This window comes from uncultured Marinobacter sp. (assembly GCF_947259545.1).
Taxonomy (GTDB): Bacteria; Pseudomonadota; Gammaproteobacteria; order Pseudomonadales; family Oleiphilaceae; genus Marinobacter.
In genome coordinates this window covers 629874-687544 of the sequence record NZ_CAMYMK010000008.1, presented here as the reverse complement: position 1 = coordinate 687544, position 57671 = coordinate 629874, and the positions used below count along the sequence as shown (strand labels likewise).

The window sequence follows — 57671 nt, the reverse complement described above, 5'->3', positions numbered from 1 at the left end:
CCGCCACAGGAGTTCTTTCACCCATTGCCATGGCTTCACCAGCACGGACATCGAAGGAGCTGGCCGTCACGGCGACATCACTGACCGGGACCTGCCAGGGGCCTACCATCTGATCGCGGGCCACCAGACCTGTGATGGTGCGATCGCCGATGGTGATCAGGAAGCTCTTTGAGCCCACGGACGGCAACCTCAGTACCCGCTTGATGGCATCGTTCAAGTCGATCCTGGTGGAATCAAAGATCGGCTTGGTAAATGAGGATCGGGAAACACTGCGATGCATACGGGGCGGCTTGCCGAACAACACTTCCATGGGAAGGTCCACCGGCTTGTCGTCGAAATAGGAGTCGCCCAATTCCAGATGGTGAGCTTCCGTGGCCTCGCCGATGACCGCGTAGGGGCAACGCTCGCGACGGCACAACGCATCAAACTGCTCCAGGTTCTCAGCAGCAACCGCCATGACGTAGCGTTCCTGGGATTCGTTACACCAGATCTCAAGCGGGGACATGCCCGGCTCATCACTGGGAATATCCCGCAACTCGAACTTGCCACCACGGCCGCCATCCTTGACCAGTTCCGGCATGGCGTTGGACAGGCCACCGGCACCGACATCGTGAATGAAGGCAATGGGGTTGTCCTCCCCCATCTGCCAGCAACGGTCGATCACCTCCTGGCAACGGCGCTCCATTTCCGGGTTATCACGCTGAACCGAGGCAAAATCCAGGTTCTCGTTGCTGACACCAGAATCCATGGAGGATGCGGCCCCTCCACCGAGGCCAATCAACATGGACGGGCCACCAAGAACAATCAGCTTGGCTCCGACCGGGATATGACCTTTTTCTACATGCTCGCCACGAATGTTGCCAAGGCCGCCCGCAATCATGATCGGCTTGTGGTAACCACGGACTTCCTCACCAGCTGCGCCCGGCACCTGCTCTTCAAAGGTACGGAAATAGCCCGCCAGGTTAGGACGACCAAACTCGTTGTTGAACGCGGCGCCGCCAATAGGCCCCTCAATCATGATATCCAGCGGCGAGGCAATGCGGTCCGGCTTGCCGTAACCGATCTCCCAGGGTTGCGGATCACCAGGGATATTCAGGTTTGAAACAGTGAAGCCCGTCAGACCGGCTTTCGGTTTCGACCCGCGGCCGGTTGCACCTTCGTCCCTTATCTCGCCACCGGAGCCTGTCGCAGCGCCGGCGGCAGGAGCAATCGCCGTGGGGTGGTTATGGGTTTCCACCTTCATCAGAATGTGGATATCTTCCTCGTTGTAGCCATAAACACCGGTTTCAGGATTCGGGAAGAAACGCCCACCACGACTGCCTCGAATAACAGACGCATTGTCCTTATAGGCAGACAGAACGCCGTCACTGTTCATTTCATAGGTGTTGCGAATCATCGCGAACAGGGATTTTTCCTGCCCCTCGCCGTCGATATCCCAGGAGGCGTTGAAAATCTTGTGGCGACAATGCTCAGAGTTCGCCTGGGCGAACATCATCAGCTCGACGTCGGTGGGATCCCGCTCCAGTTCAGTGAACGATTTCACCAGGTAATCAATCTCGTCGTCCGCCAGCGCCAGCCCCAGGGACTGGTTCGCTTCCACCAGGGCATCGCGACCACCGGCCAGCACCGGGACCCGATTAAGCAGACGAGGCTCCTCGTGACTGAACAACAGCTCTGCACCACCCATCTCATGGAAGACCTTCTGGGTCATCCGGTCATGCAAGAGGGCGGCAATTTTCTCTCGCTGCTCCAGATTCAGTTTTCGATTGGCGCGGATATAATAGGCAATACCCCGCTCAATGCGCCGAATCTGACGCAGGCCACAGTTGCGCGCAATATCGGTTGCCTTGCTCGACCAGGGTGACAGAGTGCCGGGACGTGGGACCACGAGAAACAGGACCCCTTCCGGCTCTTCCACCGGGACACTGGGGCCGTATGTCAGCAATCGGTCCAGAATCGCCTGCTCGGACTCGGAAAGGTCGAACTCCAGATCGGTGAAGTGCATGAACTCGGCATAGACGTGCTCAACCTCTGGCACAATGTCCTGAAGGCGAGCGTGCAATTTGCTGGAGCGGAAAGGCGAAAGCGCTGGAGCGCCGCGAAGTTCAAGCATGATCGAAACCTGTATCGCGCGAAACTGGGAAGTCAGGGTGCCTGCCAGAACTGGCAGTAGGCACCCGGCCATCTGAAAGGCCGCCATGATACTTGAAAGCGTGGCAGGGATACAGCGCCACACGTGTAATTACGGCCATGTACAATTCACATTGTTTTGCATATAAATTAACCACATTTATTGACCGGCACGACCGGACCGGGGATCATGGCACTGTGGCAATGGACGCCACGATCAGGTATGTACCCGGATCAATCCGTCCCGATCAATGATCGGGTAAGCGCGGGTTCGTCGTACAATCAGGGTCCTGCAGCAGTTCCAGGGGAGACCAGGGATTTGTCAAAGCTTAGACTGTATTTTGCCAGCCACGCTTTACGCTGGTTGTTGCCTTCTCTACTCGTGATCATTTCAAGCGGATGCTCCAGGCCGACCACGCTTCAGGAGATCCGCTCGGAAGGTGTGCTTCATATCATCACCCGCACTGCGCCTTCTATCTATTTCGAGGGACGGGACGGCGTCACCGGCTATGACTATGAGCTCGCCAAGCGGTTCGCCGAAAAACTTGGCGTCGAGCTCAGGGTCCGCGTGGTCGAAAACAATACAGAAATTCTCTCCGTACTCGATCGTAACTTCGCCCACATCGGGCTCGCCGGCCTGTCGAATCGCCCCGAACTGGCCGACAAATACCATGCGCTTCCCACAGGCATTCAGGCGGAATCAGTGGTTATCTACAATCGTGACACTGAACGCCCAGAATCCGTGGAGGATCTTGCCGGTGTCACACTGCATCTGGTCGCCGATAGCAATCACGAGCACCGTTTAAAGAAGCTCCGGGACCAATATCCCGACTTACAGTGGCAGGTTCACACCGCGCTGGACGCAGCCGGCATCCTGGCACGGGTTCAATCCGGTGAATTCTCCACAGCGGTTGTGTCTTCAAACGAACTGGACCTCAACCACGTTTACTTCCCGCAAGTGAAAGAATCATTTTCGCTGGGTGAACCCGAGGAGTTGGCCTGGCTATTCCCCGCAGAGCAGGACGATTCCCTGACCTCGGCCGCGCGGGAATTCCTTGAGCAACTTCGGGACAATGGCACACTGGACCAGCTCGCCGAACGGTTTTATGGTCACCTCGACCGCCTCAACTACGTAGGTGCCCGCACCTTTGTCCATCACGTCAAGAATCGCCTGCCCAACTATGAAGAGCTGTTCCGCAGTTACGCCGCGGACTTCGGTATCGATTGGCGGTTACTGGCGGCTATTGGCTATCAGGAATCCCACTGGCGCCCGAACGCGGTATCGCCCACCGGGGTACGAGGGCTGATGATGCTGACCCGGAGCACCGCCGGGCAGCTGGGCGTCACCAACCGACGGGATCCAGAGGAAAGCATTCACGGCGGCGCCAAGTACTTCACCCTGGTCCATCGCAAGATCCCCGAACGCATTCCGGAGCCAGACCGGACATGGTTCGCGCTGGCATCCTATAACGTGGGGTTTGGTCACCTGGAGGATGCCAGAAGGCTGACAGAGCAGGCCGGCAGGAATCCGGACCGCTGGATGGACGTCAAAGAGTTCCTGCCACTGCTGGCCCAGAAAGAATGGTACACCAAGACCCGATATGGATACGCTCGTGGGCACGAGCCGGTCATCTACGTCCAGAATATCCGTCGATACTACGATGTCCTGGCCTGGATGACTGAGCCCGCAGAAGAGCGCCCCACCCCGGAAGAACCATGGTTTGTTGAGCTGGAGGGCGCGGAAAACAGCAGCAGCCCCACAGATTCGAAATCCGAGGGTGACATGCGGGCAATGCTACCGCGGGAACTGGGAATGATTCCGCCCACGCTTTAACAGCCGGGCCATCAGTACGACTCCCCTTCCGGAGCGACATAATCAAGCGCCGCCTCGACATGACTGGCGGCGAACCCTCGGCGAGTCAGGAATCTGGCCTGCCGTGCTTTCTCCTCCCAGTCTTCACTGATATCGAGACCTCCAAACCGCTTCAACCGCATCCGAATAGCGATCTCCGACCAGTCGCTATCATCCTTTTCATCAACGCAGGCCGGAGTGCGATGGACACCCCGTTGCTGAAGCTCCGCAAGAATACGCAACGGACCGTAGCCCAGGTCCATACGTTGACGGGCATAGACATCGGCAAAACGGTCGTCATCCAGCCAACCCTCCGCCTCATAGTCATCCAGCACTTGCTCTATGAGCCCGTTTTCGATCTTCCGCTGCCGCAGCTTCAGGCTGAGCTCCTGCCTGCTGTGCTCTCGCCGGGCCAAGAGGCGCAACGCAGCCGAGCGGGCTTTGTATTCCTGATCGTCCGGATTTTCCTGTTTTGCCATTCTGACCCTTCCCGCAAACACGAACAAAACGCTAGACTAGCCCCACTTTACCAAAGCGACTGCGATATCCCGTAGTCCGCTGACTTCTCCGGCTCCCCTGTTGGGATGCCGATGGTCGGTGCCGGCACACTGTGCCCCACACCGGGAACTGGTTTCAATATTCAAGGATACCCTGATGGCTGCATTCATCCAGAAACTGTTCAAGAACCGCAAATCCACCGGCAAATCGGGAGCGACACCGGGCACGGCAAAAGCCGTCCCCTCACCCAAGGCAGACACCCCGGAAGTGGACCTGAGAAAAGAACAGCGCGCGGAGCAACTGCAGCAGTTGGCCAACACCCCCACTGGTGAGCAGCTGGAAAAGCTGGCCATCAGCGGATTAACGGCTGACATCCGAAGCGAAGCAGCCGGACAGCTCACGGACAAATCCCGCCTACAGCGGGTACAAAAGGAAGCCAAAGGCCGTGACAAAACAGTGTATCAACTGGTCCGCCAGACCTTGCAGGACATCCGTAGCAGGGAAGAGCAACAACAGAAAACCCGGGAACGGATACAGGCTCTGGTCCTCCAGGCTGGAGAGCAGGCCCGCAGCGAGGACACCAAGCTCTATGAGGCGCGCCTGGACACCCTGCTGAAACAGTGGTCGGAGGTGGAGAAGGATGCTTCAGCGGAGCAAACCACGGAATTCCTTGAATCGGTTCGCCGCTGCCGGGAGCGAGTGGAACAGCTGAAATCCGAAGCTGAACAGGCGATCCGGCAGCAGGAACAGCAAAAGCAACGTTCGGAAACGCTCGAGTTGCTGCAAACGACACTGGATGAGCTCCGACAACAGTCGCCAGAGCAGATCCCCTCCCTGGCATCACTGGATGCGCTGCAGAAGACCCAGGAAAACCGCTGGCTGGAAGCCACCAGGGAAACGCCGGTAGAAAAACACGAACAGAAAACCTACGAAAACCGGATGCAGCCGCTGCGTAATTACATTGCAGCACTGAAGCGACTTGCTCAGCACAAGGATGAACTGACTTCCATCGCAGAAGCCCAGCCTGGGGATGAGACCCGGCAAAATTCTGCACGGGAACTGATCAAGACCATCGACTGGCCGGAAGAGTTCAGCCGGCCATCGCAGCTGGTAGCAGCGCACAAGGTAGCCGGCACCGCGAGACCAAACACGCAGCCACAACGTGACAGCAAGGAACAGAAGCAACACGCCGAGGCCCTGAGAGCCACCCTGGAAAAACTGGACGCCGCGCTAGAAGCCAAGCAGCTCAAAGAATCCAGGCAGCTGTTCAAACATGCCCAACATCAACTCAAGGATCTGGATCACCGGCACGGCAAACCGTTCCAGTCGCGCATGCAGTTATTGGGCGGGCAACTCAGGGAGCTGACAGACTGGCAGGGCTTTGCGACCGAACCGAAACAGATAGCCCTGTGCGAACAGATGGAATACCTGGCGACCCAGCCGATGGAGCCCGAGGCCAAGGCCGAGCGCATCCACGAACTGCAAAATGAATGGCGGGAACTGGGCGGCTCGTCTGACCGTGCACTCTGGAGCCGCTTCAAGGCTGCTTCGGACAAGGCTTATGAACCCTGCAAAGCCTATTTCTCCGCAAAATCCGGCCTCAAACAGGCCAATCTGGAGAAACGAAAGGCGATCTGTGAGGAACTGGAAACCTTCCTCAACAACGCTGACTGGTCCACCATCGACTGGAAGTCGGCCGAACGCATTCACCAAACCGCACGTCAGGAGTGGAAAGCAGCGTGGCCCATTGAGTTTCGTGATAATCGACCGGTTCAGAAACGCTTTGATGGCCTGCTGAAGCAGCTGGAATCTCCCCTGGACGCTGAACGTCAGAAAAACGAGGCACTGAAGCAGGACATCGTCGACCGCGCCAATGCCCTGGTGGACCACGAACCCCTCACCGAAGCGATGAATCTGGCCAAGGCACTGCAAACCGAGTGGAAGCAAATCGGCATCACCAGACACCGGGAAGACCGTAAACTGTGGCAGGCTTTCCGCAAAGCCTGTGACGAAATCTTCGCACGTCGTGATGCCCGGAAGTCTGAACAGCAGGAAGCCACCCGGGAAGCGGACGAACGAGCGGAAGCTGTGCTTGCCGAAAGCCAGGCCCTGGACAGCGATGAGTCCGATAGCAGCGTCATTGAAAACGCCCTGGGCAACCTCAAAACCCTCGCACAGAATGCCGTTTCACCGCAGGTCCGGGAACGTGTAGCGCAGGAAAAACGCCGATTGACCCAGATGCTGGACACCCTGAAAGTAAGGGGCGAAGTGCAATCCTGGCAGGCCCATGTGCAGGCCCGGCTTAACGGAAATCTGGACACCGCTGAACTTCCGGATTCATGGCCCTCGCTCGCCAGCGATTCCGACGCCATGGATGCGAGGGAACTGGTGATTCGTGCCGAGATTCTTACTGGCTCTCCCTCTCCGGACTCGGATCAGGGGCGACGAATGGAAATTCAGGTCCAGCGTCTGGCTGATGGCATGGGGAATTCCGGTGATACGGATATCGACAAGAATCGGCAACTGGAGTCGCTGGTGGCGAACTGGTGCACACAGCAACCCCAGGACGCGCTTGACAGTCAATTGGCGGCCCGCCTGAACCAGGCGATTGGAGCGCTGGCCGGCTGATGGGCTATTGATCCCGCTGATGGCTATTGATCTCGCTGATGGCTCTCCACGAAATCCCTGGCCTCCTTAACGGCGGCCAGGGATTTTTGCTTCATACCCTTTAGCTCGTCATCTCCCAGATAAAACATCATATCGATGGAATGACGGTAGTAGCGTGTTGGCAAACGGTTCAGGGCAACGCACATCACATCGGTCAGGAAGTCGGTGGTATCGGAGTCCTGTCGGGTGGCGTCGATCGCATCTTCCACCAGCCGTTCATAGAAATTATTGATTCCGTCTCTAAGGGACATCCTCACCCTCCTGTTTACCCATGCCAGTGTTTAAACCATAGATCCCCCCGGCCCCCTTGTCATGGAAGCTGTGAGCACTTTCGCCAATGCGATTGGCAGCCGGCGTCATTACCCGGGATGCCTGCAACCCGCTATGGTTACTACATCGGACAATTGTCCTGGAACAATAACCACCAGAGGAATAGAAATGACCACCGAAGCGTATATCTTCGATGCAGTACGCACCCCTCGGGGGCGCGGCAAGAAAGACGGTTCCCTACACAGCGTCAAACCCATCACGCTGCTGACCACCGTTCTCAACGCACTGCAGGAAAGAAACAGCCTGGATACCGCCCAGGTAGACGATATCGTGATGGGGTGTGTCACTGCCGTTGGCGATCAGGGGGCGGACATCGCCAAAACAGCGGCTCTGGCAGCCGACTGGGATGAAAAAGTGGCTGGCGTTACCCTCAACCGTTTTTGCGCTTCCGGCCTGGAAGCCGTCAACCTGGCAGCCATGAAAGTGCGCTCTGGTTGGGAAGATATGGTCGTGGCCGGCGGCGTGGAGGCCATGTCCCGCGTGCCCATGGGTTCTGACGGCGGCGCCTGGGCAACGGACCCCGCCACCAACCTGCACACCGGCTTCATGCCCCAGGGTATTGGCGCCGATCTTATCGCAACGATCGAAGGTTTCAGTCGTGAGGACGTGGATCGTTTTGCGGTGAAATCCCAACAAAAAGCGGCCAATGCCTGGGAAAAGGGCCATTTCGTCAAATCCATCGTTCCCGTTACAGACCAGAACGGTGTCATCATCCTGGACCGCGATGAACAGGTCCGCGCCAACACCACAGTGGAATCACTGGCAGGACTGAAACCTTCTTTCCAGATGATGGGCGAGATGGGCTTCGATGGCGTCGCACGGGAAAAGTACCATTACGTGGAAAAGATTAACCACGTACATCACGCCGGCAACTCCTCCGGCATTGTGGACGGCGCCACCGCCATGCTGATTGGCAGCGAAGCCAAGGGCAAGGCCCTGGGACTCAAACCCCGGGCACGCATCGTGGCAACCGCGGTGACCAGCACCGACCCCACCATCATGCTTACCGGTCCTGCTCCTGCTACTCGCAAGGCCCTGGAAAAGGCTGGTATGACGGTCGATCAGATTGACCTGTTTGAAGTGAACGAAGCGTTTGCCTCCGTGGTTATGCGTTTCCAGAAAGAACTGTCTGTTCCGGATGAAAAAGTGAACGTCAACGGCGGAGCCATCGCCATGGGCCACCCGCTGGGTGCCACCGGCGCCATGATTCTGGGCACGCTGCTCGATGAGCTGGAACGCCGTGAACTGCGCTTCGGTCTCGCCACCCTGTGCGTGGGCGGCGGCATGGGTATTGCCACCATCATCGAACGCATCTGAGCCCGACACTTTTTCTGACAGGAGAACCGAATTATGAGCGCCATCCGATACGAACTGGGTTCAGACCAGATTCTGACCCTGACCATTGATATGCCGGGCCAGTCCGCCAACACCATGAATGCGGACTTCCGCCAGGGGCTGACCGAGACCGTTGCAAAGATCAAAGAAGACCTCGACAACATCCGCGGCATTATCGTTACATCCGCCAAGAAAACCTTCTTCGCCGGTGGTGACCTGAAAGAACTGCACAAAGTCACCCGCGACGATGCGCAGGCTTTCGAAGATATGGTTAACGGCCTGAAAGCCGAAATGCGGGCGCTGGAAACCTGTGGCAAACCGGTTGTTGCTGCCATTAACGGCTCTGCGCTTGGTGGCGGTCTGGAGATTGCCCTCGCCTGCCATCACCGCATTGTGCTGGACAACGACAGCATCCAGCTGGGCCTGCCCGAAGTCACTCTGGGCCTGCTGCCCGGCGGTGGCGGCACCCAGCGTCTGCCCCGGATGATCGGCCTGGAGGCCGCGTTCCCGTTCCTGATGGAAGGCAAAAAGGTCAAACCCAAGGCCGCCCTGAAAGCCGGCATCGTCAATGAGCTGGCGTCATCACCAGAAGACATGATGACCAAGGCCCGCGCCTTCATCGAAGCCAACCCCAAATGTCAGCAACCGTGGGATCAGAAAGGCTTCAAACTGCCCGGCGGTGCGCCCCATCACCCGGCCATGGCACAGAAGCTGGCGATTGCACCGGCCATGCTCAAGCAGAAGACCAAGGGCTGCTACCCGGCACCGGAGCGCATTCTCTCCGCCGCCGTGGAAGGCGCTCAGGTAGATTTCGACAACGGCAGCCTGATTGAAACCCGTTATTTCGCCGAGCTGGTTATTGGCCAGGTGGCCAAGAACATGACCGGCACCTTCTGGTTCCAGCTCAACGCCATCAACGCTGGTGGCAGCCGACCTGAGGGCGTCGAAAAGGAAACCTTCAAGAAGGTGGGCGTTCTGGGTGCCGGCATGATGGGCGCTGGCATCGCCTACTCCACCGCAACCCGCGGGGTTGAGGTTGTCCTCAAGGATGTATCGGTGGAAAACGCCGAGAAAGGCAAAAGCTACTCCGAAAAACTGCTGGCCAAGAAAGTCAGCCGGGGCCGCATGACCGAAGAGCAGAAAGCCGAAGTACTGGGCCGTATCAAGGCCACGGATTCTGCCGACGACCTGGAAGGTTGCGATCTGGTGATCGAAGCCGTCTTTGAAGACAGCTCCCTGAAAGCCAAGGTCACCCAGGAGGCGGAACCCAAACTGGTGGACAACGGTATCTTTGCCTCCAACACCTCGACTATCCCGATTACGCAGTTGGCCGAGGCTTCCGCCAAGCCGGATAACTTCATCGGTCTGCACTTCTTCTCTCCCGTGGACAAGATGCAGCTGGTTGAAATCATTGTTGGCGAGAAAACCTCGGATGATACCCTGGCGAGAGCATTCGATTACGTCCAGCAGATTGGCAAAATCCCCATCGTGGTCAATGACAGCCGGGGCTTCTTCACCTCTCGGGTATTCGGCACCTTCGTAAACGAGGGAATTTCCATGCTGGGCGAAGGGATACACCCTTCCAGCATCGAGAATGCGGGCGTTCTGTCCGGTATGCCAGTCGGGCCCCTGGCCATCTCCGATGAAGTCAGCCTGACCCTGATGCAACATATCCGCGCCCAGAGCAAGAAGGACACCGAGGCAGCCGGTGGTACCTGGCAGCCCCACCCGGCAGAGGCGGTGATTGATCAAATGGTGGAAACCCACAATCGCAAGGGCAAGGCCGCCGGGGCCGGGTTCTACGAGTACCCCGCCAACGGTAAGAAATATCTTTGGCCGGAACTGGAAAACCTGTTTGTGGATTCCGAAAAGGCCAGTGCCGTGAAGCTCCAGGACCTGAAGGATCGCATTCTGTTCATTCAGGCCATCGAAACGGTCCGCTGTCTGGAAGAAGGTGTACTCAAAACCGTGGAAGACGCCAACATCGGCAGTATCTTCGGTATCGGATACGCGCCCTGGACTGGTGGCGCCATCCAGTTCATCAACCAGTATGGTGTGAGAGCCTTTGCTGAACGGGCCAGAGAACTGGCGGACCAGTACGGTGACCGCTTTGCTCCTCCGGCACTGCTGCTGGAGAAAGCCGAAACCAACGCCCAGTTCTCGTAACCGGTGCAAGGCGGGGGCTATACGGCCCCCGCCCCTCCCTGCGTTCTCCTGATCCGACTACAAACCTGCCCACATTATGGACAGATTGTCACGAACCGATACGTCGGGGCTATGGCAACCACTATGACGCTTGCCTACAATAAATCTATAAGCCAAATCCGGCGATACCGGTCAGGCGTATCTGTTTCATGGGGACCTACCCACGCAGCTTACCCGCCAGGCATATCTGTATTGCCATGCACCGTCAGGTAAAACGTTTATGAGCATTGCGCAACGATTGATCACCAGAAACATGCAAGCCCGGCCGCTGGCCAAAGGCATCACTCTCGCTCTGATGCTGGCCATGCCGTTTTCAGTCTCTGGCGCTATCGATCGGGACGCACAGTACCAACCTGTCACTCCCACGGTAGAGCAGGCGCGCGCCAATATACTGATTGCCCGCCAGCTTCAGTTCACCCATTTCCGGAATCTCGGCATCAATGACTCGCTCTCCGGTGACGTCTTCGATGCCTACCTGGACTACCTGGATGGCCAGCGGATCTATCTCACCCAGGCAGACATCCAGAAATTCTCGGCGATTCGCACGGGGCTCGGCTCTGCCCTTAAAACCGGGCAACTGCAACCCGGCTTTGACATCTACAACCTCGTCCAGCAACGGATGATCGAACGCCTCAACTTTGCCCTCTCACTCATTGACCAGGGCATAGAAAACCTGAATTTCGATACCGAGGAAACCATTCTCCTGGACCGTTCAGAGACAGGGTGGGAACCCAACGAAGAAGCCCTCGATGAACTCTGGGTGAAACGGGTCAAGAACGCGGTCCTGGCGCAGCGGCTGAACGGCTCCGATGACGAAGCCATTGAAGAAAGCCTGCGCCAACGCTACGAAGGCCAGCTCAAGCGCGCCTACCAGGCCCGCAGTGAGGACGCATTCCAGGCCTATATGAATGCCTTTACCGGCATGTGGGACCCCCATACCTCATACTTTTCGCCTCGTACCTCAGAAAACTTCAATATCAACATGAGCCTGTCCCTCGAGGGGATTGGCGCGGTCCTCCAGGCCGACAATGAATACACCAAGGTGGTGCGACTGGTTCCGGGCGGCCCCGCAGCCAAGCAGGGCCAGCTCCAGCCGGCGGATCGCATTGTCTCAGTGACCCAGGAAGATGAAGAAAAGCCGGTTAACGTCATCGGCTGGCGCCTGGACGAAGTGGTGGACCTGATTCGCGGTCCCCGGGAATCCACGGTGACTCTGGAAGTCATTCCCGCCAGTGCTACCGACGAAACCGTCACCAAGACCATTGCCATCCAGCGCGACAAGGTCAAACTGGAGGAGCAGAGCGCCAGCAAGGACGTCATCGAACTTCAGCGGGGCGACCAGAGCTACCAGATTGGCGTCATCAACATTCCCACCTTCTATGCCGACTTCCAGGCCATGCAGGCGGGTGACCCCAACTACAAGAGCACCACCCGCGATGTCCGCAACCTGATTGAAGAACTGAAGGCAGACGGAGTGGACGGCGTGGTGATGGACCTGCGCAACAACGGCGGCGGTGCGTTGCATGAAGCCAACGACCTGGTGGGCCTGTTCATAGACCAGGGCCCAACGGTGCAGATACGTAATTCCAATAACGATGTGCAGGTACTCACCGATGGCGACCCTTCGGTAACCTACGACGGCCCGCTGGTAGTGCTGGTAAACCGCATGAGCGCGTCCGCCTCTGAAATTTTCGCCGGTGCCATCCAGGATTACGGTCGCGGCCTGGTCGTGGGTTCCCAGACCTTCGGCAAAGGCACCGTACAGGCGGTACGTCCGCTCAACCACGGCCAGCTGAAAATCACCCAGTCCAAGTTCTACCGGGTATCCGGCGGTTCCACCCAACATAAGGGCGTTATTCCGGATATCGAAATTCCTTCCCGGGTCGACAAGACCCGCATTGGCGAAGATGCCCTGGATCACGCCCTGCCCTGGGATCAGATTGAAGCGGTGCCCCATGCCCGTTATTTCGACTTCAGCGGCGTGATCGACGAACTGCGCCAACGCCATGAAGAACGGTTTGAGGCCAACCCGGAATTCCGGCTGCTGCAGCAGGAAATTAATTTCCTGAAGGAGCAGCGGGAGTTGGAGTCGGTAAGCCTGAACCACGATCAGCGCAAAGCGCACCAATCGCAAATTGAGCGCACACGTTTGACGATTGCCAATGCGCGCCGCGAACTTCGTGGTGAAGAGCCGTTCGACACGCTGGAAGAGCTTGATGACTGGCAGGATGTCCAGGCAGCCGATCTCAATAGCACGGATGAAGAGCTCGATTTTATTATCCGCGAGGGTGGTCACATCATGGCCGATATGCTTGAGCTGGATCAGCGCATGGCATCCATCCTGAACCCCAGGCAAATCACCGCACAGGCTCGCTGAAACAACGCCTGACGCCGGACCAACAAGGCTACCAATGACCGCCAAAGAAGACGATCGCAAGAAAGCACAGATGCTCCAGGGCATGCTTATGGACGCCATGCATGCCATGAAGTCCCTGGAAGAGGTGGAAGGGCTTGAGCAGGGAGCCGAATCCCGCGATCAGAAATCCCTGGTCAACCGTATCACTGGCATGACCGGCTCCGCTCTGCGCTTCGCGGCCCGCTCAACCGACACCTCCCTGCGGGTCGGCAAGGCGTTGATTAATTCCCAGGATCAGTTGCGGATGATGCTGACGGCGGGACAATCACTCAGGGACATACGCGAAGTCGCCGGGCTAACCTTATCCGAAATGAGCGAGGCGCTGAATCTCAAGGACAAGTCGGTTCTGGAAGCCGTGGAAAATGGCACCGCGACACTGTCATTCGAGCTGATTCTCCGGCTTGCCGCGTTGATCGCCCGCAACGACCCGATTCCCTTCATTCTGCGCACTACCCGCAACTACAACCCGGAAGTCTGGCAGATTCTTAATGACTGGGGCATCGGCCGTCTGCCTTTACAGTTTGAGCGGGAGCGGGAATTCATCAACATCTTCCGCCGCCACGACGATGCTCGGACGCTCTCGGACGAGGGGTTCCAGAAAGTTCTTGAGTTCACCCGCCAAAGCTTTGAGATGTCCCTGCATTTTGTCGAAGAGCAGGAGCAGAAGGTCGCTGAACTCCAGGAAAAATACGAGGGTTCAGCCGAATAACGCCCTCATGCCCGTAATATTGGGGTTATGGACAACCCCTTTCTCGGTAACAATGACATCGATCAGGCTGGCGGGTGTCACATCAAAGACCGGGTTGAACACACTCACGCCGTCCGGCGCAATAGAAACACCCTTGATCTGTCTCACCTCACTGCCCTCGCGCTCCTCGATGGGAATATCCTGTCCCGACTCGAGAGCCATATCCACGGTGCTTGAAGGCGCCACCACCATGAATCCGACCTTGTGATGGCGTGCCAGCACCGCCAGGCTATAGGTACCGATCTTGTTGGCGACATCACCATTGGCAGTGATCCGGTCAGCACCCACCACAACCCATTTGACATCACCGCGGGCGAGAATCGCAGCGGCTGCGCCATCGGCATTCAGGGTCACGGGAACACCCTCCCGCGCCAGCTCCCACGCGGTCAGCCGACTCCCCTGGAGCCAGGGGCGGGTTTCATCGGCAAACACCCGCTTCAATAGTTTTTTCTCGTGCAGACGACGAATAACACCCAGGGCTGTGCCGTAGCCTCCGGTCGCCAGTGCCCCGGTGTTGCAATGGGTCAGTACCGAAAACGGTGCTTTCGGGGCCATGAATTCCAGGGCGTGGTCGGCCATGGCAAGGTTAGCCGCCAGATCATCTTCATGGATGCGCACTGCCATCGCCGAAAGGCGCTTAACGGCCTCATCCAGCGAATGACAGCCGTGGAACTCCTGCTCCATGATCTGCAGAGCCCAGAACAGATTGACTGCGGTCGGGCGGGATGCCGCCAGCTCACGGATGGCCTGTTTTATTTCCGCTTGCCAGTCGCCACCGCCCGCATGGCGGGCCGCCAGCGCCACCCCGTAAGCGGCACTGATACCGATGGCAGGCGCGCCACGCACCACCATATCGCGAATACACTGGGCCACACCGGCGGCGCCTTCCAGCGTAATCCAGTGCTCCTCCGCGGGAAGTAGCCGTTGGTCCAGCAGCTCCAGACTGCTCTCATGCCAACGCATGGCAACAGTCCCAATTGCACGGCTTGCGGACGGGTTGGATGACTTCGGCATCAGCGAACTCCGATAGATGAAACAGATGACAAGAGCAGGCCAGTATACCTGCCTTAAAGCAATATTCTCAGCCCTGAATCCAGGGTAGTTCTCCGGGCGGTGGCTGGTTATACTTTCCGGCTACATTCTCCGGGATCTGTCCATGGTGACAGAGGCCCGAAACGGACCCAAAAGGCAGGGTACATGACGGCAGATACCATCACTGCAGCCGATATTCGAATCAACGCCCGCTGGCTCGTTCCGGTGGAACCCGCTAATACCGTACTGCACAATCAGGCAGTGATCATCCAGGGCGACCGGATTGCAGCGGTGGTACCCCGGGAAGAGGCCGACACCCGCTTCCATGTCCGTGAAACCATAGACCTGGACAACCACGTGGTATTGCCGGGTCTGATCAACATGCATGGGCATGCTGCCATGTCACTGTTCCGGGGTATGGCAGACGACCTGCCGCTGATGACCTGGCTGAACGATCATATCTGGCCCGCCGAAGGTGCGTTTATCAGCGAGGAGTTCATTGCCGATGGCACCCAGCTGGCCATGGCCGAAATGCTGCGCACCGGCACCACCACGTTTTCGGACATGTACTTCTTTCCGGAGGTGGTCGCCCAGATGGCCCACGATGCCGGGATGCGCGCGCAGGTCTGCTTTCCGCTGCTGGACTTTCCGACGCCCTGGGGCTCCGGTCCGGATGAGTATCTCAGCAAAGGGGCGGACTTTATCCGGCAATGGCAAGGGGATGATTACATCATGCCGGCCATCGGTCCCCACGCACCGTACACGGTATCCGATGACCCGATGACGCGGGCGGTGGCACTGTCAGCCGACACCGGTGCGCCAATCCACATTCACCTGCATGAAACAGAGTTTGAGGTAGCGGAAGCACTGGAGAAGTCCGGCAAACGCCCCACTGCCAGGCTCGCAGATCTGGGCGTTCTCAACAACCGCACCCAGTGTGTGCACATGACCCAGATTGACGACTCCGATATCGCCTTACTGCAACAGTCCGGCGCCCATGTGATTCACTGCCCGGAGTCCAACCTCAAGCTCGCCAGCGGGCTGTGCCCGGTGCAGAAGCTGTCAGAGGCTGGCATTAACATCGCCATTGGTACCGACGGCGCTGCCAGCAACAATGACCTGGACCTGTTTGGGGAACTCCGCACCGCGGCCATGGTCGCCAAGGTGGTGGCCGGGGATGCAGCCGCACTGCCCGCCCATCAGGCCATTGCCATGGCCACCATACAGGGTGCCAGGGCTCTGGGTCGCGAACGCGACCTTGGCTCACTGGAAAGTGGTAAACTGGCAGATATCATAGCTGTCGATTTGAGCGACCCCTTCCTGCAGCCGGTTTATGACCCGGCGTCGCATCTGGTGTACAGCAACCACGGCCGTCAGGTCAGCCACAGCTGGATCAACGGCATTCCCCAGGTGCAGGATGGCCGGCTGACCCGGATCGACGTGCCGGACCTGATGCTCAGGGTGCAATCCTGGTCTGACCGGATTCGTAATCAATGAGACGGACACGTCCCCTGACCGTTACCCTATTTTCAATCAGGCAGAACTGACTATGAGCAATCAGAATGTAGACCACAACGAAATCGCCAAGTTCGAGGCTCTTGCCAGCCGTTGGTGGGATCCGACCAGCGAATTCCGACCGCTGCATGACATCAATCCCCTGCGCCTGAACTACATCGACGAACGCGCGCCGCTTGCCGGTAAAAAGGTTCTGGATGTGGGCTGTGGCGGTGGTCTGTTGTCAGAAGGTATGGCGCGCCGTGGTGCCCACGTCACCGGGATCGACATGGGTGAAGCCCCCTTGTCGGTGGCCAGGCTGCATGGCCTGGAGAGCGGTATCAAGGTGGACTACCGGCAAATCACCGTGGAAGCCCTGGCGGCGGATCCGGAACACGCCGGGCAGTACGATGTGGTGACCTGCCTGGAAATGCTGGAGCACGTGCCCGATCCATCATCGGTCATCAAGGCCTGTGCTGCCATGCTCAAGCCTGGCGGCCACCTGTTTGTCTCCACCATCAACCGCAACCCCAAGTCCTTCCTGTTTGCCATTGTTGGCGCGGAATACGTGTTGGGATTACTGCCCAAGGGCACACATGAATGGCGCAAGTTCATCCGTCCGTCAGAAATGTCGGATCATCTCCGTCATGCGGGGCTGGATGTACAGGAGCTGACCGGCATGACGTACAACCCGGTCACCAAGGTGTACCGCCTTGGACGGGACGTGGACGTGAACTACATGATGCACGCTCTGGACACCCGGGAGGGTGACTCGCAACCGTGAACCTGCACCCTTCGACCGTGCTGTTCGATCTGGACGGCACACTGATAGATACCGCGCCGGATTTTATTCGCTGCCTGAACCTGTTGCGGGGCCATCACGGCCTGGAACCGCTGCCACCGGAAACCATCCGCCGCTCCGTTTCCAACGGCGCACGGGCAATGATCCGCGTTGGTTTCGGGCTGGAACCGGAGCACCCGGACTATCTGGAGAAGCACACGGCCTTTCTGGACCTGTACGAGGAAGGTGTCGCCATTGAAACCCGGTTATTCGAGGGCATGGACGCCATTCTCCGTGATCTGGAGTCCCGGAACATTCCCTGGGGCATTGTCACCAACAAGCCGGTACGCTTCGCCGCCCCACTGGTCGCAGCCCTTGGTCTGGCGCAACGCTGTGCCGTGGTGGTCTGCCCGGATCACGTCACCCACCGCAAACCCCACCCCGAGGCCCTTCACCTCGCCTGTGAACATATAGGCGCCGATCCGGCCAAGGGCATCTACGTAGGCGATCATGAGCGGGATATCGAAGCTGGCCGCAATGCCGGCATGAAGACCATTGCCGTGCGTTATGGCTACATCGAGGAACCCGAGACCGTTGACCTGTGGCAAGCAGACCTGGTGGCCGACACCGTCCAGGACCTGGCAAAACTGTTACAATAGCCCCACTCAAACGTTAGACCCATCGGTTTCCCAAATCGGAGACAGGTTATGCAAGATTATCAGGCACCGGCAGATCTGCTGAAAGACCGCATCATCATGGTGACGGGAGCCGGCAGCGGCATCGGCCGTGTAGCTGCAAAGGCTTACGCCGCCCATGGCGCCACCGTGGTCCTTCTCGGCCGGACCGTATCAAAACTGGAATCCGTCTACGATGAAATTGAGGCTGCCGGCCACCCCAAACCAGCCATTGCGCCCCTGAATCTGGAAGGCGCGGCGGTCAAGGAGTACGAAGAGCTGGCCATGACCATTGAAGACAACTTCGGTCGGCTTGACGGTCTGTTGCACAATGCCGGCATCCTCGGTACTCGCAGCCCGGTGGAGTTGTACGATCCGGAAACCTGGAACCAGGTTATGCAAGTCAACGCCACTGCCCCATTCCTGCTGACACGCGCTGTCATTCCATTGCTGCGCCAGTCTACCGATGCCTCGGTCATCTTTACGTCGTCGGGCGTCGGACGCAAGGCCAAAGCCTACTGGGGCGCCTACGCCGTATCGAAATTCGCAGTGGAAGGGTTGAGCCAGCTACTGTCAGAGGAACTGGACGACGAGCGCCACAATGTGCGCGTCAACAGCCTGAACCCCGGAGCCACCCGCACCAACATGCGCGCCCACGCTTACCCGGCGGAAGATCCCCGGCAGAACCCGGCTCCGGAAGAGCTGATGCCGAGCTACCTGTACCTGATGGGTAAGGACAGCGCAGGCGTCAATGGCCAACAACTGGACGCTCAGCCGAAATAATGGAATTGCTGTTTTATACCACGTCCCAGTGCCACCTGTGTGAACTGGCCGAAGCCCTGCTCGTAAACACTCCCATGCCGGCTCCCATCCCTGTGGATGTGGTGGACATTGCCCAGTCCGAGGCCCTGGTGGAGCGGTACGGCACCCGTATCCCGGTGTTGCGACGCAACGACACCGGCGCCGAGCTGGACTGGCCCTTCAACCGGGACCAGTTACTGACTTTTCTGCAATGAGGACAGCCTGACATGTTGATGGTTATTTCCCCGGCCAAAACCCTGGATTACGAGAGCCCGCTGGCGACCGAGACATTCAGCCAGCCGGACTTCCTGGATGACGCCTGCGAACTGGTCGACCAGCTCAAGACTCTGGAACCTCATCAGGTCAGCAACCTGATGAACATCAGCGACAAGCTGGGACAACTGAATGCCGACCGGTTCCAGCAATGGCATACGCCATTTACACCGGAGAATGCCCGCCAGGCTATCCTCGCGTTCAAGGGCGATGTTTACACCGGCCTGGATGCTGAAAGCTTCAGTGACAAAGAGTTCGAGTTTGCCCAGAAACACCTGCGCATGCTCTCCGGCCTTTACGGCGTGCTCAAGCCCCTGGATCTGATGCAACCCTACCGGCTGGAGATGGGCACGAAGTTCGAGAACACCCGCGGCAAAGATCTTTACGCGTTCTGGGGCGGCCGGATCACGGGTGAACTGAACCGATTGCTGGCAGAGGATGACGGTGTTCTGGTCAACCTCGCTTCCAACGAATATTTCAAAAGCGTTCGCAAGAAGGACCTGAAAGGCCGCCTGATCACGCCACAGTTCAAGGACTGGAAGAACGGCCAGTACAAGATGATCAGCTTCTACGCCAAGAAGGCCCGTGGATTGATGTGCCGCTATGCCATTCAAAACGGCATTACCCAGGCGGACGATCTGAAAGGCTTTAACCTTGAGGGTTACTACTTCTGCGAAGAACAGTCAGATGAGAAGAACTGGCTGTTCCTGCGGGATGAACAGTAACCCTGTCATTATTTCCGGAGTATTGAATGAACGAAGCAGTCTTTTCCCAGATTGCCATGCTGGTACTTCTCACCGGCCTGATCATCTGGATGGGTTTTATTGTCTGGGATCTCGCCAAGAAGTCTCAGGCCGGCCGTTTTGGCACCATTGCCCTGTTTACCGTGTTGGGCGCAGGCGTCGTCGGCTTCATTGTAAAAACCGTCATGGTAGAAATCATGCAGCTGTGATGTGCCGCCAGCGTTAGCACTTTACGGCCACTGACCGGTGGCCGTATCATCCCTTCCCCATTTTGAAACTCTGACAAGGATCGACCCTGATGTGGTTTCGTAATGCCCGTGTTTTTCGTTTTACCAAGCCTTTCGATATTACCGCTGAAGCTTTGGAAGAAAAGCTGCAGAGCGATGTATTCAAGCCTTGCGGTCCACAGGAAACCACACGCCAGGGGTGGGTCCCGCCGCTGGGTAAACACAGCGACATGCTGGTGCACAGCACCAACGGCTATCATCTCGTCGCACTGCGTAAGGAAGAGAAAATCCTGCCTGGCCCCGTCGTAAAGGAGTTGGTCGAAGAGCGTGCCGAAGCCATTGAAGCCGAACAGGGTCGCAAGGTACGCCGCAAGGAAAAAGAGGAGATCAAGGAACAGGTGATGCTGGAAATGCTACCCCAGGCCTTCTCCAAAAACCGCCGCTGCTTCGCCTATCTGGCACCCAAAGACGGCGTGCTTGTCGTCGACGCCGGTTCCTCCAAGCAGGCTGAAGATCTGGCGTCATTCCTGCGCAAGAGCCTCGGTTCCCTGCCGGTCAGACCACCGGCTGTGGAGCAGGCCCCGGCCTTCACCTTCACTGGCTGGCTGAATGAGAGCATTGACCTGCCGTCCACAATCGAACTGGGAAGCGAATGCGAGCTCAAGGATCCATCCGAAGACGGTGGGGTTGTGCGCTGTAAGGGGCTTGACCTCCAGGCCGACGAGATCCGCAACCACCTCGACACGGGTATGCAGGTGACCAAGCTGGCCGTCACCTGGGACGACAGCCTGTCGTTCGTACTGGACGAGGAGTTGGGCATCCGCCGACTCAAATTCGGCGATACCCTGCAGGAGAAACTCGACGACGTGGATGCGGATGACGCTGCCGCCCGCTTTGATGCTGCGTTTGCGCTGATGACCCTGGAACTGGCCAGGCTCATTCCGGGCCTGCTGGAAGCCCTGGGTGGCGAAGACCGTTCAGCGATTGTCGAAGAGGCCTGAAGCTAGTGTCACGCAGCAGGTTAACGAATTAGCCAGACGGGACACTTGACTGTCAGTGGGAGCTCTTGAGCAGACGCTCCCGCTGCCAGTCCTTATCCGGTTCATTCAGCACCAACCGCAAATCCATCACTTCCTCTTCCATGTTGTACTGAATCTCGAACCCGAGGTGCTCCGCCAACTGCAGCATGGGCCGGTTATCCGGCAATACGTTACCGACCATTTCCACGGTTCCCCGTGACCGGCAGTAATCAATCATCTTCTGCATCAAGGCAACACCGAGGCCTTCCCCCTTCATATTGTCGTGCACCATGACGGCGAACTCGCAGCGAAGATTATCGGCATCGGTCCAGACGCGGACGGTTCCCAGGGTTTCCTCCCCTTCCCCATCTTCCCTGGGGGCATTGGCGATGAAAACCATTTCCCGGTCGTAGTCGATCTGCACCATCTGGGCGACGTCCTCACGGGAGAAATGCTTGCGATACTGAAAGAACCGGTAGCGAATGGACTCCGGTGACTGCAGCTCATGAAAGGCCCGGTGGGCCGGTTCATCTTCCGCCAACACCGGTCGGATGATCACCCTGCGACCAGACTTGGGCAGCATGATCCACTCTTCCAGCTCCCGGGGATAGGGTTGAATGATTGGCCGCCCGGGTTTGTCGTCCAGGTCGATGGCAATGTTCACCGCGACAGCGCCCTGCTCGTTGAACAGTAGTGGCGAAATTTCCAGGCCGCGGATCTCAGGAATATCGATCACAATCTGGGACAGGGTTACCAGGGTTTCCGACACCGCCCGGATGTCCTCCTCGGGCTTCAGGCTGTGTTCCTTCAACAGCTTATACATATAGGTACGACGCAATAGCTCCCGGGCCAGCACCATGTTCAGGGGCGGTAGCGCAATCTGGCGGTCGGTCATGACGTTGATCTGGGCACCGGCGGCACCACACACCACCAGGGGCCCGAAGATCGAGTCCCTGGTAATACCGACGCTGAATTCGATCCCTCCCACATGCTGGTAGGATCGCTGCACCGCAAAGCCGAGGAACCCACTGTCCGGGAAATGCTGTTGGTACTCGTCCATCAGCACCCGACAGGATTCAATGATCGCGGCTTCACTGTTGAGCTTCTGAATGGTCCCCTTGAACCGACGCTGCCCGGTACTCAGCTTCAGAAACGGGTAACAGGTCTGCTGATGAATCACCGTGATATCCACCGGGCGACGCTCTACCGCGAATGCTTCCAGCACCTCTTCCACATCATCGCAGTAAATGGTTTCAATCGTATTGATACCGTAATCCCGAACCACTTCCCGCGCTTCGCGGTTCGACAGGTGCATCCGTCCGGAACGCATAGCCCCCATCACTACACGACGGGTCTGGGTCCGGTCATCGAAATGATCCGTGAACGACTCCGGCGTCTCCGTGAGCAGGCGCTGAACCCGCTGGTGACGCACATGCTGCATAAAGGCCATTACCGCCTTTTCCGGGTTGAAAAACGACGGGAGCCCAGCGCGGTAGAATTCCTCGCGGGCATCCATCACGGTGCTCTGCCCCAACCAGCAGGTAAACACATTCAACCGGCTACCCTTGGCGGCATGAACCACTGCATCGGCGATCTGCAGACTGTCTTCCGTAAGACTGGGAGCGTACATAACCAATACGTTCGCCACCTCCGGATCCTTGGCGAGGATCTTGATGGCTTTGGCATACAGGTCCGGGGACGCATCGTAGTTGAGGTCAATGGGGTTCTTCCGGGTCCAGTACGGGGGCAGATTCTCCGCCAACGCCTCGATGGTATGCTCCGACAGGCTGGCCAACTCACCACCCAGATCAATCAGCCGGTCAACCGCCAGCACCCCCGGCCCCACACCATTGGCCATAATTGCCAGGGTCTCCCGGCGTAACGGGCGCATTCGGGTCAGGGTCTCAAGGGCATCGAACATCTGGCCGAGACCATCCACCCGGAGCACACCGGCTCGCTGCAGCATGGCATCGTATATCGGGTCGCTACGTGTGACGCCGGCAGGCAACTGATGGGCAAACCATTCCGATTCCGGGGTGCGTCCGCTCTTGACCGCAATGACCGGCTTGGTACGGGAAGCAACCCGAACGGCCGACATAAAGCGCCGGGGGTTGGGGATATTCTCGATGTGGAGCAGGATGGCGCGGGTCTGGCTGTCCTGGGCGAGGTAATCGATCAGGTCATCGTGGTCGATGTCCATGCCGTCGCCAAGGGTCAGGAAGTAGGAAAAACCCACACCCCTGGCAAACGCCCAGTCGATAATGGAGCTGGCCACAGTACCGGACTGGCCGACAAACGCGACCTTGCCCGGAATGGCGCCCATATGGGCATAGGTTGCGTTCAGGCTCCTCGCCGGCACCATCAGCCCGATGGTATTGGGACCCAGCACCCGGATTCCGGTCTCCCGGGCGGCGTCCCGAACCGAATACATCAACGGCTGACCGGTTTTACTGTGGGTACGGGACATCCCACCCGTCATTACGATAGCGGTACGTACCCCCGCCTCGCCGAGTTTGCGCACCATTTTGGGCACCGTATCCGGCGGTGTACAGATAATCGCCAGATCCGGGCAGAACTCCATTTTCGACACCTTCCGGACACAAGGCACGCCGTGGACGTTGTCGTAGTCGTTCTGGTTGATCACCAGGAGTTGGCCCGGATAGCCGCCACCCAGAAGATTACGCAACACCATGCCGCCAAGGTTGTCCGCCCGCTCGGAAGCACCGATCACCACTATGGACGAAGGGTTAAAGAGACTTTCCAGATAGCGGGTGCTCAAACGCAAACTCCTTGCCGTTTTCAATCGTTGATGAGGCTATCCTTATCTTAGGCGGTTGTTTCCTGATGTAAAATGTCGATTACCCCTATAAGACCAAAGAAACGCGGCAACCACCTACCATCCCTGATAATATTGATGGAAATACAAGCAGAAACCTCCCATGCAGGATAAACGCATGCGGGATAAGAGTAGTCAGGATCCATATGACCACAGCGTTCTTCTCTCACGATGACTGCCTGAAGCACAACATGGGCCCGGAACACCCGGAGTCGCCGGAGCGGCTTTCCGCCATCATCAGTTACCTGTCTGATTCCGGAATGAGTGATGTACTGGACTGGGTGCGACCGGATGAAATCACCCGGGACCAACTACTGACCGTCCACCCGGAGAAATACCTCCACCAGCTGGACCTGATGCAACCGACCCGGGGGCGGGTCTTCACCGATCCTGATACCGCCATGATGCCAGACACCCTGCGCGCCGCACGACTGGCAGCCGGAGCCAATATCCAGGCCGTCGACATGGTGATGAGCTCTCAGGTCACCAATGCCTTTGTCTGCGCGCGGCCTCCCGGGCACCATGCCGAGCGCAGCAAATCCATGGGATTCTGCTTTTACAACAACATTGCCCTGGCCGCGATGCGGGCACTGAACTTCCATCATCTGGAACGGGTCGCCATTATCGATTTTGATGTGCATCAGGGTAACGGCACGGCTGACATTATTGGTGGTGACGAACGTATACTGATGTGCTCCAGCTTTCAGCACCCGTTCTACCCCCACTCACACGTGCACCGTCAGCCGGAAAATATCGTCAACATCCCCATTGAATCGAACTGCTCGGCACTGGACTACCGCAAAGCCGTGGAAGCCGGCTGGCTGAAAAAGCTGCAGGATTTCAGGCCCCAGGTGATCCTGGTGTCGGCAGGGTTCGACGGCCATCGGCTTGACCCGATGGCGGAGCTGAATCTGGAAGTGGATGACTACCGCTGGTTGACGGAAATGCTCACCAGCGTGGCCAGTGACCACGCCAATGACCGGATCATTTCAACTCTGGAGGGGGGGTACCACCTGAGGGCGCTGGCAGAAAGCGTCAACGCCCACCTGGAAGTATTGAGTTCTGTCCGTTAACCGGAATATCCGGCCTCATAGCCGTTGGCCTGCTGAAGCTCCGGCCGCTCACCTTCCCGCTGCAGCCGGATAGTGGTACGCCGGTTGTCGGCGGGGCGCCGGGAAACCGGGTACTGGTCAGCGTGGGCGCGAACAGTGATCAGATCCTGAGGCACGCCCTTCTCGATCAGATAGTCGGCGACCGCGTTGGCTCTCTCTTCCGACAGCGCACGGTTATCAATGCGACTGCCGCTGCTATCGGTATGGCCATCGACAAAGATGCGCTCCACCGTGGAGTCCGCCTGCACATAGGTCACGATGTTATCCAGCAGTTCCCTGTCACCCTCGGAAAGGCCGGTGCTGCCCGCTCGAAACGGAATCCGTGATCGTTTGATCTGATCGTAGTTTACCGGCAACAGATTGGTGGTACAGGCTCGATAGCTTTCATACTGGCCGGCAAAATTGATGTTGGAAACCCGCACCCGGACCGGACTGCGGTCGTACCAGGATTCCCTCGTGACGGTGGGGGTCATGCCATCCAGCAGGCCCCGGGCAATCACCATGGCCTGACGGGAACTGAGAGCCACCGGCCGGCGTCCCTCACCCACATTGACAGCCCCTACCTTTCGTGGAGCGGCACCCGGACGCCAGGCCGGCGCTTCGACCACCAGACTACCCTTGCCCGGCCGCATCAATGCGGTATCGGACTCCAGGTAAAACGACAGTTGTTCTCCGGCCTTGTGGCGGAAAACGGCCCGGCCATAACCCGGGACTTCATGCACAATGGAACATTCGAACACCGACTCCGAAACATACCACTGGCTGTTTTCGATACCGGCACCAAAACTGGACGCCAGGGCCGTACCACTGGCCCCCATCAACACCATGGAAGCGAGCGTGGCTGTGCGCGGAAACAAGGTTGAGAGTCTGACCATGGCATCTTTCCGTCAGTATCTGGGTTACTCCCTGTTTAACGGCCGCACGAATCCTTTCTTTAGCCTCGGCCTGGAAACAATTGCAAACGGCATCTGGTATAATCCCGCCAAAATTTACGCCGGCATCCGCCCGGCCCTACAAATAGCTGGAAACGCCGCATGACCGAACAACTGACCATCACCCGCCCCGATGACTGGCACCTGCACGTAAGAGACGGCGCCGTTCTGAACGATGTGGTGCCGGCCACCGCCCGGTGTTTTGGCCGCGCGATCATCATGCCCAATCTGGTGCCACCGGTAACCACCGACAGCGATGCCATGGCTTACCGACAGCGCATCCTCGATGCGGCCGGTGACATCCCGTTCGAACCGTTGATGACTCTCTACCTGACGGAATCCACCACCCCGGAGGACATCCGCGAAGCAAAATCCGCCGGTGTGGTCGCCGCCAAACTGTATCCGGCCGGGGCCACCACCAATTCTGCGTCCGGCGTGACTGACATCCGCAAGATCTACCCGGTGCTGGAGGCCATGGCCGACTGTGGCATGCTGTTACTGGTCCACGGCGAAGTGACCGATGCGGATATTGATATTTTTGATCGGGAGAAGGTGTTCCTGGAACGCGTACTGGCGCCGACCCTCGAGGCGTTTCCGAACCTCAAGGTCGTGCTGGAGCACATTACCACGGCCGACTCGGCCGAGTTCGTCCGCCAGCACAAGGGCGACAACCTGGCCGCGACCCTGACGCCGCAGCATTTGATGTACAACCGCAACCACATGCTGGTGGGTGGTATTCGCCCCCACCTCTATTGCCTGCCGATCCTGAAGCGAAACCGGCACCAACAGGCCCTGCGGGACGCGGTCGCCAGTGGCGACAAGCGCTTCTTCCTCGGTACGGATTCCGCGCCCCATGGCAAAGACAAGAAGGAAACCGCCTGTGGCTGTGCCGGCTGCTACTCCGCCTACGGCGCGATTGCCCTGTACGCCGAGATTTTCGAGGAGCTGGGCATTCTCGACAAGCTGGAAGCCTTTGCCAGTTTCAATGGCGCGGATTTCTATGGCCTGCCACGAAATACCGACACCATTACACTGGTCAGACAAAGCTGGACGATGCCTGCGGAACTGCCACTGGCAGACGGCACCATTGTTCCGCTTCGCGCTGGCGAGACACTGACCTGGCAGTTGACAGGTGCCTGAACAGGACAGCCCTTTACCTTTAACGCAGTACCCCGGCCAATCCCTAGGAGTTTGAGTGACTGACGAAAACAAAGAACCGCATCCGATGGCCCGACGTTTCCGGGGATTTCTCCCGGTTGTTGTTGATGTCGAGACCGGCGGCTTCAATCCCGAAAAAGACGCCCTTCTGGAAGTGGCTGCGGTCCTGTTGACCATGGACGAAGACGGCTGGCTGAAGCGTACGGAAACCCACGTTCAGCAGATCGACCCCTTTGAAGGTGCCAACCTGGAACAATCCGCGCTCGATTTTACCGGAATTGATCCCTGGAACCCGGAGCGTGAAGCCGTGCCCGAACGGGAAGGCTTGAGTGAAATCTTCAGCCCCATTCGCAAGGCCGTCAAAGCCCATGACTGCAAACGGGCAGTGTTGGTAGGCCACAACGCGACGTTCGATCACAACTTCGTGTTCGCGGCTGCCCTGCGTTCGGACATCAAGCGTAATCCTTTCCATCCGTTCTCGACCTTCGATACCGCCACGCTTGCCGGGTTGGCCTATGGCCATACCGTACTGGCACAGGCGTGCAAACTGGCCGGCATTCCTTTCAGTAACAAGGAAGCGCACTCGGCGGCCTATGATGCGGAAAAAACCGCCGACCTGTTCTGCGGTATCGTCAATCGCTGGAAAGAACTGGGGGGGTTCCCTCCGCCCCTGCTAAGCGAGACAGAAGAATAGAATAACTGACGACCACAAAAAAACGCCTCCCGAGGGAGGCGTTTTTTATGCTGGCTAACCGGAAGATTACCAGTAAATACCCCGCATAATCGCCGCAAAGGCCACCTGTTCCGAGGATACCTTGGGCTTCTCGCCTGACTTGCTGCCAGCCGCTGCGGGGGAATCCGGGAACATCCTGTAACCGGTATTCATCACGATCTCGCCCATCTTCGGCGCAATCGCGTGCAGCACCTGTGCAAAGATACCAAGGCGCGTGGCAATCCGCTTGGGACGATAGACGATGGCATCGGCCACCATTTCCGCCGCCTCATCCGGTGTCAGGGTCGGCACCGAATCGTAGATCTTGGTAGGCGCAATCATCGGGGTCTTCACCAGCGGCATGTTGATGGTGGTGAAGGTGACGTTGCGGTCAGACCATTCCGCGGCCGCACAGCGACTGAACGCATCCAGCGCGGACTTGGAGGCGACATAGGCTGAGAACCGAGGTGCGTTGGTCAGCACACCGATGGAGGAAATGTTGACCACATGGCCACGACGGCGCTCCAGCATGGCCGGGGCAAAGCCCATGATCAGGCGCACGGAACCGAAGTAGTTCAGCTGCATAGTGCGCTCAAAGTCGTGGAAGCGGTCAAACGACAGCGCCAGTGACCGGCGGATGGATCGACCAGCGTTGTTAATCAGCACATCGACGTGCCCGTGGTTTTCCAGAACGGTTTGTACGAAGCGGTCACAGTCTTCCATTTCGGCAAAGTCACACTGGTAGGCGTGAACATTCCCACCACGGGCCTCAAGATCCGCCGTAATCTCGGCCAGACGCTCTTTCTTGCGAGCACCGATCACCAGGATGGCACCGGCATCGGCCAGTTTCTGGGCCGTAGCCAGACCAATGCCCGACGTACCGCCAGTGACCACACAGACCTTTCCTTCCACCGTGCCACGCAGGGTACGGTCCTTGAACAGATCCGGGTCCAGATGACGCTCCCAGTAATCCCAGATCACCGGCGCGTAATCCTGCAGTCGCGGAACCGCGATATCGGTCCCCTTCAGAACCCGCTCGGTCTCCCGGGCATCAAACCGGGTCGGGTAGTTGATGAACGAAAGTACGGACGGGGGAATCCCCATATCATCCAGTACAGCACTGGTCAGGCGCTTCACCGGCGGCAGGTTTTTCAAACTCTGACGGATGAATGGCGGCACGAAACCGAACATCCGTGAGTCGATACGCATCCCCATACGCGGGGCGTGACCGGCTTCACAGAAAATATTGAGAATCTCTCCTACCTTGTAAGGGTCGGAATCCACCAGGTGGAAACAGTTGCCGTCCTCACCCTCCAGGTGCGCAATGTGGTCCAGCGCATTGACCACGAAATCCACCGGCACCACGTTCAGGCGGCCACCTTCGATGCCAACGGTCGGCACCCACTGTGGCAGCGCATGGCGAATCTTCTGGATCATCTTGAAGAAGTAGTAAGGACCGTCCACCTTGTCCATCTCGCCCGTTTCGGAATGGCCAATCACCATGCCCGGACGGTAGATGCGGAACGGTACCCTGCAGCTTTCACGAACCACTTTCTCGGATTCATGCTTGGTCAGCAAATAGGGATGATCCAGCTTTTCCGCCTCTTCAAACATATCCTCGCGGAAAGTGCCCTTGAACAATCCGGCGGCAGCAATGGAAGACACATGATGGAAACAACCGGCGCCCATCGCCTGGGCCGCATTGACTGCGCTGCGGGTGCCCTCAATGTTGGTTGCCTGCTGGGCTTCTTCGTCGGCTCCCATGTCGTACACGGCGGCCAGATGGAAGAAATGGTCAATATGACCTTTCAGCGAATCCATGGTTTTGTCGTCAATCCCCAGGTTGGGGCTGGTCAGATCGCCAATAACTGCCTTTACCTGGTTCTCGTCGGCTCCCCAGCGTTCCCTCAGAGTGTCCAGCTTACCCAGGGATTGCTCTCGCACCAGCACATGAACCGTGCCACCACGCGCCAGGAGTTTTTCCACGAGAAAACGGCCGATGAATCCGGTTCCACCCGTCAGAAAGTAATTCATTGATAGTCCACCTTGCTTGTTGCTCAGTTGTTATCTGTCCCTACGCCCCAAATGTCTACGACTAAAGTCTTAGACCATTGGAGAACGCCGGCATTGTACTTAATTGCAACCCTCATGTATCGAACTTTTTTAGAGCTTTTACTCTTGTAAGTCCTTGTTTTAATTAGAGCAAATACTCTAGATGTCCCGCCTGGACCGGCGGAAAAGCAGAAAGCACCGCTAAAATCGACACACTGAATTTGAGCCTAGCACAAGGTTCTGGAGCTGCCCGAAAAACTGCCCGATTACCAGAAAGAAATGAAACCACCGTATAGCAATGACATAATCTACTCACACATCCGCAATGCGCGAACCATTCACTTCATGCCGGACCCCATATATGAAGAAAGACGACGCCAACGCCGAACGCTACATCGCCATCGCCCGGGCTTGCCTGAAAGCCATTAACGACACAGCGGCAGATGCCGGCTCCCGCGAAGAGAAAATCCAGGCGGTCTACCAGGCCATTGATGATGCCTTCCAGGCGGAATTTGCCGATTACCGACAGTCCGTCGCTGTGATGGGGACGGTGCTAGAACGCATAGCCTCCGGTCAGCTTGATGCTGATACAGCTGCCTCTCTCGCTCGTAAAACCCTGGACCAGCAACCAGAACATACCCGAAACGCAATGATCCACTGATCTCCGGAGCAAGCAACACCATGCCATCAGGTATCAACCGTATAGCCTACCGTGCGCGCTTTCTGTCTTCGCTAGTGACCCTGGTCCTCTTCCTGGCCGCCAGCGCCCTCACCCAGGCCGCCATCGAACCGGTGAAGAGCCCCAATGACCGGAACAGCTATCGATACCTTGAACTGGAAAACGGCATGCAGGTATTGCTGGTTTCGTCTCCGGAGTCCGATAAGGCGGCTGCCTCCATGAACGTGGCGGTAGGCAGCGGTGATGATCCGGAGAACCGGGAAGGCCTGGCCCATTTCCTGGAACATATGTTGTTCCTGGGCACCGAGAAATACCCCGATCCCGGCGAGTACCAACAGTTCATCAAAAGCCATGGCGGCAGTCATAACGCCTTCACTTCATTCCAGGACACCAACTATTTTTTTGATGTCCAGGCGGGGCATCTGAATGAGGCACTGGACCGCTTCGCCCAGCAATTCTCAGCGCCACTGTTTACACCCGAGCTGGTCGACCGGGAGCGACGGGCCGTGCACTCGGAGTTCAGCTCGAAGCAGAAAGACGATGGCCGCCGGATCTATTCCGTCAAGAAAGCCGTCAGCAATCCGGAACACGCTTTCAGTCAGTTTGCAGTGGGCAACCTGAGCACACTTGAGAACACGGATGAACGCCCGCTACGGCCGGACCTGATCGACTTCTGGAAAAACCACTACTCGTCCAATCTGATGAGTCTGTCGGTGTACGGCCCCCAATCACTCGATGAACTGGAGCGAATGGTCAGGGGCCATTTCGAGGCTATCGAAAACAGGAACCTGGAACCGAAGGTTCATGACGCACCTCAGTTGGAGCCAGACCAACTGCCGGCACAGGTAACCGTGGATGCCCTGAAAGATCTGCGCAGCCTGTCACTGGCGTTCCCCATTCCTTCCCAGCTGGAGAACTACCGCAGCAAGCCTGCCAGCTACATCGCCAACCTGCTGGGTCATGAAGGCCCCGGAAGCCTGTTTGATGTCCTCAAGACCGCCGGTCTGGTGGAGAGCCTGTCAGCGGGTAGCGGTATGGACACCGGTACGGAGTCTAGCCTGTTGCTATCCATGTCATTGACCCCCGAGGGTCTTGAGAACACCGATCGAATCATCCGGCTTGTGTTCGCCTACATCGACAGGATTCGTGACCAGGGTATTTCCAGGACGCGGTTTGAGGAGATGAAAAACCTGGCGGAAATCGATTTCCGGTTTCGTGAACGCAGCCAGCCAGTCAGCGAAGTGATGCGCCTTTCCAGCCAACTGCGGCACTATCCCCCAGTGGATGTCCTCCAGGCTCCCTGGATGATGGAAGCCTACGAGCCGGAAAAGTACCGCAACATCCTGGAGCACCTGACGCCGGACAACGTACTGATCACGGTGGTGGAGCCGGAACCTGACATCGAGACACCCAACCTGACCCAGTGGTACGAGGCTGCCTGGGAGCTCAAGCCCGTCGATCCGTCGGCGATTGCGGCCACGCCTGACAAGGCAATGGCCAGCCAGCTCCGCCTGCCTGAACCCAATCCATTTATCCCCGAGAACCTGGACATGGTGTCTGGCCCGGATATGGACAAGCCGGTGAAACTGGCCAACCAGCGCGGCCTCTCTGTCTGGTATGCCCGGGATACCCAATTCGGCACGCCCAAAGCCAATGTCTATGTCAGCATCCGCACCCCTCTGGCGCAGGCCTCCGCCCGTGGCAAGGTGCTGACAGAACTGTTGGTGGATGCCGTCAATACCAACCTCAACGCCTGGGCCTACCCGGCGCAGTTGGCGGGACTGGATTACAGCGTTTACTCGCACCTGCGCGGCGTAACGATACGGGTGGGCGGCTACAGCGACAAACTGCACACCCTGATGACACGGATCCTGACCCAGGTGGCGGACCCGCTCCTGACCCAGCAACGCTTTGATATTGCCCGCCAGAACGTCATCGATAACCTGCAGAACAAAGCCAGGGAGCGCCCTGTTCAGCAGACGTCCGAAAAGGTTCAAACGCTGCTGATCGAAGGCGCGTGGGGTACCGACGAACGCCTCAAAGCGGCTCGGGAAGTGACGCTGGATGAGCTCCGGAACTTTGCCGGTGAACTGTTCGCGCAAACCGATCCGGTGATGCTGGCCCATGGCAACCTGAGTCAGGCTGCTGCCCTGAACCTTGCCCAGCAGGTCCGGGCCGTTGTACTGGATGGTGCCGAAATCACCGAGGTGCCCCGCAGCATCGTACGGCGGCTCCCCGAGGGCGAGTCCATCGTGCCGCTCTCCGTCGACCACCCGGATACCGGCTATACGCTCTACATGCAGGGAAACAATACCGGCTTCAGCGAACGCGCCGCCTTCCGGCTCCTGGGCCAGATCATCAGCAGCCCCTTCTATGAAGAAATTCGTACCACCCGGCAACTGGGGTACATCGTTTACGCCACGCCCTTCGAAATGCTTGAGACGCCTGCACTAGGCTTCGTGGTGCAGTCCCCGCAAGCTTCGGGCAAGGAGATCGATCAGGCCATTCGCGAGTTTTCCTCCGCCTTCGAGGAACGCCTGACGACCATCAGCGACAGTGACCTGGCCCGCGAAAAACAGGCGGTGATCAGCCAACTGATGGAACAGGATCGCACGCTAGGTGCCGTGTCGGAGCGTTTCTGGCGGGAGATTGACCGGGAAGTGACAAGCTTCGATTCACGGGAACAACTGGTCAAAGCAGTCAAAGCGGTTGACCGGGACGAACTGTTGGAGACCTATCGCGAGGCTGTGCTCGACCGGCAGCATGCCCTCAGAGTTGTTACCGGCGCCCACAAAACAAGCGCCAACACCCTGGTTCAACACATCCTGGAACAGGGACCGGTTCCGGGCACCTGATCCCGTGTCCGCTCAGCCTGGAGACTGGTCGAGGAATCGCTGCCAGTCTTCGGGCTCATCCACGTCCCAGCGGGGCGGCAGCAGCCTCACGGACAGGCCCAGTCCGGCCATTGTGGTACAGGTCTGATCAAGCACACTCCCGGTGCCCCAGTTCACGCCATCGAGCATCCCGGCGACAACCCGGCGCGCCCCGATCATCACATAACCACCGTCATTTGACGGTCCGAGAACCACATCGCTGGTATCCAGCTCAGCCACCGCCTGCCGCACGTAATCCGGATCCACCGACGGGCAATCACTGCCGACCACCAAAGCCTTGCCATGATCCTCAAGTACCCCAGCCAACGCGGCTTCCATCCGTTGTCCCAGATTTTCGCCCTGTTGAATGCCCGTGGTGATCTGTGCCACATCCAGCCTCGACAGCACGGGGGCTGCCGCATCGGGTGCCTGATCCAGTGCACGATCCCACCAGAACTGAACCGGGAATCCACTGGCGATGAGGTTATCCAACACCGCCAGGCTCAACCTGACGTGCGCCGCCAACGCGCCACTGGCACCCAATGCCGGCATCAGTCGGGTTTTTACCCTGCCCTCTTCCGGCCATTTGGAGAACTGCATAACCAATACTGACGACTCAGGATTTTTGGGCATTACGTACATCCGAACGATAGGCATTTGCCAGGGTTTCCGGCGATTCACCGCGCCAATAGCGCCAACGCAACCGCCACATGAGGAAGATAGTACGCCAGGCTCCGCCCTGTTCCCAGCGCCGGCTATCGGTGACCACCGGATCAGACACACAAAACGGGCGGGATACCAGCCTCAACCGGGAACACAGCTCCACGTCTTCCATCAGTGGCATCTCTCTATAGCCCCTGAGCACTTCGAACACCGGCTGCCGCACAAAGAGTGCCTGGTCACCGGTCGCGATACCCGTCAACCAGGACCGCTGATTCATAAACCATTCAACGACACGGAACAGGAGGCGTTTGCCACTCAAGCGCACATTGAAACGCCCCCACGCGTTGCGACTGACCTGAAACCGTTCCAGCGCCGCCAGCGCTGACTCCGGCAGACGGGTGTCTGCATGCAGAAACAGCAGGACATTGCCAGCGGCCACCGCCGCTCCGGCGTTCATCTGGATCGCACGACCACGCCCGGACGACAGCACCCGGTCACACAGGGGCTCGGCAAGTTTTTGAGTACCATCGTCGCTGCCGCCATCCACCACAATCACCTGATGATCAGCCTCACGAAGCGGCGCCAGGTGCTGCAGGGTAGTCGTAATGGTTGCCGCTTCCTGCCAGACCGGAACAATCACGCTCAGCCTCAGCGGCTCCCCCGATTCGTCATCCCCTTGCGACGACTGCTCGCTCATCCGCAACCCTCTCCTTACCTTGAAAATTCGAGCCGAGGCTCGATTACCTTTACCATACCCATTCTAAACCAGTACAGCAGTCAGACGAGTAACACTATGCCACTGAAATACAGAATCATTCCCGTGACCCCGTTCCAACAGAACTGTTCCCTGATCTGGTGCGAGGATTCCGGATTAGCAGCCGTTGTCGATCCGGGCGGTGATCTGGACAGGATCCGCGCCGCCATCGACGAAGAAGGTGTGACGGTGGAGAAGATACTGCTGACCCACGCCCATATCGATCATGCCGGTGGCACCGCGGAACTGGCGAGGGCTCTGAGCCTTCCCATTGAGGGGCCCCACCGGGAAGACGATTTCTGGATTCAGGGCCTGCCCATGCAGGCGCAGATGTTCGGTTTCCCGGCGCCGGAAATATTCACTCCGGACCGCTGGCTGGAGGATGGTGAACAGGTCACCGTCGGCAACCAGACACTGGACGTTCTGCACTGCCCCGGTCACACACCGGGTCATGTCGTGTTTTATCACCGCGAATCAAAGCTGGCCCTGGTGGGGGATGTAGTGTTCCAGGGCTCGATTGGCCGTACCGATTTCCCGAAAGGCGACTACAACACCCTGGTGCGCTCCATCCGCGAAAAGCTGTTCCCCCTGGGGGACGACATCGCCTTCGTACCGGGCCACGGACCCATGTCCACGTTCGGCCATGAAAAAGTCAGCAACCCTTTCGTGTCCGATCATCGGGGATAAATGCCCGCGGGCCCTTGAGACACATCAACGGGCCCGCTATCATACCCGCCTTCTGACGATAAGCCCCCGTAGCTCATCTGGATAGAGCGATCCCCTCCTAAGGGATAGGTAGCAGGTTCGAGTCCTGCCGGGGGTACCAGTTACCCTTCCGCACCGATCTACCGTTACCCACACCCGACTGTTTTAAAAGCTTTTTGTCGAAATCCGGTGTCCTTATCGATCCACAATATTCCGCCTCAATCTACATATTCTGGGGGTACATCTGGGGTGCAAACTGAAGCGCACCCCGCTATAGTAGATTTTGTACCCCCAAAAAGAGCTCAAGCCCCGCCATGTCCAGGCCCATAAACCTCCTGACCGACAAAAAAGCCCAATCCGCCAAGTTCGAGAGATTCGGCAAGCGCACCAAGCTTACCGATGGGGCCGGACTTTATCTGGATATCCAGCCGTCTGGGAAGTATTGGAGGATGAAGTACCGCTTTGACGGCAAGGAGAAAACACTTGCACTAGGCGTTTACCCCGATGTTTCACTGAAACTGGCGCGGGAGCGTCGAACGGAGGCCCGGGAGCAGATTGCCGACGGCATTGACCCAAATGAGGTCAAAAAGGATCAGAAAGCCGCCAAAAAAGAGCAAACGGATACATTCAAAGCCGTTGCGGAGGACTGGCTCAAGCTCAAGAAAGGCGAGCTCGCAGACAGCACGCTGGAAGTCGCGAAGAGAAGGCTTGAGACCTGGGCATTCCCCAAACTGGGCAGCATACCGATCAAAGAAATCAAACCGGCAACTGTCATGGAAGCCCTAAGGCCAATAGAGGAACAGGGCAAACACGAGACAGCTCATCGAATCCGGCAACGTATCGGGGAGATCTTTCGTTTTGCAGTAGCAGCAGATCGCGCCGAGATAGACCCCACAGCCACGCTGAAAGGCCAACTCAAAACCACCCCAACGCGACATAGATCCGCGATTACCAACCCGGATGAGCTAGGCAAGCTCCTGAAGGCAATCGATGCCTACGGAGGCCATGTGTCTACCATAGCCGCCTTAAAACTGGCACCGATGCTGTTCCTTCGGCCAGGCGAACTGCGAAACGCGGAATGGAATGAGATTGATCTGGACAAAGCTACTTGGGTCGTTCCAGGAAAGCGCATGAAAGGTACTCAGAAAGCCAAGAGAGCGGGACAGGTGCCAGATCACATCGTGCCCCTCTCGAACCAGGCCGTCGAAATACTGAAAGAGCTTAAGACCATCACCGGACATCAGAGCCTCGTATTCGAATCCGCCAAACGGAAACGGCCACTGTCAGAGAATACGATTAATGTCGCGCTCAAATCGATGGGCTACGATGGGTCCACAATGGTCGGGCATGGTTTTCGAGCGACTGCTTCGACCCTACTTCATGAACTTGGCTGGCAACCGGAGATAATTGAGCTCCAGCTTGCACACAAACAACGTAACCAGGTGGCCGCCGCTTACAATCGCTCCGCACGCATTGAAGATCGAAAGGTAATGATGCAGGAATGGGCAAATTACTTAGACCGGATTAGTAAATCTGAGTGACTCCTGTTGACTGGCCCAGTTAGCTAAGATCAGAGCCGCCTCCAAGTTGGCTGAGAACCTCAGCCCACGCATCGGCCACAGGCTTAACGCTTTCCGATGAGCCCTCGGCGGCTGGAAAACTGAGCAAATTCTCAACACCTCCTTCAGGATCAATATTGATTATGACCTTAAGGTCTTCTGCCTTGCACTCCATGATTGCATTCAGCAATGTATCAAAGGCAGCCAATCGACCTAGGCGCTGGGAGAAGCTTTCTTCCCGTCGAGATAACTCTACCTCTTTACCTTCCAGCGCGACCTCCCTTGCTTTTAACTCAGCCTCTTCCTCCTTCATCCTTTTGGAGTCTTCTTTTATCTTCTGGCGCTGCGACTTCAAGGTAGCGCTCTCACTCTTTCTGATCGCAGCTTCATCGCTTATCAAATTCTCAACAAGTGTCGATTGACGCAGCCTGGTGGCCCTGGATAGCGACTCCAATTTGGCACACACAGAATCGCTGAGATCCAGGCGTTTGATCGAGCGCCTCTCCTTCTCACGGACCAAAGCGGCTCTTTTTTGCCTTACAGCATCCTGCAGTAACCGAAACCGGAATTCTCCATCCTTCAGGCGCATGACGTCTGCAACCATTTCGGCCAACTTTGCTCGTGGCGTCATATCGGCCACAGACCTCCGCCGGGCATTGACCGGGAGCTCGACTTTGTGTTCCTGAAGGTACCCGATCGCGAATTCTACAAGTCCGTCTCTCTGAACTCGATCAGTCCACTTTTCAATTCTTGAGTTCACCTGGCATAACCTTAGGTTGCTATTTATTTACATTAATACCAAAGATGTTAGCCCAAAAACAATATCATGGACAAAACGTTGTGCATACGTTATGTTTCATGGGTTTGCTATATGGTACCTACATAATAGATATAAATAACATGCTGACCCGGTTTTCACACGTTGATTGCTCGCCGTTTTCGAAATTCTTTCTGCTCAAATTCACCGCACGATACGGAGATCAGTCGCCATGGCTAAACCAGGTGACGGAAATTATTCGTGCAATCGAGCTACCAAAGTCGAAGTTCTACAAAGTCGCCAAAGAGCTTCGTTTATCGGGTTGTTTGGAGGTAAGGGAAACCCGGCCTACGGAGATTCCGCAAATTCAATACGAGGTAAAAATTGAAGAGCCGGTGAGTTGGCTGTTTATCAGGGACGCTCCTGTAGGCGTGCACAAAGATAAGATACAACAGTTATTGACATGGAATTCGCTACCAGTCGCCGAGCGCCCACATCAACTCACGATACCTCAAAGGGTTTTAATGATCGCTCTGCTTGAGGAGGCCGACGCTGGTGGCATCATCAGAAACATTGGCTTTTCTGATCTTGCCCAAAGAACTGGAATGACAGTACGACAAGTCAAGAATCAAATGGCGAAGCTCAGGGAGTTTCACTATGTCAGAGCTTCGTTGCCTGGCGGCAATCATCTAGGACTGACCGGGAAATTTAACAGCATCCACGCACTCAACCTTAGGCACCCCGGCTTCGAGCAACAAAGGACGGCTGGGAGACTTGTGGTTTTTCGAGAAGCAGCGCATTTTGTTACACATGACGAGTTCAATTATTTCTACTTCAAGCGAAAGGAGTTGCGCAAACTCAACAGCTCGAGAAACCAGACTCCTCATAGCCAACCGGACCTAAGTGAGGGGCTACGTAGGCTTGTCGGCAGAACCGAAAACCTGCGCCCCTCCTCCGCGTGGGGATTCCTTAATTGGCTGTGCCATGATCTCGCTTCGCGGGCATTAACTGAACTCTGGAACGAACTAACAGAGGGCGCGGCTGCGAAGCTTATTAGACTCATTAACGAAAAAATCCGGGGAGAGTGGCGGTCCGCCTATCATCCAATTATAGAGGTAGATGACGGTGAAAATCCTGAACGAAAAAGCGCGGTGCAAAGCATACAGCCGAGACTGCCTTTACTTCCATTGGTGGACGTGAGCATGAGCCAAGCAGTTTTCGGCATCGCCCTCCGTGCAAAAAGAGCTCTCGAGTACTGGGAAGCCATACCTGAGTACGCTGAAGCATGTCACTTCCAGATCCTGCCACTTCCAGATAGAGGCGAGCATATGCATTTTGCATTAGAGATCACGATAGCAGGCGAAAACCAGTTAGTCAGAACAGATACATTTGCTCTGCGTTTCAACCGCAAGCTTGGCAAAGGACGGTTTGAACGTATTACGGACGTCTACGATCTAGGACACAGTGTTCTGGAAACAACAGGCCTAGCTACTCCGCCTTTGACATGCCCATTGCTCTCGACAATAACAAGAATGTAGAACTGAGCCACACTGACAAATACTTATGCCGTTGTTGAACGAGCATTGAACGGGGCATCTTCACGACGCAGAGGCCCAAGCATAGCGTGCATCGGTACAGGCAGCCGGGTTATTTTCTACAGCCCCCTCCGATCTTCTGAACCAACAGGTCAGGAGATCAATCATGCAAGTCCTCAGGCTCAGAGACGTCATTCATAAGACAGGCCTTGGCCGCTCATCAATTTATAAGTTTTCAGGCCAAGGCCTATTCCCCCGCCCCATAACGCTTGGTGGTATGTCAGTTGGCTGGACAACAAAACGAATAGACCAATGGATCGTTGAACGAGTGCGCGAACGTGAGTCCGTCCCTGACAACACAGAGTACACTACCCCATGGGCCGTCACCATTGGAAAGGGCAACATCCGTCAAACGGACCTACAGATCCTCAGAATCAAGCAAGTTATTGAGTTAACGGGCCTGGCTCGGGCGACGGTGTACAAATACATTCACGAAAGGGAGTTTCCGCTTCCGGTATCACTGGTAGGAGCCTCGGTCGGCTGGCTGCGGGCCGAAATCGAGTATTGGCTGGCTTGCTGTGCTGAAGAGAGTAGCGATGAGTCCCTCGATGAACCTGAAGCGCAGTCCGAAGCTGCCTGACCCATCCGCAATATACCGGTATCAGTAGCGCTTCTGGCCAGTCCCGCGCCCAACGCTAATTCTTTTTGCAACCAATCTATCTATCCTCCAGCTTTGCCCGACATTTCGCATCCAGCGCTCCCGACTTTCCTTACGAAGTAAAACATCCGCTTTTGGGTTTGTATGTTATTGGCTAACAGCAGTACGTCTTATCAGTAGGCACAGTAGCAAAGAGGAGATGGGCTCACACAGTGAAAGCCCATTGCGATACTGGGAGTGATTCCAGAGATATTGAGAGAATCAATACCTTAAAGCAATACATTGCATACAGGTCGCAATGAACCGCATTCAGCAATTCAAGCAAGCATCAAAAGGGGTTTAACCAAATTGCGTTCAGGAGGACAGATCACTTTTTACAGGCCGGGGTAATGGTACGAGCACAACGCTCAGGCCATCTAACCTGGAGACTTACAATGGACCAATACACTTACAACGATACCCCAACCGACGAAGAGATGCTGGATTGGTTGGGCGGATTACACGGCGGTGAAATCGTTACCAATCCGCTAGGTCAGCCAATCACAATGCCCTCAGATTACCACTGGCGACGCGATCTGGTGTGGGTCGACCAACAGCTAAAAGCCATGGCCAATGAGCGGCATATCCTTGATCACCAGCAACTAATTCAGCCAGAGGCCTTTGGGGCGGAGACCGTGGTGTTAGCCCCAGATCCGCTCTTAGAGACGCTGACTGCAGTTTTCACCGTATTAGTGACCATGTTTGAGAAGACGGACATTGGTCAGCATTATCGACCCAGCCCCTACGCTACCCGTTTTCTATGGGCCTTCGGTGAGTGTGGATATTTGCACGAGGCAGGATTTCGTCAGCCGGCAGCAATGAGTCGTCAGGCCGCAGAACAGGTGGTCACAGATCTCAATGGACGCTTGGAAGCCTGGTATGAGTGCATGGAGCAGCAGAGGTTTGTTGACGAATGTAGTCGGAACCGACGTAATAGCCGCGACAATTACAAGCGCCTCTGTGAGCTCATGGAAGCCCTCTTCGAGTGCAACAGTCGCCTGATGGTTGTACGGGTAGACCTAGGCTACAGCAAGTTCGACAGCCCTTATATCGACTACGAGACGGCGCGCTATCACAGGGAGCAAATCTGCCATGCATTTAACATCCATCCCCTGTTCAACCATCTGCGGGGGTACGCCTGGAAACTGGAGTGGCAGCCCGATAAGGGCTTCCATTACCACTTCATCTTCTTCTTTGACGGTCATCAATGCCAGGAGGACATCACCCATGGTCGTCTCATTGGCGAGATGTGGACCAAGGCCATTACCGGTTGCCAGGGCCATCCCTGGAATTGCAATCTCAATGCAGAAACTACCTATCACTACAACGCTATGGGATGCATCGATTATCACGACATAGAAAAGCAAAGGGGGCTTTTCGAGCTGGTCAAATACCTTACCAAGGTCGACGAATACGCCGCAATGTTGGTCAACGGCAGGACGTTTCAGACGAGCCGCAAACCAAGCAGTCAGGAAGGACCGCGTCGTGGGCGGCCTCGTTTATATAAGAGCACGCCTTTGGATTTTGGGCTCTGAGTCGAGGTCGATATCGCCTTGCTTGATGTGGACACTGAGCCGCCCGGCATGACCGCTTGAACTCTCCGACAAATACTCTGAGCAATTGAAGGAGGAGGATGTATGAGAGTGCTCAGACTGGCAGAAGTGCAAGATAAAACCGGACTGGCCAGGTCCACACTGTACAAATATGTTGATGCGGGCACGTTTCCACGGCCCATCTACCTTGGCGGCAGAGCCGTCGGCTGGGTTGATTCCGAGGTACATGAATGGCTTCTTGAGAAACAGGTCGAACGTGATATGACCCATGGAGCATCCAGGGGCTGGGGCCTCTAGGTATTTCGGTGGGCCCAATGGACGTCAGTGGCGGTCAGTGGATGCCGGACAAGGCCCACCCTGCGAAACACAAGGCAATCTTGTGGCATCATGCTAGTTCAACTCAACGAATAGAAAGGGTCGAACTCGTGAACCACCAAAGCCAATCGGAATCCGCAGCTGCTTCTCTCAAAATGATCGTCGACAGCGTGGAAGCCATTGCCAGAGATAAGGTCAGTGAAACGGAACCTGCGGGAGGCTCGAAAGCTTCCCTAAGGCATTTACTGAATCAGCTCAGCATCTCTGAAGTCAAAGCCGTTCACTTTATTGTTCAGTCCGGTAGGACACCATCCTGGCTGCGAGATTCTAGCTCCATCGAATCACTCTACCTCGACCTGAACGGCGTTGAATCTGAGGAACGGAACAGACAGGTCTACGTTGATTTTCTTGTGTCCAAAATCGACCGCTTGCCCGCCTACATTGCATCCTATTCGGAAATCTGTGGAGAACGGCACCTTGACCCCTTTGATGAACTGGGTGCTCTCGTGCAAGAAGAGCGCGCACATTCGCGCTCCTCAGGCTGATTCGTAGGTATACACTGCGAAGAAAAAGCGGATTGAACACCCTTTTAGCTGCCGACTTTTAAGAGGTTCGACATCGGCCCTCCAATCTATTGAAGAAACACAATGGACGCTGGTAGAACCCGGTGAACGTCAAAATGGCGTCTCCGGGAACGGGGCGAACAAAGAGCCGCAAAAGCTATACTTGAACCCATCGGCGCCAAACTGCACTATTATTGAGCACAAGTACGCAAGCCGGTATTTTTCAAACGGAAATAGGATCGCAACTTCAGTACTTCAGCCGTTATAGAAAAGGAAGACAGTCATCAGCAAACGCTTCGATCCAGAGAACCCACTTAGAGCTCAAGAATCCCTCATCAGGGCTCTGGACAACCCTGTTAGTCGCATGGCTCAGGCGCTTCAAGATTTGCCAGGCTTGCAATTGGCAAAGGAGTTTCAACATTCAACGGCAATGCAAGCTGTTCGAGACCTTTGCGACTCGTCAACGATGCGCCGTGCGCGTGAGCTCGCTGACTCACAAATGATGCAGGGTATCCGCGAGCTTCAGTACTCCTCCTCTGTGCAGGCCGCGCTTGATCTGCACGATTCCACCATGATGCGTTCAATTCGCGAGCTACAGAGCTCCACAGCCATGCAGCTGTACAAAGATATTCATGATCCCCAGATGATGCGTGTCATGCAGGGGCTTGAAGACTTTCCAGCCCTTGCGATGATGGAAGAGCTCCGAGATAGCCCCATTGCAAATGCACTTCGCGGGTTGGATACATCATCTCTAATGCCCGCACTGTCTCGGCTTACAAGAACCCCTTTCGATCCTGAGCTCATTCACCGAGCTGTGGCTATTGCCCAACGTGCAGGCTACGAGTACCAAACAGCAGATGAAGTTCTACACGCGGAATTCGCAACAGTAGAAGCGGAGCTCAACAGCTTTGGCAATGAGTCTCTGGATTTCACCTCGTTGTCTGAGCGCGCGCGCACCGCACTATTATGGCTTTTCTACTGGTTGGTTCTACCTTACCTAATGAGCATTGCCGCTGGCATCACTCTGGATCGGTTCGATGAGAAATCAGCTGTCACCGAGAATGTGAGGACTTCACGCGAAGCGAAGAAACTAGCCAGATGTGACAATGGCCTAGAGCGACAAATATTTGCTGGATGCCGTGTGGTGATTGGCAGTGGGCTGAGACTTAGGGCTGGACCTGGCATGAGGGCAGAGATCATCACTACTCTGCCGTTAGGCAAGCTGGTAACGGTTTTAGATTCATCAGAACGTGCCTGGCTCCATGTAGAAGTCGACCTGGAAGGCGACGTGATCGAGGGCTGGGTTGCTCGCCGCTATACCACACCATTCCGTTAGGCATCTGCGCGTTCGATTACGAGACTGTTTTACGGGCAGTCTCAAGTTCATGAGGAGATGACTTGACTACAACTGAAATAATCACTGCCCTCATTTCCCTTCTCGCGGTAACAGTGTCATTAATTGCCCTACTCCGGTCGAGGCAGAATCACGCCCAATTGCTGGAGCTTGAGAAGGTGCATGCAGAGTTGAGCCGCAGGCAAATTTGTAGTAGCCCCCATTTAAACCGGACACCTTGGTAGAAGCAAAGGCCTAGGCATAGACCTAGTGCAAAGGAGTGTCCAAGGTGGAGAGAATCGAAGTCATAACCGGTGTGCAGCGTCGTCGCCGGTATTCCGCGCAGGAGAAGGCATTCATGGTCGCGGAATGTGAGCGGCCTGGCATGTCGGTATCGCTTGTCGCACGACGTCATGGTATATCAGCAAGTCTGTTGTTCCGTTGGAAGAAGCTGATGAAAGACGGTGGCATGTCCGCGATTGAACCTGGTGATGAGGTTGTCAGTGCATCCGAGATGAAAGCCCTGAACAAGAAGGTCCGGGAGCTGGAGCGGATGTTGGGCCGCAAGACGATGGAAGCTGAAATACTCCGGGAAGCCCTGGAGGTGGCTCAGTCAAAAAAGTTGATCTCGCGCATGCCGTTGCTGCCACCGGACGATACCCTCTGAAATGGGTTGCGGAGGTAATGAAGGTATCGCGCTCCAACCTTCTGGATCGCCTTCATGGTCGCCAGAAAGGCAGAAGTCCGAGATACAAAAAGCAGGACGATGACCGGCATTTGCCGTTTATCCGAGAGCTGTGCGATGCCCGTGCTGCCAATGGCTATCGAAGGATCACTGCTCGGCTGAATCGGTTGCTGGCAGCAAACGACGAGCGAGTGAACCACAAGCGCGTGTACCGATTGATGAAACAGGATGGGCTGTTGTTACCCCGGTATACAGGCCGACCTCAGGAACGCTGTCACAACGGCCAGGTCATTACGTTGAAGCCGGACCTTCGTTGGTGCTCGGATGGCTTTGAGATTCGCTGCTGGAACAAGGAAGTCGTTCGCGTGGCCTTCAGCCTGGACTGCTGTGATCGCGAGCTGATGCGCTATGTGGCGACCACCGGCGGCATCACCGCTGAGATGGTTCAGGACTTACTTCTGGAAAGTCTGGAATATCGCTTCGGCCAGTCAGAGCGGGTGCCGCACCCACTGGAATGGCTGACAGATAATGGCAGCTGCTACATTGCCAAAGAAACGCGAGCCTTCGCGTCCTCTCTGGGCTTTGTGGTGTGCACCACACCGGTCAGAAGCCCTCAGAGCAACGGCATGGCTGAGGCCTTCGTAAAGGACGTTTAAGCGGGACTATGTGTACCTGAACGATCTTCCTGATGCCGCCACGGTGATGGCCAGGTTGCCGGAATGGATCGAGGACTATAATCGCAGCCACCCGCACAAGGGGTTGAAAATGAAGTCGCCCTGGGAGTACCGGGCAGAACTGGCATCAAATTGATGAGGTGGTGTCCGGTTTAGCGGGGGCAACTACAAAATTGATGAAATGGAGGAGCGCAAACGCGAGGCCCTGAAAGCGAAACTGATCGTAAGCCTTGAGAAGGCTGACACGGACTATAAGTTCATTATCACCAACCAGGGCCAATCAACCGCATCGAACATCTACTTCGGAATAGAGCAAGGAAACGAACACAACCCGCTTGTGCGAGGAGATTTCGAGCAGAAAATACCGTTTCCAGCGCTCGCTCCGAATGAAAGCTATCACTTGCTGGCCCATATTCCGATCAACATTCGCCAGCTTACCTATGAGATTTCGATACGCTGGAACAATCCGGATGGCACCCAAGAACGGGAGATCCAGAGTGTAGCCCGGTGATAGTGTCAGAAGTGATCATGTGCAGCTATCAACCAGCCTTTATCAGCTACATTGAAGCCAAGCGGAGACTAACCGTGCCCGGGAGTGTAATGCTGCCGATGATGGAGAAGGACCAATTGGCCTGAGTAGCCAGGAAACATTAACGTACAGCGGCGTGGTTTTGGCTGGGGGGGGCTCTATCGAACAAGTCACGAAAGCTGACCAGAAGGGTGAAAACGCCATTGCAGAACAAGAAGATACTCTTCGAGCGCTCAGCGCGGCCGAGATCGAAAAATAGATGCCCGCCTTCATGGCGTTGGAATGAAAACACGGAGATGGGGAGAATGCCTCGCTGTGTCTGCAAGTATTAGCCATTTTCCAACACCGTCTTCAGGTGTCTCATATTTCGTCGTAAGTTTTCCAGTTGGCTCTCGGCGTCCAATGCGTGCTCATCACCATTCAGCAATATCGTTCTAGCCTCACCTGGAAAATACAAGCACCTGGCAAGATATATGCAGCTAATGAAAACGAAATCAGCCGCATCCCGAATGCCATCGCTCTCTCGATTACTCCTAAGGATATCCCCTGATATTTCAAATGCTCGCAGCAATTCTGCTGACACGCCTTCCATATCACCCTGTTGATCCAAAAGCTTGTGCCCGACAAGGCGACTATGAAGCGCATCGACGGCTAGGCTTTGATATTTATCATCTAGCTCTTTGGTCATCCGGTCCCACGCAGAACATCTGAGGTTAACTTTACCAGTCGAAAAAATAACTCAGACCAACTCACTGAGTATTTGCCGACTCACCAATCCAATGCCCTGGAACTAACTTCTCACCATGTCGCCACTCGTAGCGAATCATATCCTCAAACCACTTTTCTCCGAACTTGGCGTGATCCATCACGATTATTTGAGAGAACGCCCCCTTGGACGTCATTTCATCAAGTAGACGATATATTTCTCTGACCCTATTTTTGTCTTCTTCATCCTCAGGAGCCAGTTCTCCCTCCCTATCCGTCGTCCTCAGCTCTTCTGGAAACCAAGCCTGACTCGGTTGATCGAGGATGAGAGTACGAGGTACTGGGCAAGCAAAACGCTCCAAGTGATCATGTATGGCCAATATACCTGCCAAGTGATAGCAGACCCAGTTAGCCCCACTGCCTATCTCGGCTAAACTAGTCATCTCGTCACTGCCCGGATCTATCTGGACCCTGATGGATAGATCTTCTACCGATATAGACGCGTTGCCTTTCTTGAACTCGACTTCCATTCGGCGCGCGAGCTCAGTCATTATCTGGTCAATAGTTTTCTGTGCTTTTTTACGGCGAGGCGTAACCGAGTTGAGTTTCTCTTGGAGCGCATCGATCTGCTCTATCAGCGAGTCAACGTCCTCCTCTTCATCATCTATGCCACCAAGATCTACGGTGCGAATGTACTCGGATATCCGGCCAAGCAATCGTTCAATTTCTCGGTCTGCTTTGAGGTACTTAGCGTTTTTCGAGATCGTTATCATTGCTTCCCTAAGCCTGCTCCGCATCTGCTCGTGCTTCTCCTCTAGCTGAACGAGTTCGTCTTCCAATCGCGCCCGAGCTTTACGAGCTTTTGAGTCAACTCGTAGGGGAACGGCACTGATACCTGTCAAAGCGGAGAAAGTCATGCCTAACTGATCGCGGTGCTTTTCAGGGTAAAAATATCCGGACTCGCAGACCGGACAGACCCCATTCTCGGCAGGAGCTGGAAGAAGTTCTGAGACACTGAGCCTGCTGAGCTGCCGAGAAACAACATCTTGATGAACTGCGGTACGGCGCTCAAAATCACGCAAACTTCTAACTCGCTTACGGGCTTCTTGTACCGCATAGCGAGACTTAAACTCATCAGCTTCCAACTCGCTGATATCCGGCGTTGCTGTCGCGACATTGAAACGACGATTTTCGTCAACCTCAACACCTCGCAAGATCTTTAATAGTTCCGAAACTGATTGCGGATGTTCACCATCAAGCAAGCCAATACCTTGGGCCTCTAGCCACAGTTTGTGCCCGCGAGTAAAAGTGTTGGCCCTCAGCCTCTCTCGCTCCTTGCGTTTCATCCTCAGCGCGGACAAATTGGACTTGAGCTTTCGCAAACGCCCTCTGGCCTCAAGTATTTCGGCGTCCTCAATACCGAGCAGAAATGGCAATGCGTCTAGCATATGCCTTCGATGCTCGTCTCTGTCTAAGCCAGGAACACTCACATGACGGTTAGCGATCACGTCTTGAGGTTGAAAAAGAAGTGGAGCGGCATGCCTAATATTCGCTTCTGCAAGAACCTCCTCCCAGGGCTGCTTCGAATTCGACAATACGGCCGCTCCTGAGATCCCTGTAAATGAAGAGAGTATGTCCCGTATCTGCCCTCGATTCGCCACCATTTTCGGAGGCTCGTTTGGGAATTCAAGGTCCGTCCCCAGTTGATACCACCCCTGTGTGGATACCTTGCTCCCAGGGGCTGGCAAAGGGCGAACAATCAGAAGCTCTCCCTCGGGTCCGACCAGGTGTGTACCCACATAGGAAACAGCTTGACGAATAATACCTTTGGGAATGGGACAGGACCGACTCATCATGAGGTAGTTTAAAATATCCAAAACCGCCGACTTGCCAGTTTGACTATTTCCCGTGATTACATTCACACCATGAAGGCTGAAGGTTAGCTGCCTACGATCCGCTCCCCCGCGCTGGTATAGAACCAGACTCTTAATTCTCCAAGTCATTCGACAAACTCCAGTCCTAGTGCGCTGGCAATACGCAAATCATCTTGCTCTCCTCCCAGCGTTCCACCAACGGCGCGGGCGACGCGGCGAACGAACGCAGAGCGGCTATCGGCCTTTGGAGGGTCAACTTTTCCCCTAGCGATTAACCGACCTTCCTGCAAATCCAAAACTCCAGCTATATCACCGTGGGCGCAGGCATTCCAAAAGGTGTCTCTCCACGCGATGATGGTCTGCTTCGAATATCCTCGCCAGCTCCGCGCGCCTTCTCCTCTGAGCCAGCCCGTGAGCGATTGTTTCTTCAAGGGCAAGGACATCAGAGTGCTCTCAGTTGAAATCAGTCCAAGCCCTAACATTGCCCACGGTATTAGTATTCCCTCGCTAGGGGATCGAGCGCGGTCATGGCTTTCAGCTAACCAGTGCAAAATAACCGCCGATGACATAGGCTCTTGGTGAATGTCTGTATCAACGAACTGCCGCACTTATTCCTCCTCACCGTAGCTCGGATTCCATTTCAGCACTAATGCGTTGCTCATCTCGTGATAGCTTCCTTGCGTGAACGGAAGTGGAGGTTCAGTACGCCCCAGTTTCGGTTGATACTTCATGCAAGTTGCATGGATGTCACGGCCAACTTCTTTTGCATTCTCGGGACCAGAAATCGGCAGGTGTTCCTCGTGCAGGGTCTGACAATATTCCTCCAAACCTCTATCGTGGCGCTTCAGATCCTGAACTTCGTGAGGAGCGCCGTCCATGAACTGTTGGCGACGAGCACGCGCTTCAAACCAATTATTCAAGGCGCGCGCAATCGTACTTGGCTGGTCTCTGTCAATTGCAGCTAATTGCGGGATCAGATGCTGATGGTGATTTACCTGAAGGCTTTGGATTTCTTCATCGGTGTAATCGAGCTCCGGAAATTCGTACACTCCTGGCTCAGCATTGCGCGCATATGCTTCCATCAAGTCCGAGTTCATCTCCTTTACGGTAACTTCGAAGCCGCCGGAATCGAGAGACTCCATTAAGCGACTCATAAATGCGCCAACCACAGCCTGACGCACTTGTGACACGATTACGGGAGTGACTCCCCGCTCCATTAGGGCCTCTTCCAGTAAATCATTGCTGGCTGCTAGCCGACTTTGAGCGCCGGCGATCTCAATACGAGTTAGCAATTCACGCCTGGCATTTTTCAAATTATTCCAGCGAACGTAGACGCCTTTGTTCGCGAGTTGCTTATTCGGCTCTTCAACAGCCCGCTCATTCATTTTTTCGAGTAATGAATCCCATGGAGCAAGCCCGGTCGGTCGGTAACATGATGCAAGTACAGAGTTCGGCTTGAGGTCACTCGTTGTCACTAGCCGTAGCTTCGCTTTCTCAGGAGCGGGTCCTCGAATCCAAGCGTCTACTGCTTGCCACCAAACTTGGCTGTCTTCACTAATGACATTGTGGTGTTCACTATGCTTCAACTGCTCGCACGCGAGGATAGCACCCTCCATAGTCGCGACTGACAAGTCATCTTCAACCTCAATCTTAATGACAACATCATTTGGAGCTACCAAGGCGCGGCGGCACGCTTCGGCCGCCTGCCATAGATACCCTGCCATTTGGCCTCCAGCGCTCGTTGTTGTCATAGCCTCTCCATTTCCATCCACCGACACCTAAAATGACAGCAACCTCGCCGAGGTTACAGAATCGCACCAAATAATCAGTAGCTTAGACTACCGAAGTGCTGCGTACCACACGACCTCTCTCGACCTTCACGCCAACCGACATTACCAAGCAATGAGTGGTTTAGTGATTGGGGGCAGGTCAACATCTACAAACAACGACAAAAAATAGCGCCTCAGAGAAAACATTGGCGAGTGGCCTTGCAAGGCCACTCGCCAAAACCTACACAAAACCTACACAGTGGCTGACTTGCCCGAGCCCAGGTCCTCTTTAAGCTTCGACATGACTATCGAGTCCACCGGTCTCCCACGAGCTGTCAAGCTGGGATAAAACTCTTCCATTACTTCAGCCACCTCATCCTCCTCATATTCAAACAGCGCATTATCAAATCCCTTCTCCGCAGCCGCATCCAGCGCAACCTGGTCAATACCCTCCTCCTTCATTTGCCTGGCTGTTTCCCCAGCCTCAGCCACCGCTTCCTGCAGTGACACCCCTTCCTTGATCACCAGATCAACATAGTAGATCGGCGTCCGATGGCTCTGCGTCGTGCTTTTACCTCGCAGCTTCAATTCCAACGGCATGTACGCCAGCAGACCACCAGAGACTGCCTGGTAGTAGCTCAGCCTGGCTGCAAGTGTCCGGATGCTGTTGTAGCCAGTCGTCCGAAAGATAAAAGTGCCGAGATCATCGTCGTCACCCACCTTGACGTTCAGACGGCCATAGGGCTTGCACAGGCCACCTTTGCCGAACTCACATAACGTCGGCCCCGGGCATGGCAAAGACTGCACTCCTGATTGCGTCAGGCGCTTACAGGTGTCGCCATTACCGACACACATAGGCCGCCCGCTTTTCCGGTCGAACATGGTGTATTCGGCCCGCAGATTCAGATCCGCGTCGTTGAAAAGCATGCGCACCGGGATGGTCCGGAGTTTGCTTTTTGGGGCATCCTTTCTCAGTTCCTCGTCCATGGGGTGAAGCACCCAGCCATCCTTCTCCTGAATCTGGGAGGTGATGGTGAATTGATCATCTTTCTGCGGTAGCCGGATGCCGTTCTTTTCAACGACCCGACCTATGCTGATACGCCCCAACACGGGAGGCGTGATGGCTAAACCTTTAATCATGATGACTCTCCTGAAAAAAAGACCACGGGGCACTCGTCATGCCCGCGTGGCCAATGGGGTATTCATGCTTGGATAAGGAATCGACGGCTTCCCGGTTTGGTCAGGGGATACTGACCCAGAAGCTCGGGCTGGTCCTTCAGCAGCTGTTTCACGTTGAGACCAACGGAATCCTTGCTGCGCTTCCAGCTCACGCTGCCACTTGGGAAGGTTGCCTTTGAGGCTTCGCCCATCTGGCTCTCGATGCGCTGTTTCAGGTGGGATTCTGTGGCGCCGAGGGCTTCCATTTCCTTGCGGATTGCCAGCAATTCGTCGAAGGCATCGGACAGCTCCTTGCTTTGGCTGAAGTCCAGGGTCTCCCCCCTGTCCACTGGGTACAGGTGGCGCAAGGCGCGTTCAGCAGAGTCGGTTCCATCAACCGGTGGTGGCGTATCCGTTTCCACGAAATCCCAGAATTGGCGCTCCAGCACGTACAGCGCCTCGATGAGCTCTTCATTCCGTTCAATGCGGTAGATCTTCAACTCCTGACCACACAGCAGCACGCACACGTCCGCCGCCTGTTTGCCGGTGACAGCCAACTGATGCTGCACCTGGCACTGGATGTAATCCGGCACACCCTCTTTCCATAGACGCGACCCGAACTCCCCTGCCGTTTTGCACTCCAGGATCTGCACATCGTCATCAGCCACCACGGAATAATCCAGGTTGGCCAACATCCAGTGTTTCTCCGGATCTGGATGCTGCAATACTGCATTCACCCGGCGCACCTTTCGGCCGGTCTGTTGGCTGTACTGCTCAGCTACAATCGGTTCCAGAATATGACCCCAGTAGACCGGAGAGGTGGGATCGTCCGAATCCGGTTTGGGTAGTCCAGTATCTCTGCCAGTTTTCACCATCCATAGTTCGAGTTGGGACTGGTAAGGGTTCATGCCAACGGCCGCAGCGGCATCGCTACTACCTATGCCCTGCTTACGTACCTTCAGCCATTCATCCCGACTGAGTCCCTTGGTGGAGACCAGGCGCAACGCTGGTCGCTGTTTCTGAATTGTGTTTGCACGCATGCCCATGGTGTTTTCCTCCAGACATAAAAAAGCCCGCCGGAGCATCAGGCTCCGGCGGGCTTTATGGCGGTTTCGAGATGTGTGGGATTGGCTCAGGCCACAAGTGACATGGCCTGCTCTAATGCACGATTCTTCAAGGCTGCACCGGTCCCAAACCAGGCTGAATCCAGCCGGTGGTCCACGGTTTTGGCACGGCGCTGGTGATCGATGAATTCCGTCACTGCATTCAGCAGCCCGTAGGCTGTGCCGTCCGATGAAGCCAACGTGGCACCCATGCCCTCGCCTTCGAACAGACCCAGGGCTTTTGCCATGGAACGCTCGTTGGTTTTACCAACCCCAGCACTAGAGTCGTCCGTGAACACCTTGAGGAAGTAGTTCCTGGCCTCAGTGATTTTCACTTTCCGCTCACTCAGGGTCTTCAGGCGGTACATGAAGTCATCCCATGCGCTAACGGATATGCCGAGCTGCTTCTTCACCAGGTCCGCGTCGAATGCGGTGTTGTGCTTCACCTTGACGGCGTTGGCGGTGGAGCCTTTCAGTGCCACCGCGAGGGTGTTGTTGCACACCACTCGGATGCTGGTGAACTGAGCAGTTGTCGCCATGGTTCCGTCGCAAGCGGTGGCCAGCAGCACGTAGGCATTGGTTTGATCGTTGCCCTTGAGCATGCCGGATTGGCCGGTACGAGCCAGCGCCCACATCTTGCGACCGCCTTTCAGGACACCAGCTGTTTCCAACTCAAAGCCAGACACCTCGGTCAGATCCCGATAGAACTCCAAGATCTCCTCAGGCTGAACCACCTTAAAGCGGTTACCGACGACCGACAGCGGAGCCTTGGTATCCGAGCGGTAAAGCACTTTCGAGTCCGGGTAGGACAGAATTTCACCCAGGGTGCCACTGGAGTTGGTGACAAAGCGGACAGGGCTTTCCTGAATCTTCCAGTCTAGGCCCGCTTGTTTTGCCCAGACCTCCAGGGGTTGATTGGAAGTCAGTTCATTCCCCAGACCATGCCAGGGGGTTTGGCCAACGTAGGCCATTTGCTCGATGAGATGAGCCATGGTTGCTCTCCTATGGTATTTGCGAGGGGAATCAGCGGATATCGTCGCGGGAGTCGGGATCGGTACTGAAGGAATAGCCGCAATCCAGGCAGCGAAGGTTGTCCAGCACACGGTCATCCAGGACATCGCCCAGAATCACGCCAGCGGAAGCGCCAGAAGCGCCACCCAGCAGTGCACCTATAACAGCACCGCCGAAACCACCCACAGCTGGGCCCATGGGACCGGCAACGACACCTAGGGCCGCACCTGCTCGAGCGCCAGCCGTTGCGGCGGCATACCCACCATAGGCACCTGCAGAAACACCCACCACACCAGCGGTTTTCTTGCCGTAGTTGTTCTTGCCAATCCGCCGGGACAGGCAGTTGGGGCATTGTTCAGACATTGGAATTACCTTTGTGAATGGGAAGAGAAGGCACTGTCAGTGCCCCGGTTCACAGAGGTGATATAGGTTTGAAATTTTTTTGACTGCCCTACCCCAGTAATTCTGGCCACTTTAAAACCGAAAACCTAGCACAGTGCTTGACGTATGAGCAGCTCAAGGGTTTTATAATCGTGCTTCGAATCTTAATTCGGGTCGACCAATGCTCTTCCGAAACGTCACCACCGCATTACTAAGTATTCTGCTTTTGCTCGGCTCCGTACCACCGAGTCTAGCCGGGGTGGCAATTGGTGCCACTGACGCTAGTGGCAGTGAGACTCATTGCCGTGGAGTGGATCAAGTTTTTGCGGTTGATATGGAACTTGGCCCCGCCAAGGTACCGATGAACTGCAGTGATCCTGAGGGGATGAACTGTTTGCGGATCGCAGCCCAATGCTCCTTAACACCGCTATATGCGCTAACAGGCACAAGTTCCGTTCCAAGTATTCAGCCCACCACCAGTTTTCGTGCCGCACCGATCAGTGCGGAATATCAGAGTCCTATCGCAGACGTTCTCACGCCCCCACCTGACTCTACCTCCTGAACCACTGTTCCGCCGTGGCCGGGCTTCAAAGCTCGGCACAAGAATATCCGTTCAAACACAAAAGCAGTTCTGGCAGTGACTACGCGTGGCCAAACCTGCTCGTAAGGAGAATGACGATGAAAACCACTACGTTCAAAATGATCGGTGCAAGTGCTGTTCTTGCCGCCGCCATCGCTAGCGTTTCCGCTTTTGCTCACAAGCCTGAACAGCAAGGTATGGGCATGATGGGCGAACACATGGAGACCATGGGCGGCATGATGGAAATGATGTCCGGCATGTCCGCCGACAATCGCTCTAAAATGCAGGCGGCGTGCATGAAAATGATGCAGAGTGATGGCGAAGCATCGCCATCAAGCAATCAGGACGAGTCTAGCCAATAACCAATCAAGAGCAAATGGCTGGTGACGCGCCAACCCAGCGGCACCAGCCTCACTCAAATCGTTTGACAGGAACACACTATGAGAAACTCTATCGCTGCCGGCTCAGTCGCGCTTGCTTTGAGCACTCTTTCTATGGGCTTCCATCTTTACGCCGCCGAATCCACTCTCGAAAGCGGAGTATCGGGTAAAACCGATCATGCTATTACAGTTTACAAGAGCCCCAATTGTTCATGCTGTGCCGACTGGGCAGAGCATCTTGAGAGCAATGGATTCGAAGTGAACATTGAGAACACAAGCAACATCAACGAAATCAAAATCCAGCATCAGATTCCACGGGACATGGCATCCTGCCACACGGGCATTATCGATGGCTTGGTGATCGAGGGTCATGTTCCAGCCGACGACATCAAGGCATACCTGGATTCACCGTCACAACCATTCGGCGACAACACCGTCGGCCTCGCTGTCCCTGGCATGCCTCATGGCACTCCCGGTATGGAAACAGGCAGGCAAGATAACTATGACGTGATGGCATTTACCGCTGACGGCGCGGCTCAAAGCGTTAAACGATACGAGTTCTGATATGCCGGACCTCGCAACCTGGGGCACTCTGGCCGCCTTTCTTGGCGGCCTTGTGTCCTTCTTTTCCCCTTGTACCCTTCCGCTCGTACCGGGTTACCTATCCGTTGTTACCGGCGGCGCGGTGAGCGAAGCCTCAAATCGGTTGAAGGCTTTTTGGTTGAGCCTTTGTTTTGTGCTGGGGTTCAGCCTGGTTTTTGTCGCGCTCGGCGCAAGCGCCAGCCTCCTGGGCCAATGGCTGATAGCCTACCGTCAAGAAGCCAACCTGGTGGCAGGCACACTGATTGTGCTGATGGGGCTGTTCATGCTGGGATGGTGGAGCATGCCCGCACTGCAACGTGACTGGCGCCTGGGGCAGACACTCGAAGGTGGACGGCCAACTGCGGCGTTTTTACTGGGCGTGGCCTTTGCGGTCGGCTGGACGCCCTGTATTGGCCCCATACTTGGCGCCATTCTGGCTCTGAGCTCTACGCATGCCAATGCCGAAACGGGAATGCTGTATCTGGCCGTGTATTCGTTAGGGCTGGCGCTGCCATTCCTTGGAACTGCCTTGTTCATTGAACATTTTCGCAAGCGAGTACGCGGGCTCAGCCGTTGGAGCAGAGCGTTGAGAGCTTTCGCTGGTTTGGTGTTAATTGTGATGGGCGTGATGGTGTTAACCGGGCAGATGACCCGTTTTGCTACCTGGATGCTATCCACATTTCCTGTTCTGGGAGGGCTCGGCTGACGTTTTTAGTATGCGGTTAAGCGATCACATGTGGATAGTGTTTGTATAGAAAACTTTCCTCACAGTAATGCCTTTTTCAAGCTAGATTCAGCTTCGTCTGTTGTTATAGCGGGTCGCTTGAAGTCCGATCTCTTAGCTAATTTTGATTTGCTCTCGAGAAGGGCGACAGCCACAATTTTCCAACATCCAGAGACGGCACTTATAGATGAAGGTTCTAATTGTCGAAGACAACGCGGTACTCGCAGAAAAAATCTCCGTTTGGCTTGCGAAGGAAAACTTTACTGTAGATGTTGCCCAAAACGGAAAAGAGGCAAATTTCTTCGTAGAGACAAGCAGTTATCAGGCGATCATTCTGGATATAGGACTGCCCGACGAGAACGGGCTTTCTTTGATGCAAAAATGGAGAAGCAACGGCAAAGATGAAGCCATCCTGATTCTAACTGCCAGGTCCAACTGGACAGAGAGAGTTGAAGGCTTGAATGCCGGGGCAGACGACTATCTTCCAAAACCGTTCGAATTTGATGAACTGAAAGCTCGACTTAGCGCCATCATAAGAAGAAAAGACGGGCGAACAACTGATAAGATAGCGGTTGATGGGTTTCTTCTAAGTTCAACCTACAGAACGCTAACAACCCCTGATCATAAAGAATTCAGGCTAACCGCAACAGAATATCGCCTTCTTCAATGCTTCCTTCGATCTCCTGACAGAGTCTTTTCCCAGGATGATCTTGTTGAATCACTTTACAATATCGAAAGATGCCCAACGCGAAATGTTGTTCAGGTATATATTGCGAGGCTTAGGAAAATACTTGGGAAAAAAAGAATAAAAACGTTGAGAGGGCAAGGTTACTATTTCGCGAGAGAGACCCACTAAAAAATTTATACTGCGAGTCACGTCAGTAACTCTCACCTGACTCGCAGAAAACCAAAAAATTACTGTTTCTTCAATAGATCAGCAACTAGCTCCTTGATTACTCGATGCTCTTCCTTCAACTTCTTGACCGTCTCGCTTTCTTCAGAACGATAGTCGGAGGACCGTTCATCGATGCTCTTATCAGGGTAGCTTCTTGCCTCATTATACCTATCTGCTTGTCCGCCATTGCTGCCTGCGAGGGCTATGGAAGCCCCGGTTCCTAGAAAAGATGCTATTAAAATTACAGACACTTTTTTCATAAACAGCTCCGATATGTCATTCTATTCAACCAACGAAATTCAATCGCCTTACGCAGTTAGTAGAACATCGAAACCTTAAACACATTTGAATGTGGACGTATTTTAAAGATCTTCACATTCCGTAAACTACAGGCCCACAGCTATTCAGGCAGATTTTGACAAGACTAAACGAACGACCAAAGCACAACCCCTCTAGCGTCAGGTGAGTTGCGACACGCATCAATCCCATCTATGCTTTCAAGCTCAGTCGCCTCTCTAGCCCTCAGCTAGCTCCTCCCGCTCAATCGACCATAACTAATACCATGACAGCGCAGAAAAGCATCCGAAAAACTGCACTCCAATATGGCA

Annotated in this window: 52 protein-coding genes, 1 tRNA gene and 1 pseudogene (2 of these 54 cut by a window edge); 36 read left to right on the top strand and 18 right to left on the bottom strand. The window is 55.8% G+C overall.

Annotation, left to right across the window (positions count from 1 at the left end; all coding sequences use genetic code 11):
• A protein-coding gene (purL, locus tag Q0Y21_RS14790; protein WP_297797113.1) for a phosphoribosylformylglycinamidine synthase crosses the window boundary here: on the bottom strand, window positions 1–2113 show its 5' portion. 1793 nt of this gene lie to the left of the window's left edge; 2113 of the gene's 3906 nt are visible here — the first part of the coding sequence; its start codon is at window positions 2111–2113; its stop codon lies beyond the left edge, outside the window.
• A gap of 336 nt (window positions 2114–2449) precedes the next feature.
• Here purL and mltF point away from each other — a divergent pair, with 336 nt between their 5' ends.
• The gene (gene mltF, locus Q0Y21_RS14785; protein ID WP_297797110.1) at window positions 2450–3964 is read left to right on the top strand and encodes a membrane-bound lytic murein transglycosylase MltF; all 1515 of its coding nucleotides are present in this window, start codon (window positions 2450–2452) and stop codon (window positions 3962–3964) included.
• Between the two features lie 11 nt (window positions 3965–3975).
• Here the strand turns inward: mltF and Q0Y21_RS14780 are convergent, their stop codons facing one another.
• The gene (locus Q0Y21_RS14780; protein ID WP_297797107.1) at window positions 3976–4461 is read right to left on the bottom strand and encodes a regulatory protein RecX; all 486 of its coding nucleotides are present in this window, start codon (window positions 4459–4461) and stop codon (window positions 3976–3978) included.
• A 175-nt stretch (window positions 4462–4636) separates the two neighbouring features.
• On the opposite strand from Q0Y21_RS14780, the gene Q0Y21_RS14775 reads away from it, so the two are divergent.
• Window positions 4637–7108: a DUF349 domain-containing protein gene (locus Q0Y21_RS14775; protein ID WP_297797104.1), complete on the top strand. Its 2472-nt coding sequence runs from the start codon at window positions 4637–4639 to the stop codon at window positions 7106–7108.
• Between the two features lie 23 nt (window positions 7109–7131).
• Here the strand turns inward: Q0Y21_RS14775 and Q0Y21_RS14770 are convergent, their stop codons facing one another.
• A complete protein-coding gene (locus Q0Y21_RS14770) occupies window positions 7132–7398 on the bottom strand; it encodes a late competence development ComFB family protein (protein ID WP_297797101.1) in 267 nt (88 codons plus the stop codon).
• A 187-nt stretch (window positions 7399–7585) separates the two neighbouring features.
• Here Q0Y21_RS14770 and Q0Y21_RS14765 point away from each other — a divergent pair, with 187 nt between their 5' ends.
• The 4 genes from Q0Y21_RS14765 to Q0Y21_RS14750 all read left to right on the top strand — a co-directional run bounded on the left by Q0Y21_RS14765 (window position 7586) and on the right by Q0Y21_RS14750 (window position 14142).
• Window positions 7586–8794: an acetyl-CoA C-acetyltransferase gene (locus tag Q0Y21_RS14765; RefSeq protein WP_297797098.1), complete on the top strand. Its 1209-nt coding sequence runs from the start codon at window positions 7586–7588 to the stop codon at window positions 8792–8794.
• A 33-nt stretch (window positions 8795–8827) separates the two neighbouring features.
• Window positions 8828–10978 (top strand): 3-hydroxyacyl-CoA dehydrogenase NAD-binding domain-containing protein, encoded by a 2151-nt coding sequence (locus Q0Y21_RS14760; protein ID WP_297797095.1) that lies wholly within the window; start codon window positions 8828–8830, stop codon window positions 10976–10978.
• Window positions 10979–11237: 259 nt separating this feature from the next.
• Window positions 11238–13394, top strand: coding sequence for a carboxy terminal-processing peptidase (locus tag Q0Y21_RS14755; protein WP_297797092.1), 2157 nt, complete (start codon window positions 11238–11240; stop codon window positions 13392–13394).
• A gap of 34 nt (window positions 13395–13428) precedes the next feature.
• Window positions 13429–14142 carry an XRE family transcriptional regulator gene (locus Q0Y21_RS14750; protein WP_297797090.1) on the top strand — a complete coding sequence of 238 codons (714 nt, stop codon included), beginning with the start codon at window positions 13429–13431 and terminating at the stop codon, window positions 14140–14142.
• Here the strand turns inward: Q0Y21_RS14750 and mtnA are convergent.
• Window positions 14131–15195, bottom strand: coding sequence for an S-methyl-5-thioribose-1-phosphate isomerase (gene mtnA, locus Q0Y21_RS14745; RefSeq protein ID WP_297797087.1), 1065 nt, complete (start codon window positions 15193–15195; stop codon window positions 14131–14133). The genes Q0Y21_RS14750 and mtnA overlap by 12 nt on opposite strands.
• A 183-nt stretch (window positions 15196–15378) precedes the next feature.
• On the opposite strand from mtnA, the gene Q0Y21_RS14740 reads away from it, so the two are divergent.
• From Q0Y21_RS14740 to rdgC, 8 genes are all read left to right on the top strand, one after another.
• Window positions 15379–16710: a TRZ/ATZ family hydrolase gene (locus Q0Y21_RS14740; RefSeq protein WP_297797084.1), complete on the top strand. Its 1332-nt coding sequence runs from the start codon at window positions 15379–15381 to the stop codon at window positions 16708–16710.
• Window positions 16711–16762: 52 nt separating this feature from the next.
• A complete protein-coding gene (ubiG, locus tag Q0Y21_RS14735; RefSeq protein ID WP_297797082.1) occupies window positions 16763–17491 on the top strand; it encodes a bifunctional 2-polyprenyl-6-hydroxyphenol methylase/3-demethylubiquinol 3-O-methyltransferase UbiG in 729 nt (242 codons plus the stop codon).
• Entirely contained in the window at window positions 17488–18147 is a 660-nt protein-coding gene (locus Q0Y21_RS14730; protein ID WP_297797079.1) for an HAD family hydrolase, read from the top strand. Before ubiG ends, Q0Y21_RS14730 begins: the two co-directional genes overlap by 4 nt.
• Before the next feature lie 48 nt (window positions 18148–18195).
• Window positions 18196–18945 (top strand): YciK family oxidoreductase, encoded by a 750-nt coding sequence (locus Q0Y21_RS14725; protein ID WP_297797076.1) that lies wholly within the window; start codon window positions 18196–18198, stop codon window positions 18943–18945.
• Entirely contained in the window at window positions 18945–19178 is a 234-nt protein-coding gene (locus Q0Y21_RS14720; RefSeq protein WP_297797073.1) for a glutaredoxin family protein, read from the top strand. Before Q0Y21_RS14725 ends, Q0Y21_RS14720 begins: the two co-directional genes overlap by 1 nt.
• Before the next feature lie 12 nt (window positions 19179–19190).
• Window positions 19191–19961, top strand: coding sequence for a peroxide stress protein YaaA (gene yaaA / locus Q0Y21_RS14715; protein ID WP_297797068.1), 771 nt, complete (start codon window positions 19191–19193; stop codon window positions 19959–19961).
• A gap of 26 nt (window positions 19962–19987) precedes the next feature.
• Window positions 19988–20188: a DUF2788 domain-containing protein gene (locus Q0Y21_RS14710; protein ID WP_297797065.1), complete on the top strand. Its 201-nt coding sequence runs from the start codon at window positions 19988–19990 to the stop codon at window positions 20186–20188.
• Window positions 20189–20277: 89 nt separating this feature from the next.
• Window positions 20278–21207, top strand: a complete 930-nt coding sequence (gene rdgC / locus Q0Y21_RS14705; protein WP_297797062.1) for a recombination-associated protein RdgC — start codon at window positions 20278–20280, stop codon at window positions 21205–21207.
• Between the two features lie 52 nt (window positions 21208–21259).
• On the opposite strand, the gene Q0Y21_RS14700 is transcribed toward rdgC, so the two are convergent.
• Window positions 21260–24004: a GNAT family N-acetyltransferase gene (locus Q0Y21_RS14700; protein ID WP_297797059.1), complete on the bottom strand. Its 2745-nt coding sequence runs from the start codon at window positions 24002–24004 to the stop codon at window positions 21260–21262.
• A 203-nt stretch (window positions 24005–24207) separates the two neighbouring features.
• Between Q0Y21_RS14700 and Q0Y21_RS14695 the strand changes: the two genes are divergently transcribed.
• Window positions 24208–25134, top strand: a complete 927-nt coding sequence (locus Q0Y21_RS14695; protein WP_297797056.1) for a histone deacetylase family protein — start codon at window positions 24208–24210, stop codon at window positions 25132–25134.
• Here Q0Y21_RS14695 and Q0Y21_RS14690 read toward each other — a convergent pair.
• Window positions 25131–26000 (bottom strand): OmpA family protein, encoded by an 870-nt coding sequence (locus Q0Y21_RS14690; RefSeq protein ID WP_297797167.1) that lies wholly within the window; start codon window positions 25998–26000, stop codon window positions 25131–25133. The two genes, Q0Y21_RS14695 and Q0Y21_RS14690, sit on opposite strands and share 4 nt — an antisense overlap.
• A gap of 46 nt (window positions 26001–26046) precedes the next feature.
• Between Q0Y21_RS14690 and Q0Y21_RS14685 the strand changes: the two genes are divergently transcribed.
• From Q0Y21_RS14685 to rnt, 3 genes are read left to right on the top strand one after another with little or no spacing between them, the layout of a single operon-like run.
• A complete protein-coding gene (locus Q0Y21_RS14685) occupies window positions 26047–26211 on the top strand; it encodes a hypothetical protein (protein ID WP_297797053.1) in 165 nt (54 codons plus the stop codon).
• Window positions 26208–27245, top strand: coding sequence for a dihydroorotase (gene pyrC, locus Q0Y21_RS14680; RefSeq protein ID WP_297797050.1), 1038 nt, complete (start codon window positions 26208–26210; stop codon window positions 27243–27245). The genes Q0Y21_RS14685 and pyrC overlap by 4 nt, the downstream gene beginning before the upstream one ends.
• A gap of 55 nt (window positions 27246–27300) precedes the next feature.
• A complete protein-coding gene (gene rnt, locus Q0Y21_RS14675; protein WP_297797046.1) occupies window positions 27301–27957 on the top strand; it encodes a ribonuclease T in 657 nt (218 codons plus the stop codon).
• A 66-nt stretch (window positions 27958–28023) separates the two neighbouring features.
• On the opposite strand, the gene Q0Y21_RS14670 is transcribed toward rnt, so the two are convergent.
• Entirely contained in the window at window positions 28024–30009 is a 1986-nt protein-coding gene (locus tag Q0Y21_RS14670) for an SDR family oxidoreductase (protein ID WP_297797043.1), read from the bottom strand.
• 379 nt (window positions 30010–30388) lie between these two features.
• Here Q0Y21_RS14670 and Q0Y21_RS14665 point away from each other — a divergent pair, with 379 nt between their 5' ends.
• Both Q0Y21_RS14665 and Q0Y21_RS14660 read left to right on the top strand, forming a co-directional pair.
• Complete coding sequence (locus tag Q0Y21_RS14665; protein ID WP_297797040.1) at window positions 30389–30688, top strand: hypothetical protein; 300 nt, start codon at window positions 30389–30391, stop codon at window positions 30686–30688.
• A 20-nt stretch (window positions 30689–30708) separates the two neighbouring features.
• Window positions 30709–33561: an insulinase family protein gene (locus Q0Y21_RS14660; protein WP_297797037.1), complete on the top strand. Its 2853-nt coding sequence runs from the start codon at window positions 30709–30711 to the stop codon at window positions 33559–33561.
• A 12-nt stretch (window positions 33562–33573) separates the two neighbouring features.
• On the opposite strand, the gene Q0Y21_RS14655 is transcribed toward Q0Y21_RS14660, so the two are convergent.
• Together Q0Y21_RS14655 and Q0Y21_RS14650 are read right to left on the bottom strand one after the other, a co-directional pair.
• Window positions 33574–34212: a TIGR04282 family arsenosugar biosynthesis glycosyltransferase gene (locus Q0Y21_RS14655; RefSeq protein ID WP_297797034.1), complete on the bottom strand. Its 639-nt coding sequence runs from the start codon at window positions 34210–34212 to the stop codon at window positions 33574–33576.
• Entirely contained in the window at window positions 34196–34939 is a 744-nt protein-coding gene (locus Q0Y21_RS14650) for a TIGR04283 family arsenosugar biosynthesis glycosyltransferase (protein ID WP_297797031.1), read from the bottom strand. Before Q0Y21_RS14650 ends, Q0Y21_RS14655 begins: the two co-directional genes overlap by 17 nt.
• A gap of 96 nt (window positions 34940–35035) precedes the next feature.
• Here Q0Y21_RS14650 and Q0Y21_RS14645 point away from each other — a divergent pair, with 96 nt between their 5' ends.
• The 3 genes from Q0Y21_RS14645 to Q0Y21_RS14635 all read left to right on the top strand — a co-directional run bounded on the left by Q0Y21_RS14645 (window position 35036) and on the right by Q0Y21_RS14635 (window position 37242).
• Window positions 35036–35683, top strand: coding sequence for an MBL fold metallo-hydrolase (locus Q0Y21_RS14645; RefSeq protein WP_297797029.1), 648 nt, complete (start codon window positions 35036–35038; stop codon window positions 35681–35683).
• A gap of 62 nt (window positions 35684–35745) precedes the next feature.
• Window positions 35746–35822 (top strand) — tRNA-Arg (locus Q0Y21_RS14640).
• A 193-nt stretch (window positions 35823–36015) separates the two neighbouring features.
• Window positions 36016–37242: an integrase arm-type DNA-binding domain-containing protein gene (locus tag Q0Y21_RS14635; RefSeq protein ID WP_297797026.1), complete on the top strand. Its 1227-nt coding sequence runs from the start codon at window positions 36016–36018 to the stop codon at window positions 37240–37242.
• Window positions 37243–37261: 19 nt separating this feature from the next.
• On the opposite strand, the gene Q0Y21_RS14630 is transcribed toward Q0Y21_RS14635, so the two are convergent.
• On the bottom strand, window positions 37262–37900 hold the full coding sequence (locus Q0Y21_RS14630) for a hypothetical protein (protein ID WP_297797024.1): 639 nt from the start codon (window positions 37898–37900) through the stop codon (window positions 37262–37264).
• Between the two features lie 260 nt (window positions 37901–38160).
• On the opposite strand from Q0Y21_RS14630, the gene Q0Y21_RS14625 reads away from it, so the two are divergent.
• The 8 genes and pseudogenes from Q0Y21_RS14625 (at window position 38161) to Q0Y21_RS14590 (ending at window position 45883) form a co-directional block, all read left to right on the top strand.
• Window positions 38161–39555, top strand: a complete 1395-nt coding sequence (locus tag Q0Y21_RS14625) for a hypothetical protein (RefSeq protein ID WP_297797021.1) — start codon at window positions 38161–38163, stop codon at window positions 39553–39555.
• A gap of 163 nt (window positions 39556–39718) precedes the next feature.
• A complete protein-coding gene (locus Q0Y21_RS14620; protein WP_297797019.1) occupies window positions 39719–40192 on the top strand; it encodes an AlpA family phage regulatory protein in 474 nt (157 codons plus the stop codon).
• A gap of 452 nt (window positions 40193–40644) precedes the next feature.
• A complete protein-coding gene (locus Q0Y21_RS14615; RefSeq protein WP_297797016.1) occupies window positions 40645–41784 on the top strand; it encodes an inovirus-type Gp2 protein in 1140 nt (379 codons plus the stop codon).
• A 102-nt stretch (window positions 41785–41886) separates the two neighbouring features.
• Entirely contained in the window at window positions 41887–42099 is a 213-nt protein-coding gene (locus Q0Y21_RS14610) for an AlpA family transcriptional regulator (protein WP_297797013.1), read from the top strand.
• 17 nt (window positions 42100–42116) lie between these two features.
• Complete coding sequence (locus Q0Y21_RS14605; protein WP_297797010.1) at window positions 42117–42662, top strand: hypothetical protein; 546 nt, start codon at window positions 42117–42119, stop codon at window positions 42660–42662.
• Window positions 42663–43044: 382 nt separating this feature from the next.
• On the top strand, window positions 43045–44016 hold the full coding sequence (locus Q0Y21_RS14600) for an SH3 domain-containing protein (protein ID WP_297797007.1): 972 nt from the start codon (window positions 43045–43047) through the stop codon (window positions 44014–44016).
• A gap of 286 nt (window positions 44017–44302) precedes the next feature.
• A pseudogene (locus tag Q0Y21_RS14595) lies at window positions 44303–45508 on the top strand (IS3 family transposase).
• 45 nt (window positions 45509–45553) lie between these two features.
• Window positions 45554–45883, top strand: coding sequence for a hypothetical protein (locus Q0Y21_RS14590; protein WP_297797004.1), 330 nt, complete (start codon window positions 45554–45556; stop codon window positions 45881–45883).
• A gap of 346 nt (window positions 45884–46229) precedes the next feature.
• On the opposite strand, the gene Q0Y21_RS14585 is transcribed toward Q0Y21_RS14590, so the two are convergent.
• From Q0Y21_RS14585 to Q0Y21_RS14555, 7 genes are all read right to left on the bottom strand, one after another.
• Complete coding sequence (locus Q0Y21_RS14585) at window positions 46230–46589, bottom strand: hypothetical protein (protein WP_297797001.1); 360 nt, start codon at window positions 46587–46589, stop codon at window positions 46230–46232.
• 61 nt (window positions 46590–46650) lie between these two features.
• Window positions 46651–48609, bottom strand: a complete 1959-nt coding sequence (locus Q0Y21_RS14580; protein WP_297796998.1) for a DUF3732 domain-containing protein — start codon at window positions 48607–48609, stop codon at window positions 46651–46653.
• Between the two features lie 479 nt (window positions 48610–49088).
• Window positions 49089–50231 (bottom strand): ABC-three component system protein, encoded by a 1143-nt coding sequence (locus Q0Y21_RS14575; protein WP_297796995.1) that lies wholly within the window; start codon window positions 50229–50231, stop codon window positions 49089–49091.
• Window positions 50232–50501: 270 nt separating this feature from the next.
• Complete coding sequence (locus tag Q0Y21_RS14570) at window positions 50502–51389, bottom strand: hydrolase or metal-binding protein (RefSeq protein WP_297796992.1); 888 nt, start codon at window positions 51387–51389, stop codon at window positions 50502–50504.
• Window positions 51390–51451: 62 nt separating this feature from the next.
• Window positions 51452–52447, bottom strand: coding sequence for a lambda-exonuclease family protein (locus Q0Y21_RS14565; RefSeq protein ID WP_297796989.1), 996 nt, complete (start codon window positions 52445–52447; stop codon window positions 51452–51454).
• Window positions 52448–52539: 92 nt separating this feature from the next.
• Window positions 52540–53502 carry a DUF932 domain-containing protein gene (locus Q0Y21_RS14560; RefSeq protein WP_085681202.1) on the bottom strand — a complete coding sequence of 321 codons (963 nt, stop codon included), beginning with the start codon at window positions 53500–53502 and terminating at the stop codon, window positions 52540–52542.
• A 31-nt stretch (window positions 53503–53533) separates the two neighbouring features.
• Complete coding sequence (locus Q0Y21_RS14555) at window positions 53534–53884, bottom strand: hypothetical protein (protein ID WP_297796984.1); 351 nt, start codon at window positions 53882–53884, stop codon at window positions 53534–53536.
• 696 nt (window positions 53885–54580) lie between these two features.
• Between Q0Y21_RS14555 and Q0Y21_RS14550 the strand changes: the two genes are divergently transcribed.
• The 4 genes from Q0Y21_RS14550 to Q0Y21_RS14535 all read left to right on the top strand — a co-directional run bounded on the left by Q0Y21_RS14550 (window position 54581) and on the right by Q0Y21_RS14535 (window position 57024).
• On the top strand, window positions 54581–54844 hold the full coding sequence (locus tag Q0Y21_RS14550) for a hypothetical protein (protein WP_297796981.1): 264 nt from the start codon (window positions 54581–54583) through the stop codon (window positions 54842–54844).
• A gap of 78 nt (window positions 54845–54922) precedes the next feature.
• Entirely contained in the window at window positions 54923–55426 is a 504-nt protein-coding gene (locus tag Q0Y21_RS14545) for a DUF411 domain-containing protein (protein WP_085681208.1), read from the top strand.
• A gap of 1 nt (window position 55427) precedes the next feature.
• Window positions 55428–56150 carry a cytochrome c biogenesis protein CcdA gene (locus Q0Y21_RS14540; RefSeq protein WP_085681210.1) on the top strand — a complete coding sequence of 241 codons (723 nt, stop codon included), beginning with the start codon at window positions 55428–55430 and terminating at the stop codon, window positions 56148–56150.
• A gap of 205 nt (window positions 56151–56355) precedes the next feature.
• Window positions 56356–57024 (top strand): response regulator transcription factor, encoded by a 669-nt coding sequence (locus Q0Y21_RS14535; protein ID WP_072676521.1) that lies wholly within the window; start codon window positions 56356–56358, stop codon window positions 57022–57024.
• 59 nt (window positions 57025–57083) lie between these two features.
• Here the strand turns inward: Q0Y21_RS14535 and Q0Y21_RS14530 are convergent, their stop codons facing one another.
• Window positions 57084–57323 (bottom strand): hypothetical protein, encoded by a 240-nt coding sequence (locus Q0Y21_RS14530; protein ID WP_072676519.1) that lies wholly within the window; start codon window positions 57321–57323, stop codon window positions 57084–57086.
• 302 nt (window positions 57324–57625) lie between these two features.
• Here Q0Y21_RS14530 and Q0Y21_RS14525 point away from each other — a divergent pair, with 302 nt between their 5' ends.
• Window positions 57626–57671: the 5' portion of an ATP-binding protein gene (locus Q0Y21_RS14525; protein ID WP_085681212.1), read on the top strand. It continues 1277 nt past the right edge of the window; 46 of the gene's 1323 nt are visible here — the first part of the coding sequence; the start codon lies at window positions 57626–57628; its stop codon lies beyond the right edge, outside the window.

Bases quoted from the DNA above. Each gene is read 5' to 3' on its own strand.
- Q0Y21_RS14615 (WP_297797016.1), top strand. From the start codon at position 40,645: ATGGACCAATACACTTACAACGATACCCCAACCGACGAAGAGATGCTG.
- ubiG (WP_297797082.1), top strand. From the start codon at position 16,763: ATGAGCAATCAGAATGTAGACCACAACGAAATCGCCAAGTTCGAGGCT.
- Q0Y21_RS14645 (WP_297797029.1), top strand. From the start codon at position 35,036: ATGCCACTGAAATACAGAATCATTCCCGTGACCCCGTTCCAACAGAAC.
- Q0Y21_RS14620 (WP_297797019.1), top strand. From the start codon at position 39,719: ATGCAAGTCCTCAGGCTCAGAGACGTCATTCATAAGACAGGCCTTGGC.
- Q0Y21_RS14695 (WP_297797056.1), top strand. From the start codon at position 24,208: ATGACCACAGCGTTCTTCTCTCACGATGACTGCCTGAAGCACAACATG.
- Q0Y21_RS14665 (WP_297797040.1), top strand. From the start codon at position 30,389: ATGAAGAAAGACGACGCCAACGCCGAACGCTACATCGCCATCGCCCGG.
- Q0Y21_RS14535 (WP_072676521.1), top strand. From the start codon at position 56,356: ATGAAGGTTCTAATTGTCGAAGACAACGCGGTACTCGCAGAAAAAATC.
- Q0Y21_RS14540 (WP_085681210.1), top strand. From the start codon at position 55,428: ATGCCGGACCTCGCAACCTGGGGCACTCTGGCCGCCTTTCTTGGCGGC.
- Q0Y21_RS14760 (WP_297797095.1), top strand. From the start codon at position 8,828: ATGAGCGCCATCCGATACGAACTGGGTTCAGACCAGATTCTGACCCTG.
- Q0Y21_RS14685 (WP_297797053.1), top strand. From the start codon at position 26,047: ATGGCATCTTTCCGTCAGTATCTGGGTTACTCCCTGTTTAACGGCCGC.
- Q0Y21_RS14660 (WP_297797037.1), top strand. From the start codon at position 30,709: ATGCCATCAGGTATCAACCGTATAGCCTACCGTGCGCGCTTTCTGTCT.
- Q0Y21_RS14545 (WP_085681208.1), top strand. From the start codon at position 54,923: ATGAGAAACTCTATCGCTGCCGGCTCAGTCGCGCTTGCTTTGAGCACT.
- Q0Y21_RS14740 (WP_297797084.1), top strand. From the start codon at position 15,379: ATGACGGCAGATACCATCACTGCAGCCGATATTCGAATCAACGCCCGC.
- Q0Y21_RS14770 (WP_297797101.1), bottom strand. From the start codon at position 7,398: ATGTCCCTTAGAGACGGAATCAATAATTTCTATGAACGGCTGGTGGAA.
- Q0Y21_RS14600 (WP_297797007.1), top strand. From the start codon at position 43,045: ATGGCTCAGGCGCTTCAAGATTTGCCAGGCTTGCAATTGGCAAAGGAG.
- Q0Y21_RS14650 (WP_297797031.1), bottom strand. From the start codon at position 34,939: ATGAGCGAGCAGTCGTCGCAAGGGGATGACGAATCGGGGGAGCCGCTG.
- Q0Y21_RS14710 (WP_297797065.1), top strand. From the start codon at position 19,988: ATGAACGAAGCAGTCTTTTCCCAGATTGCCATGCTGGTACTTCTCACC.
- Q0Y21_RS14575 (WP_297796995.1), bottom strand. From the start codon at position 50,231: ATGACAACAACGAGCGCTGGAGGCCAAATGGCAGGGTATCTATGGCAG.
- Q0Y21_RS14750 (WP_297797090.1), top strand. From the start codon at position 13,429: ATGACCGCCAAAGAAGACGATCGCAAGAAAGCACAGATGCTCCAGGGC.
- Q0Y21_RS14560 (WP_085681202.1), bottom strand. From the start codon at position 53,502: ATGGCTCATCTCATCGAGCAAATGGCCTACGTTGGCCAAACCCCCTGG.
- Q0Y21_RS14755 (WP_297797092.1), top strand. From the start codon at position 11,238: ATGAGCATTGCGCAACGATTGATCACCAGAAACATGCAAGCCCGGCCG.
- yaaA (WP_297797068.1), top strand. From the start codon at position 19,191: ATGTTGATGGTTATTTCCCCGGCCAAAACCCTGGATTACGAGAGCCCG.
- Q0Y21_RS14625 (WP_297797021.1), top strand. From the start codon at position 38,161: ATGCTGACCCGGTTTTCACACGTTGATTGCTCGCCGTTTTCGAAATTC.
- Q0Y21_RS14565 (WP_297796989.1), bottom strand. From the start codon at position 52,447: ATGCGTGCAAACACAATTCAGAAACAGCGACCAGCGTTGCGCCTGGTC.
- Q0Y21_RS14765 (WP_297797098.1), top strand. From the start codon at position 7,586: ATGACCACCGAAGCGTATATCTTCGATGCAGTACGCACCCCTCGGGGG.
- pyrC (WP_297797050.1), top strand. From the start codon at position 26,208: ATGACCGAACAACTGACCATCACCCGCCCCGATGACTGGCACCTGCAC.
- Q0Y21_RS14550 (WP_297796981.1), top strand. From the start codon at position 54,581: ATGAAAACCACTACGTTCAAAATGATCGGTGCAAGTGCTGTTCTTGCC.
- Q0Y21_RS14720 (WP_297797073.1), top strand. From the start codon at position 18,945: ATGGAATTGCTGTTTTATACCACGTCCCAGTGCCACCTGTGTGAACTG.
- Q0Y21_RS14655 (WP_297797034.1), bottom strand. From the start codon at position 34,212: ATGCCCAAAAATCCTGAGTCGTCAGTATTGGTTATGCAGTTCTCCAAA.
- rdgC (WP_297797062.1), top strand. From the start codon at position 20,278: ATGTGGTTTCGTAATGCCCGTGTTTTTCGTTTTACCAAGCCTTTCGAT.
- Q0Y21_RS14780 (WP_297797107.1), bottom strand. From the start codon at position 4,461: ATGGCAAAACAGGAAAATCCGGACGATCAGGAATACAAAGCCCGCTCG.
- Q0Y21_RS14590 (WP_297797004.1), top strand. From the start codon at position 45,554: ATGGAGGAGCGCAAACGCGAGGCCCTGAAAGCGAAACTGATCGTAAGC.
- Q0Y21_RS14610 (WP_297797013.1), top strand. From the start codon at position 41,887: ATGAGAGTGCTCAGACTGGCAGAAGTGCAAGATAAAACCGGACTGGCC.
- Q0Y21_RS14580 (WP_297796998.1), bottom strand. From the start codon at position 48,609: ATGACTTGGAGAATTAAGAGTCTGGTTCTATACCAGCGCGGGGGAGCG.
- Q0Y21_RS14585 (WP_297797001.1), bottom strand. From the start codon at position 46,589: ATGACCAAAGAGCTAGATGATAAATATCAAAGCCTAGCCGTCGATGCG.
- Q0Y21_RS14775 (WP_297797104.1), top strand. From the start codon at position 4,637: ATGGCTGCATTCATCCAGAAACTGTTCAAGAACCGCAAATCCACCGGC.
- Q0Y21_RS14530 (WP_072676519.1), bottom strand. From the start codon at position 57,323: ATGAAAAAAGTGTCTGTAATTTTAATAGCATCTTTTCTAGGAACCGGG.
- Q0Y21_RS14725 (WP_297797076.1), top strand. From the start codon at position 18,196: ATGCAAGATTATCAGGCACCGGCAGATCTGCTGAAAGACCGCATCATC.
- Q0Y21_RS14555 (WP_297796984.1), bottom strand. From the start codon at position 53,884: ATGTCTGAACAATGCCCCAACTGCCTGTCCCGGCGGATTGGCAAGAAC.
- Q0Y21_RS14570 (WP_297796992.1), bottom strand. From the start codon at position 51,389: ATGATTAAAGGTTTAGCCATCACGCCTCCCGTGTTGGGGCGTATCAGC.
- Q0Y21_RS14670 (WP_297797043.1), bottom strand. From the start codon at position 30,009: ATGAATTACTTTCTGACGGGTGGAACCGGATTCATCGGCCGTTTTCTC.
- Q0Y21_RS14690 (WP_297797167.1), bottom strand. From the start codon at position 26,000: ATGGTGTTGATGGGGGCCAGTGGTACGGCCCTGGCGTCCAGTTTTGGT.
- Q0Y21_RS14635 (WP_297797026.1), top strand. From the start codon at position 36,016: ATGTCCAGGCCCATAAACCTCCTGACCGACAAAAAAGCCCAATCCGCC.
- Q0Y21_RS14605 (WP_297797010.1), top strand. From the start codon at position 42,117: ATGGACGTCAGTGGCGGTCAGTGGATGCCGGACAAGGCCCACCCTGCG.
- mtnA (WP_297797087.1), bottom strand. From the start codon at position 15,195: ATGCCGAAGTCATCCAACCCGTCCGCAAGCCGTGCAATTGGGACTGTT.